General features: G+C 67.2%; 61 protein-coding genes, 2 tRNA genes and 1 pseudogene (2 of these 64 only partly in view). 25 read left to right on the forward strand and 39 right to left on the reverse strand.

What is annotated here, in order from left to right:
* Positions 1-109: the 5' end (the start) of a double zinc ribbon domain-containing protein gene (locus NGM07_RS15755; protein ID WP_253513264.1), read on the reverse strand. The gene continues 590 nt to the left of window position 1, outside the view; 109 of the gene's 699 nt are visible here — the first part of the coding sequence; its start codon is at positions 107-109; its stop codon lies off the left edge, out of view.
* 284 nt (positions 110-393) lie between these two features.
* Between NGM07_RS15755 and NGM07_RS15760 the strand changes: the two genes are divergently transcribed.
* Together NGM07_RS15760 and NGM07_RS15765 are read left to right on the forward strand one after the other, a co-directional pair.
* Positions 394-467 (forward strand) — tRNA-Tyr (locus tag NGM07_RS15760).
* A 711-nt stretch (positions 468-1,178) separates the two neighbouring features.
* Positions 1,179-1,982, forward strand: coding sequence for an aldo/keto reductase (locus NGM07_RS15765; RefSeq protein ID WP_253520222.1), 804 nt, complete (start codon positions 1,179-1,181; stop codon positions 1,980-1,982).
* A 26-nt stretch (positions 1,983-2,008) separates the two neighbouring features.
* On the opposite strand, the gene NGM07_RS15770 is transcribed toward NGM07_RS15765, so the two are convergent.
* Positions 2,009-2,719 (reverse strand): hypothetical protein, encoded by a 711-nt coding sequence (locus NGM07_RS15770; RefSeq protein ID WP_253513266.1) that lies wholly within the window; start codon positions 2,717-2,719, stop codon positions 2,009-2,011.
* 258 nt (positions 2,720-2,977) lie between these two features.
* Between NGM07_RS15770 and NGM07_RS15775 the strand changes: the two genes are divergently transcribed.
* A complete protein-coding gene (locus tag NGM07_RS15775) occupies positions 2,978-3,334 on the forward strand; it encodes a DUF7344 domain-containing protein (protein ID WP_253513268.1) in 357 nt (118 codons plus the stop codon).
* A 229-nt stretch (positions 3,335-3,563) separates the two neighbouring features.
* Here the strand turns inward: NGM07_RS15775 and NGM07_RS15780 are convergent, their stop codons facing one another.
* The 3 genes and pseudogenes from NGM07_RS15780 to NGM07_RS15790 all read right to left on the reverse strand — a co-directional run bounded on the left by NGM07_RS15780 (position 3,564) and on the right by NGM07_RS15790 (position 6,369).
* Positions 3,564-3,884, reverse strand: coding sequence for a hypothetical protein (locus tag NGM07_RS15780; protein WP_253513269.1), 321 nt, complete (start codon positions 3,882-3,884; stop codon positions 3,564-3,566).
* 129 nt (positions 3,885-4,013) lie between these two features.
* Positions 4,014-5,832: pseudogene (locus NGM07_RS15785) on the reverse strand (SLC13 family permease).
* Positions 5,833-6,369: a redoxin domain-containing protein gene (locus NGM07_RS15790; RefSeq protein WP_253513271.1), complete on the reverse strand. Its 537-nt coding sequence runs from the start codon at positions 6,367-6,369 to the stop codon at positions 5,833-5,835.
* Between the two features lie 90 nt (positions 6,370-6,459).
* Between NGM07_RS15790 and NGM07_RS15795 the strand changes: the two genes are divergently transcribed.
* Positions 6,460-6,792, forward strand: a complete 333-nt coding sequence (locus NGM07_RS15795) for a hypothetical protein (RefSeq protein ID WP_253513273.1) — start codon at positions 6,460-6,462, stop codon at positions 6,790-6,792.
* An 11-nt stretch (positions 6,793-6,803) separates the two neighbouring features.
* Here NGM07_RS15795 and NGM07_RS15800 read toward each other — a convergent pair whose 3' ends face one another.
* Both NGM07_RS15800 and NGM07_RS15805 read right to left on the reverse strand, forming a co-directional pair.
* Positions 6,804-7,001, reverse strand: coding sequence for a hypothetical protein (locus NGM07_RS15800; RefSeq protein ID WP_253513274.1), 198 nt, complete (start codon positions 6,999-7,001; stop codon positions 6,804-6,806).
* Positions 7,002-7,069: 68 nt separating this feature from the next.
* Positions 7,070-8,146 carry a GNAT family N-acetyltransferase gene (locus tag NGM07_RS15805; protein WP_253513276.1) on the reverse strand — a complete coding sequence of 359 codons (1,077 nt, stop codon included), beginning with the start codon at positions 8,144-8,146 and terminating at the stop codon, positions 7,070-7,072.
* Between the two features lie 261 nt (positions 8,147-8,407).
* Here NGM07_RS15805 and NGM07_RS15810 point away from each other — a divergent pair, with 261 nt between their 5' ends.
* The 9 genes from NGM07_RS15810 to NGM07_RS15850 all read left to right on the forward strand — a co-directional run bounded on the left by NGM07_RS15810 (position 8,408) and on the right by NGM07_RS15850 (position 13,138).
* Positions 8,408-8,839, forward strand: coding sequence for a zinc ribbon domain-containing protein (locus NGM07_RS15810; protein WP_253513278.1), 432 nt, complete (start codon positions 8,408-8,410; stop codon positions 8,837-8,839).
* Positions 8,836-9,438 (forward strand): VOC family protein, encoded by a 603-nt coding sequence (locus NGM07_RS15815; RefSeq protein WP_253513279.1) that lies wholly within the window; start codon positions 8,836-8,838, stop codon positions 9,436-9,438. The genes NGM07_RS15810 and NGM07_RS15815 overlap by 4 nt, the downstream gene beginning before the upstream one ends.
* Positions 9,439-9,446: 8 nt before the next feature.
* Complete coding sequence (locus tag NGM07_RS15820) at positions 9,447-10,178, forward strand: DUF2103 domain-containing protein (protein WP_253513281.1); 732 nt, start codon at positions 9,447-9,449, stop codon at positions 10,176-10,178.
* A 288-nt stretch (positions 10,179-10,466) separates the two neighbouring features.
* Complete coding sequence (locus tag NGM07_RS15825) at positions 10,467-10,631, forward strand: DUF8015 family protein (RefSeq protein ID WP_253513283.1); 165 nt, start codon at positions 10,467-10,469, stop codon at positions 10,629-10,631.
* 239 nt (positions 10,632-10,870) lie between these two features.
* Entirely contained in the window at positions 10,871-11,158 is a 288-nt protein-coding gene (locus NGM07_RS15830; protein ID WP_253513285.1) for a 50S ribosomal protein L37ae, read from the forward strand.
* Between the two features lie 3 nt (positions 11,159-11,161).
* Complete coding sequence (locus tag NGM07_RS15835) at positions 11,162-11,296, forward strand: DNA-directed RNA polymerase subunit P (RefSeq protein ID WP_253513287.1); 135 nt, start codon at positions 11,162-11,164, stop codon at positions 11,294-11,296.
* Between the two features lie 8 nt (positions 11,297-11,304).
* Positions 11,305-11,556, forward strand: a complete 252-nt coding sequence (locus NGM07_RS15840; RefSeq protein ID WP_253513289.1) for a KEOPS complex subunit Pcc1 — start codon at positions 11,305-11,307, stop codon at positions 11,554-11,556.
* An 898-nt stretch (positions 11,557-12,454) separates the two neighbouring features.
* On the forward strand, positions 12,455-12,859 hold the full coding sequence (locus tag NGM07_RS15845) for a prefoldin subunit beta (protein WP_253513291.1): 405 nt from the start codon (positions 12,455-12,457) through the stop codon (positions 12,857-12,859).
* On the forward strand, positions 12,860-13,138 hold the full coding sequence (locus tag NGM07_RS15850; protein WP_253513293.1) for a DUF3194 domain-containing protein: 279 nt from the start codon (positions 12,860-12,862) through the stop codon (positions 13,136-13,138).
* A gap of 239 nt (positions 13,139-13,377) precedes the next feature.
* Here NGM07_RS15850 and NGM07_RS15855 read toward each other — a convergent pair whose 3' ends face one another.
* Entirely contained in the window at positions 13,378-14,763 is a 1,386-nt protein-coding gene (locus tag NGM07_RS15855) for an FAD-binding oxidoreductase (RefSeq protein WP_253513294.1), read from the reverse strand.
* Between the two features lie 176 nt (positions 14,764-14,939).
* On the opposite strand from NGM07_RS15855, the gene NGM07_RS15860 reads away from it, so the two are divergent.
* Entirely contained in the window at positions 14,940-15,872 is a 933-nt protein-coding gene (locus NGM07_RS15860) for a diacylglycerol/lipid kinase family protein (protein WP_253513296.1), read from the forward strand.
* Between the two features lie 372 nt (positions 15,873-16,244).
* On the opposite strand, the gene NGM07_RS15865 is transcribed toward NGM07_RS15860, so the two are convergent.
* The 7 genes from NGM07_RS15865 to NGM07_RS15895 all read right to left on the reverse strand — a co-directional run bounded on the left by NGM07_RS15865 (position 16,245) and on the right by NGM07_RS15895 (position 22,536).
* Entirely contained in the window at positions 16,245-18,122 is a 1,878-nt protein-coding gene (locus tag NGM07_RS15865) for a DUF2070 family protein (protein ID WP_253513298.1), read from the reverse strand.
* A 141-nt stretch (positions 18,123-18,263) separates the two neighbouring features.
* Positions 18,264-18,593 carry a putative quinol monooxygenase gene (locus NGM07_RS15870; RefSeq protein WP_253513300.1) on the reverse strand — a complete coding sequence of 110 codons (330 nt, stop codon included), beginning with the start codon at positions 18,591-18,593 and terminating at the stop codon, positions 18,264-18,266.
* 86 nt (positions 18,594-18,679) lie between these two features.
* Complete coding sequence (locus NGM07_RS15875) at positions 18,680-19,228, reverse strand: GMP synthase subunit A (RefSeq protein ID WP_253513302.1); 549 nt, start codon at positions 19,226-19,228, stop codon at positions 18,680-18,682.
* A 112-nt stretch (positions 19,229-19,340) separates the two neighbouring features.
* Positions 19,341-19,802, reverse strand: a complete 462-nt coding sequence (locus NGM07_RS15880; protein WP_253513304.1) for a VOC family protein — start codon at positions 19,800-19,802, stop codon at positions 19,341-19,343.
* Positions 19,803-19,856: 54 nt separating this feature from the next.
* Positions 19,857-20,558 carry a twin-arginine translocation signal domain-containing protein gene (locus tag NGM07_RS15885; RefSeq protein ID WP_253513306.1) on the reverse strand — a complete coding sequence of 234 codons (702 nt, stop codon included), beginning with the start codon at positions 20,556-20,558 and terminating at the stop codon, positions 19,857-19,859.
* Between the two features lie 66 nt (positions 20,559-20,624).
* On the reverse strand, positions 20,625-21,158 hold the full coding sequence (locus tag NGM07_RS15890; RefSeq protein ID WP_253513308.1) for a DUF7097 family protein: 534 nt from the start codon (positions 21,156-21,158) through the stop codon (positions 20,625-20,627).
* Positions 21,159-21,243: 85 nt separating this feature from the next.
* Positions 21,244-22,536 (reverse strand): DUF8593 domain-containing protein, encoded by a 1,293-nt coding sequence (locus NGM07_RS15895; protein ID WP_253513310.1) that lies wholly within the window; start codon positions 22,534-22,536, stop codon positions 21,244-21,246.
* A gap of 134 nt (positions 22,537-22,670) precedes the next feature.
* On the opposite strand from NGM07_RS15895, the gene NGM07_RS15900 reads away from it, so the two are divergent.
* Positions 22,671-23,138 (forward strand): SPW repeat domain-containing protein, encoded by a 468-nt coding sequence (locus NGM07_RS15900; protein WP_253513312.1) that lies wholly within the window; start codon positions 22,671-22,673, stop codon positions 23,136-23,138.
* 42 nt (positions 23,139-23,180) lie between these two features.
* Here the strand turns inward: NGM07_RS15900 and NGM07_RS15905 are convergent, their stop codons facing one another.
* The 3 genes from NGM07_RS15905 to NGM07_RS15915 all read right to left on the reverse strand — a co-directional run bounded on the left by NGM07_RS15905 (position 23,181) and on the right by NGM07_RS15915 (position 24,557).
* Positions 23,181-23,426, reverse strand: coding sequence for a hypothetical protein (locus NGM07_RS15905; RefSeq protein WP_253513313.1), 246 nt, complete (start codon positions 23,424-23,426; stop codon positions 23,181-23,183).
* Between the two features lie 148 nt (positions 23,427-23,574).
* Positions 23,575-24,135, reverse strand: coding sequence for a hypothetical protein (locus tag NGM07_RS15910; protein WP_253513315.1), 561 nt, complete (start codon positions 24,133-24,135; stop codon positions 23,575-23,577).
* A gap of 92 nt (positions 24,136-24,227) precedes the next feature.
* Positions 24,228-24,557, reverse strand: coding sequence for a hypothetical protein (locus NGM07_RS15915; RefSeq protein WP_253513317.1), 330 nt, complete (start codon positions 24,555-24,557; stop codon positions 24,228-24,230).
* 396 nt (positions 24,558-24,953) lie between these two features.
* Between NGM07_RS15915 and NGM07_RS15920 the strand changes: the two genes are divergently transcribed.
* The 5 genes from NGM07_RS15920 to NGM07_RS15940 all read left to right on the forward strand — a co-directional run bounded on the left by NGM07_RS15920 (position 24,954) and on the right by NGM07_RS15940 (position 29,557).
* Positions 24,954-25,298, forward strand: a complete 345-nt coding sequence (locus NGM07_RS15920; RefSeq protein WP_253513319.1) for a DUF192 domain-containing protein — start codon at positions 24,954-24,956, stop codon at positions 25,296-25,298.
* An 89-nt stretch (positions 25,299-25,387) separates the two neighbouring features.
* The gene (locus tag NGM07_RS15925) at positions 25,388-26,932 is read left to right on the forward strand and encodes a (R)-citramalate synthase (protein ID WP_253513320.1); all 1,545 of its coding nucleotides are present in this window, start codon (positions 25,388-25,390) and stop codon (positions 26,930-26,932) included.
* A 133-nt stretch (positions 26,933-27,065) separates the two neighbouring features.
* The gene (locus NGM07_RS15930) at positions 27,066-27,572 is read left to right on the forward strand and encodes a TspO/MBR family protein (protein WP_253513322.1); all 507 of its coding nucleotides are present in this window, start codon (positions 27,066-27,068) and stop codon (positions 27,570-27,572) included.
* A 201-nt stretch (positions 27,573-27,773) separates the two neighbouring features.
* Positions 27,774-28,175 (forward strand): hypothetical protein, encoded by a 402-nt coding sequence (locus NGM07_RS15935; protein WP_253513324.1) that lies wholly within the window; start codon positions 27,774-27,776, stop codon positions 28,173-28,175.
* A 38-nt stretch (positions 28,176-28,213) separates the two neighbouring features.
* Positions 28,214-29,557 (forward strand): alpha/beta hydrolase family protein, encoded by a 1,344-nt coding sequence (locus tag NGM07_RS15940; RefSeq protein ID WP_253513326.1) that lies wholly within the window; start codon positions 28,214-28,216, stop codon positions 29,555-29,557.
* 79 nt (positions 29,558-29,636) lie between these two features.
* Here the strand turns inward: NGM07_RS15940 and NGM07_RS15945 are convergent, their stop codons facing one another.
* From NGM07_RS15945 to NGM07_RS15960, 4 genes are all read right to left on the reverse strand, one after another.
* Positions 29,637-30,464, reverse strand: coding sequence for a GNAT family N-acetyltransferase (locus tag NGM07_RS15945; RefSeq protein WP_253513328.1), 828 nt, complete (start codon positions 30,462-30,464; stop codon positions 29,637-29,639).
* 4 nt (positions 30,465-30,468) lie between these two features.
* Positions 30,469-30,858 carry a TFIIB-type zinc ribbon-containing protein gene (locus NGM07_RS15950; protein ID WP_253513330.1) on the reverse strand — a complete coding sequence of 130 codons (390 nt, stop codon included), beginning with the start codon at positions 30,856-30,858 and terminating at the stop codon, positions 30,469-30,471.
* 220 nt (positions 30,859-31,078) lie between these two features.
* The gene (locus NGM07_RS15955; protein WP_253513332.1) at positions 31,079-32,221 is read right to left on the reverse strand and encodes a citrate synthase/methylcitrate synthase; all 1,143 of its coding nucleotides are present in this window, start codon (positions 32,219-32,221) and stop codon (positions 31,079-31,081) included.
* Positions 32,222-32,461: 240 nt separating this feature from the next.
* A tRNA-Ser gene (locus tag NGM07_RS15960) sits at positions 32,462-32,546 on the reverse strand.
* 101 nt (positions 32,547-32,647) lie between these two features.
* Between NGM07_RS15960 and NGM07_RS15965 the strand changes: the two genes are divergently transcribed.
* The 4 genes from NGM07_RS15965 to NGM07_RS15980 all read left to right on the forward strand — a co-directional run bounded on the left by NGM07_RS15965 (position 32,648) and on the right by NGM07_RS15980 (position 35,133).
* Positions 32,648-33,598 (forward strand): AAA family ATPase, encoded by a 951-nt coding sequence (locus tag NGM07_RS15965; protein ID WP_253513333.1) that lies wholly within the window; start codon positions 32,648-32,650, stop codon positions 33,596-33,598.
* A 110-nt stretch (positions 33,599-33,708) separates the two neighbouring features.
* Entirely contained in the window at positions 33,709-33,891 is a 183-nt protein-coding gene (locus NGM07_RS15970; protein WP_253513335.1) for a hypothetical protein, read from the forward strand.
* A 279-nt stretch (positions 33,892-34,170) separates the two neighbouring features.
* Positions 34,171-34,788 carry a hypothetical protein gene (locus NGM07_RS15975; protein ID WP_253513337.1) on the forward strand — a complete coding sequence of 206 codons (618 nt, stop codon included), beginning with the start codon at positions 34,171-34,173 and terminating at the stop codon, positions 34,786-34,788.
* 159 nt (positions 34,789-34,947) lie between these two features.
* Positions 34,948-35,133: a hypothetical protein gene (locus tag NGM07_RS15980; protein WP_253513339.1), complete on the forward strand. Its 186-nt coding sequence runs from the start codon at positions 34,948-34,950 to the stop codon at positions 35,131-35,133.
* Between the two features lies 1 nt (position 35,134).
* On the opposite strand, the gene NGM07_RS15985 is transcribed toward NGM07_RS15980, so the two are convergent.
* From NGM07_RS15985 to NGM07_RS16005, 5 genes are read right to left on the reverse strand one after another with little or no spacing between them, the layout of a single operon-like run.
* Complete coding sequence (locus tag NGM07_RS15985; RefSeq protein WP_253513341.1) at positions 35,135-35,644, reverse strand: DUF7519 family protein; 510 nt, start codon at positions 35,642-35,644, stop codon at positions 35,135-35,137.
* Complete coding sequence (locus tag NGM07_RS15990) at positions 35,641-36,912, reverse strand: DUF58 domain-containing protein (RefSeq protein WP_253513342.1); 1,272 nt, start codon at positions 36,910-36,912, stop codon at positions 35,641-35,643. The genes NGM07_RS15985 and NGM07_RS15990 overlap by 4 nt, the downstream gene beginning before the upstream one ends.
* Positions 36,909-37,574, reverse strand: a complete 666-nt coding sequence (locus NGM07_RS15995; RefSeq protein WP_253513344.1) for a DUF308 domain-containing protein — start codon at positions 37,572-37,574, stop codon at positions 36,909-36,911. The genes NGM07_RS15990 and NGM07_RS15995 overlap by 4 nt, the downstream gene beginning before the upstream one ends.
* The gene (locus tag NGM07_RS16000) at positions 37,571-38,560 is read right to left on the reverse strand and encodes a DUF4129 domain-containing protein (RefSeq protein WP_253513345.1); all 990 of its coding nucleotides are present in this window, start codon (positions 38,558-38,560) and stop codon (positions 37,571-37,573) included. The genes NGM07_RS15995 and NGM07_RS16000 overlap by 4 nt, the downstream gene beginning before the upstream one ends.
* A gap of 25 nt (positions 38,561-38,585) precedes the next feature.
* Entirely contained in the window at positions 38,586-39,311 is a 726-nt protein-coding gene (locus tag NGM07_RS16005; protein ID WP_253513347.1) for a hypothetical protein, read from the reverse strand.
* A gap of 89 nt (positions 39,312-39,400) precedes the next feature.
* On the opposite strand from NGM07_RS16005, the gene NGM07_RS16010 reads away from it, so the two are divergent.
* Positions 39,401-39,634 carry a DUF7576 family protein gene (locus tag NGM07_RS16010; protein WP_253513349.1) on the forward strand — a complete coding sequence of 78 codons (234 nt, stop codon included), beginning with the start codon at positions 39,401-39,403 and terminating at the stop codon, positions 39,632-39,634.
* A gap of 66 nt (positions 39,635-39,700) precedes the next feature.
* Here NGM07_RS16010 and NGM07_RS16015 read toward each other — a convergent pair whose 3' ends face one another.
* From NGM07_RS16015 to NGM07_RS16070, 12 genes are all read right to left on the reverse strand, one after another.
* Entirely contained in the window at positions 39,701-41,320 is a 1,620-nt protein-coding gene (locus NGM07_RS16015; protein ID WP_253513351.1) for a hydantoinase B/oxoprolinase family protein, read from the reverse strand.
* Positions 41,317-43,437 (reverse strand): hydantoinase/oxoprolinase family protein, encoded by a 2,121-nt coding sequence (locus NGM07_RS16020; protein WP_253513352.1) that lies wholly within the window; start codon positions 43,435-43,437, stop codon positions 41,317-41,319. The genes NGM07_RS16015 and NGM07_RS16020 overlap by 4 nt, the downstream gene beginning before the upstream one ends.
* A 168-nt stretch (positions 43,438-43,605) precedes the next feature.
* Complete coding sequence (locus NGM07_RS16025; RefSeq protein ID WP_253513354.1) at positions 43,606-44,022, reverse strand: hypothetical protein; 417 nt, start codon at positions 44,020-44,022, stop codon at positions 43,606-43,608.
* Between the two features lie 146 nt (positions 44,023-44,168).
* On the reverse strand, positions 44,169-44,660 hold the full coding sequence (locus NGM07_RS16030; RefSeq protein WP_253513356.1) for a hypothetical protein: 492 nt from the start codon (positions 44,658-44,660) through the stop codon (positions 44,169-44,171).
* A 205-nt stretch (positions 44,661-44,865) separates the two neighbouring features.
* A complete protein-coding gene (locus NGM07_RS16035) occupies positions 44,866-45,546 on the reverse strand; it encodes a hypothetical protein (RefSeq protein ID WP_253513358.1) in 681 nt (226 codons plus the stop codon).
* 150 nt (positions 45,547-45,696) lie between these two features.
* Complete coding sequence (locus NGM07_RS16040; protein ID WP_253513360.1) at positions 45,697-46,230, reverse strand: hypothetical protein; 534 nt, start codon at positions 46,228-46,230, stop codon at positions 45,697-45,699.
* Positions 46,231-46,378: 148 nt separating this feature from the next.
* Positions 46,379-46,570: a hypothetical protein gene (locus NGM07_RS16045; protein ID WP_253513362.1), complete on the reverse strand. Its 192-nt coding sequence runs from the start codon at positions 46,568-46,570 to the stop codon at positions 46,379-46,381.
* 25 nt (positions 46,571-46,595) lie between these two features.
* Positions 46,596-47,018, reverse strand: a complete 423-nt coding sequence (locus tag NGM07_RS16050; protein ID WP_253513364.1) for an Imm49 family immunity protein — start codon at positions 47,016-47,018, stop codon at positions 46,596-46,598.
* Positions 47,019-47,068: 50 nt separating this feature from the next.
* Positions 47,069-47,806: a hypothetical protein gene (locus NGM07_RS16055; protein WP_253513366.1), complete on the reverse strand. Its 738-nt coding sequence runs from the start codon at positions 47,804-47,806 to the stop codon at positions 47,069-47,071.
* A 2-nt stretch (positions 47,807-47,808) separates the two neighbouring features.
* Positions 47,809-50,115, reverse strand: a complete 2,307-nt coding sequence (locus NGM07_RS16060) for a hypothetical protein (RefSeq protein WP_253513368.1) — start codon at positions 50,113-50,115, stop codon at positions 47,809-47,811.
* Between the two features lie 305 nt (positions 50,116-50,420).
* Positions 50,421-51,050 carry a hypothetical protein gene (locus NGM07_RS16065; protein ID WP_253513369.1) on the reverse strand — a complete coding sequence of 210 codons (630 nt, stop codon included), beginning with the start codon at positions 51,048-51,050 and terminating at the stop codon, positions 50,421-50,423.
* A gap of 21 nt (positions 51,051-51,071) precedes the next feature.
* On the reverse strand, positions 51,072-54,685 hold the 3' portion of the coding sequence (locus tag NGM07_RS16070) for a hypothetical protein (protein ID WP_253513371.1). It continues 859 nt past the right edge of the window; the window shows 3,614 of its 4,473 coding nt (coding positions 860-4,473); the start codon falls outside the window, past its right edge — the gene reads right to left on this strand; its stop codon occupies positions 51,072-51,074.

The raw sequence follows: 54,685 nt of genomic DNA on the forward strand, positions 1-54,685 counted from the left end.
GCTCCAGATACTCCCGGAGCGCCTCGCGCATGACCTCGCTCTTCGAGGCGTCGAGCGCCTCGATGCGTTCGACGAGGTCCTCGTCCGCGCGGAAGGTAATCTTGCTCATGTGGCTGTTCGTCCCAGTGTAGCACGCCCATCCTATTTTAATCTTCCCGATGTGTCTGACGGCCGACTTACGCAAGACGGCGTCGGGGTCGGCGTCGCGTACGGGCCGAGGGGCGGTGCTGGGCCGGTGACTCGCGGCCCGAATGCGCTCTTTATTTCGAGTCGGTCGTCGCACGCACGAGAACCAAGACCCCAGATTTCGTCACCGGAGTACGGGACCCGATGCCACTCCCGTCGGTGAATAATAACCCTTAAGGCCGGGACGGCCCCTACGTGAAACTGTATCCGCCCTTAGCTCAGACTGGTAGAGCAGTCGACTGTAGATCGACTTGCCCCCCGTTCAAATCGGGGAGGGCGGACTGATTATCCAGGCGCAACGCGAGGGAGCGGAGCGATCGAGCCGAGCCGAGTGCTTCAGCGACCCCGAGCCGATTTGAGCCTGTCAGTCACAGCCTGCACAGCGGAGCGAGCAGGAACGTCTGACTTCGTTCAAATCGGGAAGGCGGACTTCTCTGATACTCACCGACGAACGGAGCGAGCCCGAACGTCTTCCACCTGTTCGAGTCGGCGGGGCGGCCTTACCGCGGAACGACTCCGTCGCATGAGTTCCGTGAAAACTGCCAGAAGCCCAAAGTGCGCGACCGTGTAACCAGTGTTCCATGCTTCGCAGGGAACTCGAGAGCGACGACCGACGGCGGCCCGGCCAAGGTGGACGTGGCGATCTTCTGCGGGAGAGTGCGCCGTTCGTACTTGCGCTCATCGCAGGCTACCTGCTCGCCAGACGTCGAGACGGCGGAGCGAGTGCCAGGGAGACCGGGAGCGTACAGCGCGAACTGACCGGCGCCCTGCGGCAGGTGCGCCAGCGGGCGACATCCGACGGGACCGCGGTCATCGAACGGGAGGAGGTGACGGACCGACTCAGTTCCGTGGAGGGAGTCGCAGAGCAGGTCGAACGGGAATCCGAGCGCGTCGGCCGGTCGCTAGGGTCCGACGACACCGATACCGTCGACGTGCCGACCTCCGGCAACGACGCGGACGTGGCTGACTACTCGCCGTCGACGATCCGGGGAATGCCGATGCTCGGAGTGGGGACGTACCACCACGCGAACTACGAGGAGTGTCTCGAGAACGTCCGGCAGGCCCTCCGGATGGGCTACCGGCACGTCGACACCGCCGAGCGGGTCGAGGCGTACTACAACGAGGAGGCGGTGGGCGATGCCGTCGCAGCGGCGAGCGTCGACCGCGAGGATTTGTTCGTGGCGACCAAGGTCTCGTCGGCCGACCTCAACCGGAACGGCGTCCGACTCAGCGCCGAGGAGAGCCTCGACCGTCTCGACATGGACTACGTCGACCTGCTGTACGTCCACTGGCCGACCGGCGAGTACGACCCGGTCGAGACGCTCGACGCCTTCGCGGACCTGCGCGAGGAGGGCCTCATCGAGCGCATCGGGGTGAGCAACTTCACGGTCGACCTGCTGGAGGAGGCCATCGAGGTTTCCGAAGAGCCCATCTTCGCCAATCAGGTCGAGATGCACCCGATGCTCCCCCAGAAGGACCTCCGGGAGTTCTGTGCGCGGGACGACGTGGACGTGGAGTTGGTGGCCTACTCGCCCATCGCCCGCGGTGACGTCGAACACGTGACCGAGTTGCAGGAGGTCGCCCGGAAGCACGGCGCGACGCCCGAGCAGGTCAGTCTCGCGTGGCTCCGCGAGAAGGGCGTGACCGCCATTCCGCGGGCCACCAGCGAGGAGCACCTCCGGGAGAACTGGCTCAGCCTGGCGCTCGAACTCGACGACGAGGACGTGGCGAAACTCGACACTATCGAGGAGCGCGAGCGCATTGTGGACCCGGACGACGCCCCGTGGAATCGGTGAGGCAAGAGCCGTAGATCGGTGCTCAGTCAATCGGCTCCCGTGACGACGAACACCCACGCGAGCCGCGTTCGCCGGTCGAAGCAGACGTACGTAACGTCCCACGCGGGTACCGCCTCGAACCAGTCGCACCACTGTTCGAACGTCGCGTACGCGGAGAACTCGCCGTAGCGTTCGTCGAAGACGGCGTCGACGAATCGCGCGCCGAGTCGCTTCGCGTCGCTCCGGTCGCCGTACGACTCCGGGACGTGCTCGTAGCCGGGAATTTCCGCGTCGACGTCGTGGAACGGCGGTTCGAGGAAGTTGTAGTACGCGCCGCCCCCGACGAGGTGTCGGGCGAGGTAGCCGTCGAGCGTGTAGGACGGGTAGCGTTCCCAGTCGAGGTGGGCGCAATCCTGCGGGTGTCGGTCCGGCGGCAGGTCCAGCGCGGGGAGGGCGTCGGCGAGCGCGGCCGACGCGAGGACGTCGTGGCGGAGCCACGCGTTCGTCCCGCCCCGTGAGAGGTGCCAGTCGAGCACGTCGTTCGGCGGCACCCGCACGACGCCGAGGTGAGCCCCGCCGTTGACGTGTACGTCGTCCATGACGGTTTCGAGTTCGCGGGCGGCGTCGGGAATCACCGCGTCCTGGTCGGGCGCCTCCAACGTCGTGTCGGTGCGGGCGGCCGCCAGTTCGGCGTCCGACGGCGCCTCGCTCCAATCGACGTCGAGCAGCGACCGCTCGGAATCGTATTCCTCGGTCACGCCTGGCCCGTCACACCCTCCCGTGAAAACTACACCGGAAGCGCCGACCGAGACGAGGCGACTGGGACCGTCCGCCCTCCGTAACCGCCGGACGACGAGGGAGCCCCGACGAAACGCGCGGTTCGCCGAAACGAAGCCGATTATCCGCTTCTGTCTCGCGGCCACGGCGAATATTCCTAACGAGAAGCCCCCGAATCTATGAGTCCTCTAATTACTTAGAGGCCGGGCTTTTCCCCGTTCGATGCGTCGAAACGAACGATGGAAACGGAGTTCGAGATGGGGACCCGAACCGACTCGGCGTCGATCGACGCCGCCCTCGATGCGCTCGCGGACCGCCGCCGTCGGTCGCTCCTCGCCTTCGTCGCCGACCGGCCTTCGCCGACCTCCCTCGACGCGCTCGTCGAACACGTCGCCGACCGCGACCGGTCGGAGGTTCCGACCGCCGGGCGACTAGGCACCGACGCCCGAGAGCGCGCCGAGATATCGCTGGTGCACTGTCACCTCCCGAAACTCGACGCTACGGACGTCCTTGACTACGACCGAGACGCCCGAACCGTCGAACCCGGAGAGAACTTCCTGCACGTCGAACCGTTCCTCGGGGTGGACGAGGTGTGACGCTGGTGATGTGCCGGCAGTGTGGCCACTTCGTCTCCGCCGTCGAGCGCGAAGGAGCCCTACAGGCCGTGCCGTCGTCGTGTCCTCAGTGCGGCGGAGCGGAGTTCAAGGACGTCGAGTCGGACTGACCGCACCGCTCCACGGCCGACGAGCGGTCCCCGCTGGCGACGACGCGGTTCGCGGTCGCACCGCGAACTGCGTTCTCCCTCTCCTTCCCACGCCCGGTCGATTACGGGTCGCTGTCCTGCACTTCTACGATTTCGGCGTTCTCGACGTACGTCTCCCCGCCCTCGATGCGGAGCAGGATGGTCTTGCCGGGGAGCGACTCGTCGGACTCCTCCTGCGGGACCGACACCGCCGTCACGCCGTCCTTCGAGATGCTCCGCCGGAGGAGCGTCTCGCCGTCCTCGGTCACTCGGTCCCACTCCTCGGGACCCACGTCGTCGTCACCGAAGTACTCCTCCTGGTCGCGGTCCGGGTCGACGTCGCCCTCGGAGCGAACAGCGTCGTCGACGTCGTCGTGGTCGTACTGTTCGAGGTGGACGAGCATACGACGGGTCCGACGCGCCGGGTGACAATAGGTGTCACGGCCGCCCGCCGGCGGCGGGCGGCCGCGAGTCGCTGTCGCGACCGCGACCTGCGACTCGCGGTAGCGTCACGCGACGTTACTCCTCGAGACTCAGGGCGCGAGGCCCCAGATGGCCGCGATGCCGAGCGTCGTCACGACCGCGAGCAGGAACTGGAGCGGCGCGCCGACCTTCACGTAGTCGGTGAACCGGTAGCCGCCGGGGCTGTAGACCATCAGGTTGGTCTGGTAGCCGACGGGGGTCATGAACGCCGTCGAGGCCGCGAACGTCACCGCGAGCGCGAACGCGAACTCGCTGGCGCTGATTCGCTCGGCGGCGTCGACCGCGATTGGCAACACGAGGGCGACGCTCGCGACCGGCGTGATGACGTTCGCGAGTAACCCCGTCAGGAGGTAGAACAGCGCCACCGTCACCAGCACGGGAATCGCCTCCGCGACGAGGGTGACGTAACCAGCGAGAAACGCCGGTCTGCTGCATCGCCAGCCCCAGCGGGATGACGCCCGCCAGTAAGAAGACGACCTCCCAGTTGACTGCGTCGTAGGCCTCGGCGGGCCGAATCACGCCTGTGACGACCATCGCGACTACGCCGCCGAGCGCCGCGATGACGATGGGGACCAGACCCGCGGCCGCGACGCCAACCACTGCCGCGACGATGCCGACCGCCAGCGCGGCCGCCCGGCGGTCGAGCGGTTCGGGTTCGAGGCTCGCGCCGTCGCCCACCCGCTCGGTGACCCTGGCGTCGCCCGACTCCTCGAGGTGGTCGAGGCCGACCTCCGTCGCGTGAACGAGCAGGCCGTACCCTTCGGCGAGCACCACGTTCGAGACGTCCTCGACCAGCAGTTCCTCGCCGCGCCGGACCGCGAGCACGGTCGCGTCGTAGCGCTCGCCCAGTTTCGTCTCGCCGACCTTCTGGCCCGCGAGCGTCGAACCGGCGGCGACGCCGATCTCCGCCAGCGTCCCCCGGCCCCCGCCGAGCGCCAACTCCGCCTCAGTTACCTCCGCGCGCGGGAGACGCCGGAGGTTCGCCGTCGCGACGAACGACCGAACCTCGTCCTCGTCGGCCCGCACCGTCAGCACGTCGCCGGCCTCGATCTCGCGGTCGGTCCGGGAGGCGACGAACGCCTGCTCGCCCCGGAGCACCTGCAGAATCTTCACCCCGTCAGTGCGGGCCTCGGCTATCGTCGCGCCGACCAGCGGCGAGGCCGCCGGCACGTACACGCGCGCGAGTCGCCCCTTCAGTCCGAACTCCTCGGTGAGGTCGTGTGGCGCGATTCGGGCGGGCAACAGCCACTGCCCGACCGTCAGCAGGTAGGCCGACCCGACGACCAGCACCAGCAGGCCCAGCGGCGTGAACTGGAACATCGTGAACGGCGTGTTCGGAACCCCGAGGCTCGCGGCGAGGGTGCTGGCGAGGATGTTGGTCGCGGTGCCGACGAGCGTGAGTGTCCCACCCAGCATCGCTGCGTACGACAGCGGAATCAATAGTTTGGACGGCGAGGTGTGGCTCCGGTCGGTGAGGTCGGTCACCATCGGGATGAACAGCGCAACCACCGGCGTGTTGTTGATGAACCCCGCCAGCGGCCCCGTGATTCCGACCGTCGCGGCCAGCAGTCGGTCGCGGTCGCCGTTCGTGAACCGCGCGACCAGCACTTCGAGTCGCTCGACCACGCCGGTCCGCTCGACGCCCGCGCTCAGGATGTACATCGCCACGATGGTCACCGTCGCGGCGTTCGAGAAGCCCGAGATGGCCTCGGTCTCCGAGACGTGAGTCCAGGGTTCGAGCACGGCCAACCCGACCACCACCGCCAGCGCGGTGGTGTCGGTCGGAATCGCCTCGGTGACGAACAGCGCGACGGCGACGCCGACCAGCGCGAAGACGACGGCCGCGTCGGCGGTCAGCGGCGGCGCCATCTACGCGAGGCCGAACGTCTCCGGCTCCCTGGTTCCGAGCGCGTCGGTCACCGCCTCGTAGAGGTCGCGCAGTTGCGGGCGACTTCGGCCCTGGTCCGACGAACGGTCGGCCACCCAGCGGTACCGGACGACGCCGTCGGCGTCGACGAAGAAGCAGGCCCGCCGCGCTCGCAGTGCGACGCCCAGCGCCCGGTAGGTGACGCCGTAGGACCTGGCTATCGAGAGATCGCGGTCCGAGCAGAACGGGAAGGTCACGTCAAGGTAGTCGACGAACGTCCGGTTCGTCCGGGGTCGCGCCCGGTTGACGCCGACGACCTGCACCCGGTCGTCGGCCGCGAACCAGTCGTACTCGGCGACCGCGCTCCGCTCGGGGAACGTCTCCAGGTCGAAGTCGGTCGGCTCGAACACCAGCAACACGGCTCGTTCGCCCAGCAGCGACGACAGCGACGTCGAACCGACGGTGCCGTCCGGTCGCGCCAGCGGCGCCTCGAACTCCGGAGCCCGTGACCCGACGGCGGGGCCGCCCGAATCTCCCATTATTCGTACGTATCCTTCCGTATCAGGTATAAATGTTCGTCAGACGAGCGTTCCGACCGCTTTATGGTGGTCGCTGTCACACGCCCCGACATGACTTCGTCGCTCGTCGGCGACGCGCTCGTCGTGGTGGCGCTCGTCGCCTTCTACGGCGGTCTCTCGCGGGACCTCGCCGCGACGGCGACCTTCCTCGACCGCCGCCTCAGCGTCGGCTTCTCGCTGGGGGCCTACGTCGCCGTCGGCGTCGCCGGTCTGCTGGCGCTGGCGACGGTCGCCGTCGAAGCGGGGGCCGCCAGCGGCGACGCGGCCGGGGCCGTCACCGCGGCCGGCCTCGCGGCGCTGTTCGCGGTCGTCTTCGCGGCGTTCTTCCGTGCGGGTACTGCGGTGTACGGCGTCCTGCTCCGGGTCGGCCTCCAGTTCTCCTGAAACCCGCTTTCTCACCGGAGGAGACGGACGCCGACCGAGACGAAGAGGACTAGCGCCTTGAGTGCCAACAGAAACGCGAGAACCGCCGTGACGAGCAGGAGCAAGCGACGAACCCCCGGCCATCCGAATCCGACAGTACCGAGAAACGGGACGAGGGCGGGGGCGACGCCGAGCGCGCCGTCCGAGCGGTCGCGGGGGAGTTGTCGCACGATGGGTGCTCACTTGTAGAGACGACTTCGGTACCGTCTCTTCAAGTTTCGGGTCGGTCGGGCGACGCTCAACTCGCGTCGCGCTCGGCGAACGTCAGCCGCCAGTTCTCCGGCGCCGTCAGTCGGCCGAACGACGCGCTCTCGTCGTCGCCGAGCGGCCGCGCGACCAGCGTCGACTGCTCGGACACCGCCGACAGCGGAAGTTCGTGGTCCGAGACGAACCCGAACCGCCGGAGTAGCGAATCCGGGATGGCCCGCCCCGTCGCGGCCACCACGTCTGCGTCGGCGTACTCGTCCGTCACGCGACCGAGGAGCGCGGCGAACGCCTCCTCGTCGCCGTCGACCAGCGGAAGTACGTCGGTGAGGCGCGCGACGTCGGTGCCGTACTTGTTCCGGCGGCCCACCACGACCGCGGCGACGGTCGAACCCCCGCGCGACGCGGTGTAGGCGGTGTAGCGCCACCGCGGGTTCCGGAACCGCCACCGGTAGAACGCCTCGTCGCGGAGGGCGTGGAGTTCCTCGGGCGGGTTTCGCGCGTAGAGTCGCGCGAGCAGGTCGGCCGGAATCTCCTCGTGGCGCGTCACGTCGTAGGCGTCCGGCGCGGGCGCGAGTCGGTCGCGGACGCGACAGTAGGTCCCCGCCACCGCGTCGGCGAGCGCGCGCTGGACCTCCCCGTCGACGAACCCCTCGGCGCTCTGGATGCGGTAGGAGATGGGGACGGTGTCGACGACCTCCCAGCCCAGTTCGAGGTTGCCCGCCAGCGCGCGCTCGTTCGGAAAGTTGAAGCAGAACGCGGGATCGCCGTCGGCGTAGCGTTCGAGTGCCCGCTCGGTCATCCGGGTGAACAGCCCCCGCCGGCGGTGGTCGGGGTGGACCATCGCGTCGGCGGGTTGGAACGCCACGGTTTCGGCGCCTGCGCCGGCCATCCGGAAGGGCATGAACGGTCGGGCGCCGACGATCTCGCCGTCGGCCTCGGCGACGAACGCCGCGGCGTCCGCGGCGGGGTTCTCGACGTACTTCCAGTCGAACCACTCTCTGCTCGCCTGCTGGTCGAAGACGGTCCGGTGGAGCGCGCGGACGCCGTCCCGATCGGCTGGTTCGTACGGTCGGACGACGTACCGCTGGCGGTGTTTCATCTTCGACATGACAGGACCCTCGGCCCGATGGCCTGGTTACCGGAGGGACGACGCGGGGGCAGTTTGTTATGCGGGGCGCAACTCGGATAGCCGACCGTTTCGGCGTTCGACTGGTCGGCCTTAAGGTCGGCCGGCCGTCGTCGGAAACTGTTGGAAAACGTCGTCGCCGCCGGTCGCTCCCGGCCCGCCTCGGGCGGACGTTTCGGGGTGGGACTCTGAGCCTCAAGCCATATCCCCGCGCGGGCCGTACGACTGTCGCCGGGAGCAAACATGAGCTACGTCACCGACAGGAGCGCAAACCTCCAGCGACGGATCGACGACGCCATCGCCGACGGCTGGCGCATCGAGTCCGAGACCCCCGAGCGGGTCGTCTTGGTCAAGCGGAACTACGGCGACCTCGGACTCCACGTCCTGCTGGCCGTCGCCACCGCGTGGTGGTCGTTCGGCCTCGTGAACCTCGTCTACGGCGGATACAAGTACCTGAACGACTCCCAGCGGATGGTCCTGCGCGACGAGCGCACCTGCCCGGAGTGCGGCGTCTCGGTGTCTGCCGACGCCGAGTACTGCCAGAACTGCGGCACCCAACTGCCCGCGGCGACACCGGGCGTCCGGACCTGCCCGGAGTGCGGCCACGACGTCCCGGCGGGTGCGAACTTCTGTGACAACTGCGGGACCGAACTCGCCGAGACGGCGAGCGCGTGACCGTGCGGGTACGCAGCATCGACCACGTCGTGCTGACGGTCGCCGACGTGGACGCGACGGTCGCGTTCTACTCCGACCTCGGCCTCACCGTCGAACGGGGTAGGGGTCGCCTCGCACTGCGGGCGGGCGACCAGCGCATCGTGCTCCAGGAACTGGGCCGGAACAACCAGCCGACGGCCGCGCGACCCACGGCCGGGGCGTCCAGTTTCTGCTTCGTGGTGAACGGTCCCATCGAGCGGGTCGAGCGCCGACTCGCCACACGGGGCATCTCGACGGTCGCCGGACCGGTCGAGCGTCCGGGGGCACAGGGCTGGCTCCGCTCGGTGTACGTCCGTGACCCCGACGGGAACCTCGTGGAACTCGGGTCGTACGCGCCGGCCGAAGAGCGCCCGCGGGCGCCCGCGGAACACCGCCCCGTCGAGGCGGTGCCGGAGCGCCGGCCGGCAGACGCGGCGGCCGAGCCGATTCCGGAAGGTCCTCCGGTGGACGCTGGTCCCGAACGTCGGCCGGCCGACCCCGTTCCCGAGTGCCGTCCCGCCGACGCTCCGCCCGAAAGAGGCCGGCCCGAAACACCGAGGTTAAATCGCCCGCCCGGGTAACCCAGACCATGGACTGTCGGCAGTGCGCGTCCCCCCTCGAACGGCCGGGCGACTACTGTCTGGTCTGCCGGACGCCAAACGCCGACGCCGTGGTGCTGGAACTGGCGCGCGAGCGCGCGCACCTCACGATGCTCGACGACGAGGAGGTGGTCGGCGAGACCGACGTGACGACCACGCCCGAGGACGGCGACGAGGAGTCGGTCGTCGAACTCCGGAACTTCGCGGGGCTGGTCGCCGACGAGGTCCGGCGCAAGCGCCCCGAGGAGGTGTACGCCGCGGGCGACCGCGAAGTAATCCGGGCGGTCCGCGGACAGGTGCGGTACTCCTTCTACCGCGTAGCCGACGACGACGTCGTAGGGGCGGTGCGGGACCGCCGGGGCGACCGCGCGCTCGAGGTCGTCGACGCCGCCCCGCCGGAGAAGATCGGCGGGAGCCACTCGACGCTCATCGGCGGCCGGGCGGGCCAGCGGGCAATCTACACCGTGGCGGGCCACCCGCACGTCAAGAAGGTGATCCCCGGCCCCATCGACGCCGGCGGGTCGGGGAGTCGGACCGGCGTGCGCGCGAAGGCGACCCGGGCCGACGAGAACGGCAACGTCAGGATGCTCCTGCGCGACGGGTCGAGCGTCCAGGAGAACCGGGTGGTCACGACCGCGATGAACCGCGAGTCGGGCGAACACGTCCGCGCCGACCTCAACGAGGCGCTCGCGGAGGCCGACCTCCAGGACGGGTCCGCGTAGTCGTTCTGCCCCGGTTAGTCGTCCTGTCCACCCCGTCGCAACCGGCCCCTAACTCGCCCCGGACGAGTAAAGCCGGCCGTTCGACGAGTTTACGCACCGAGTAGCTTTGGGCCTCGCGAACCAACGTCGGGCGAGTCGTCGCGGTCGGTGCGTTCGGCGGGGCGACCGTCGGCGACGGTCACCCGAAACTTCGGTGTCGGTGTCGGTGTCGGGACTCCGGCGTCCCGTCGGGACTTCTCGCGGTGCCCCAAGCTTCTTGGGCGGGGCTGTAATTATATCTAATTAGCCATGGTCAGTCACTACGACGCGGTCCTCGCGGCGATTCCGATGCTCTCGGGTGGTGGGTACCTCCTCGGCCAGCTCACGGGGTTGCCGGGGGCCATCGCGGGGATGGTGGTTTCGCTCGTGGTCATCGGCCACGAGCTGTTCAACCCGCCGACCGACCAGGAGTAGCGGCGAACGAGCGAGCGCCGATTCCGACGTCGAATCCGATTCGGCGGACGTTTCGTACACGCTGACTGCCACGTTTCGTGGATCTCAACCGGTAGTGACGCGGTCATCGGCCGTCCGTCGCTCGACCGTCGCTCGACCGTCGCCCGACCGTCGAATCCCGGTTCGACGGTCGGGACCGCCGGGGCGGAGCGTTCCGACTCGTAGCCTTTATCAGCGCGCCGAATCAAATTCGCAGTACTATGGCCGAGAACACTCGAAGCCGAACCGGAAGCGCCGGTCGTTTCGGCGCGCGGTACGGCCGCGTCGCCCGCAAGCGGGTCGCCGAGATCGAGAGCGACAAGAACGCAGACCACACCTGTCCGGAGTGCGGGAGCACGTCCGTCGACCGGCAGGGCACCGGCATCTGGCAGTGCGGCAAGTGCAGCTACAAGTTCGCCGGCGGTACGTACCGCCCCGAGACGCCCGCGGGTCGCACCGTCACGCGCTCCATCCGCGCCGCACTCTCCGAGGACGAAGACGACGAGTAAGCAATGAGCTACAAGTGTTCGCGGTGCAAGCGCGACGTGGAACTGGACGAGTACGGTGGCGTCCGCTGTCCGTACTGCGGCCACCGCGTGCTCCTCAAGGAACGTAGCCGCGACGTGAAGGAAGTCGGCGTCAACTGACCGATTCTATGCCTTCCCGGCCGCACGACGCGACGCTCAGGTACGAGTACCCCTCTGCCGAGCGCGCCCGCGTCGTGGCCCGGTCGGTTTCCCAGGAGGTCGGCGAAATCGACGGTGAGCGCTCGGCGACGACCGTCTCTCGCGACGGAGCGGCGGTGGTCGTGGAGGTCGTCGCCGACGACCTCGTGGCGCTCCGTGCCGGGTTGAACACCTGGCAGTCGCTGATTTCTGTAGCTGAGCAAGTGTGCGACGCCGTTTAGAACGACTCTTCGTAGCCGAGGTTCAGTCTCCGTTCTCGACGGTTCGTTCTGGACTGCCACCAACAGCGACTGAGACGGTGAACACTTCGAAAGCTTCTGTCCGTTCGCCACGAACCCTCTGAAACCGCTTAAGTAGTGATGACTCCGAAAGCCCCCGCCCGCTCGCGGTCGCTCCGCGGGATATCTCGACGCGGCGTCGCCGCCCCGAGATAGTGGCCCGCCAGAGGCGACCACGCCCTTCGGGCGCGAGCGGACGGCCCCTTTCATCCACTCCACAGCACCGCGACCGCACCACACACCGCCCCAGCCGACTCCTTCGCGCCTGCCGGCGCTCAGTCGTCCACCGGAGGACAAACCGCATCCTCTGAGCCTACACTCGCTTCGCTCGCGCAGACCTCACGCATGAAGGCGCGATACGAGGTCGCGCCGTGGGAGCTTCGCTCCCACGAGCCTTCGGTCGCTGCGCTCCCGAAGACGCCAGCGCGCGCCACGCATAACGTTCACCATCGAAACAGGTGATGGACCACCCCGCCGAAAGCGCTCAGCGAATCAACCGTCAGGGCGGGACTGAAAGGGGCCGCCCGCTCGCGTTCACTTCAGTCGCCTGGGCGGGCCACTATTCGGCGAGCGCCGCAGGCGCGAGCCGAATATCCCGGCCAGCGACCGCGAGCGGGCGGGGGCTTTCGAAGCGTTCTCGTTAGCTATCGTTGCGGTCGTTGTTGGCGATCAAGCGGGGGGCTTTCGAGGCGGTCTGGTCTACCGTAGTCACCGTCGTTCGCACGAAACGTCCAAAGACCGCCAACGAGTCTGTATCGCCCGGACAGTGAACGTCAGGGAGGAGAACCTCCCCGAAAACTGAAAGCGGGGCTTTTTCTGTCCGGACCACCTCGTCCGAGGTATGCAGGGTAATCTGCCACCGGAAGCCCAGGAGAAGCTCGAGGAACTGCAGGACCTTCAGGAGACGGCCCAGCAGGTCGCCGTCCAGAAGAACCAGGCCGAAACTCAGCTCACCGAGGCCCAGAACGCCCTCGAGGAGATGGACTCCATCGACGAGGACACCCAGATGTACCGCGAGGTCGGCGAACTCCTCGTGGAGACCGAATACGACGAGGCCCAGGACGACCTCGAGGAGAAGGTCGACAGCCTCGAAATCCGCGTCGAAACCCTCGAGAAGCAGGAGGGCCGCGTTCAGGAGCAGTTCGAGAGCCTCCAGCAGGAACTCCAGCAGATGCTCGGCGGCGGCGGTGGCGGCCCGCAGGGTCCCCAGGGTCCCGGCATGGGCGGCGGCGCCGGCGGTTCGTAGATGTCCGGCGACGACGCGACGGAGAGCGAACCGACGCCGAGCGACGACGAGGTCGTTCGGACGGCCGCCGAAGCCGCCGAGGGGCTCATCTTCTCGCGGTTCAAACAGTCGACCGTCAAGGACGTCGACGTGACGGTGACGTTCGAGGACGGCGTGCTGGACGTCGACGTCTACCTCAACGTCCCCGACGAGCAGGCCAAGGCCGAGAAGGTCGCCGAGGACGCCGCGCTCGCCGCGCGGTCGGCCGTCGACGACCTGTTCGCCGAGGCCGAGGCGTAACGCGTCGGCACCCTCGGGCGGTGACCGAGGCGGTCGGCCGCCGACCACCGAAACCCGGCCACCGACCCTCGGCCGGCGACGCGTTCGCTCGCTCGAACACCACAAAGCATATCCCCCACCCGTGAAATGCTTGGATTACCGCGGGTAGGGGTACTTGCGGTGCTTTCTTTCGAAAACTACGATTCGACAGTGGCGACTCCGTCAGGTGACCCACCTCGACGCCGGTTGTTGCGTCACGACTACGCCTCGGGCCGGATGTTCTTGTGCCCCCGGAAGATGTTCTCGGGGTCGTAGTCGCGTTTGAGGGATTCGAGTCGGTCGACGTTGTGGCCGAACGACGTCTGGGCGGGGTCCTCGTGGAGTCCCGGGAAGTTCACGTACTCGCCGCGGGCGACGTCGAGTTCCCGGATCTTCGCGACGTACTCGCGGGCCCACTCGACGTTCGCCGTGCTCTCGCGGGGGTCGTCCCAGTTGGCCTCGAAGTTCAGGCCGTACGGCGCGTCGCGGTAGGCGAACGCCGACCCGCCCTCGGGTTCGTCGGCGATGGCGCCGCCCAACTGCCAGAGGTCGATGGTCGTGAGCTTCGAGGGACAGTCGTCGGCGGCCGCGAGCACCAGGTCGAGCACGTCGTCGGTGAGTTCGTCGAGGTACAGCGACTTCCAGTAGTAGTACCGGCCGTGGGGATAGTCGGCGTCGAGCATCGACTGTAGTTCGACGTAGGTCGTCCGACCGCTCATGTCGACCAGCGGGTCGGCGAACTCCCGGTACGGCGCGAGCGCCGCCTCGCCCTCGTTGGGGTCGCCGGCGTAACAGCCGATGAACGCGACGGCCGGGTCGCCCCGGTGCGCTTCCGGGAACTCCGGAATCTCGGGCACCCAGGCGTAGAACGGCAGGACGCTCACCTCGCGGGGCGCGTCGGCGGCGCGCTCGCGGAAGAACTCGTAGGGCGCGCGGCCCGCCTCGCCGGGGTACCACGCGAACAGCGTCTCGATTTCGGGGGCGACCGGGTGGAGGTCGAACTCGAAACTCGTGACGACGCCGAAGTTACCGCCGCCGCCCCGGAGCGCCCAGAAGAGGTCCCGGTGGCGGTCGGCGCTCGCGGTGACGAGGCGCCCGTCGGCGGTCACCACGTCGACCGACCGGAGGTTGTCGCACGCGAGGCCGTACGCCCGGCGGAGGTGGCCGTAGCCGCCGCCGAGCGTCAGGCCGGCGACGCCGGTGTCCGAGACGACGCCGCCGGGGGTCGCCAGGCCGAACTGCTGCGTCTCGCGGTCCACGTCGCCCCACTGGGCGCCGCCGCCGACCCGGGCGACCCGCTCCTCGGGGTCGACCCGCACGTCGTCCATCGCCGAGAGGTCGACGACCAGCGCGCCGTCGGCGACCGCGTTGCCGGCGACGCCGTGGCCGCCGCCCCGCGTTGTGACCGGCAGGCCGTTCTCGCGGGCGAACCGGACCGCCGACCGCACGTCGGCGACGCCGTCGCAGTAGGCGACGGCCGCCGGGTACCTGTTTATCATGCCGTTCCAGACGCGTCGCGCGTGGCGGTAGGCCCCGTCGTCAGGCGTGACGAGGTGGCCCTCCATCGCGGACGCGAGCGCGTTCGCGTCGAAGTCGTGTTCGGTCATCTCCCCCACCGATTCCCGGAGCTACGACCGGAGGTAGGATAAAGGCGTATCGTCGGTCGTCCGACGCCCAGTCGCCCCGGGACTCGGCGACCGCGGTCGCGCCGATTCCGACGTGTCCCCCGCTCGCTTTCCAACCCCGTCGCCCGACTTTTGGTCGTCGGACCCGTAGACGGTCCATGGACAGGCCACCGGCGGAGACCGGGGAATCCGCGACCGCCTCGCGCCGACTGGTGATGAACCCGACCAGCGGCGGCGGCGACCACGTCGAAGAGGTCCGGCGGCGCGCCGTCGAACGCGGGTTCGAGGTCGTCGAGACCGAGCGAGCGGGCCACGCGGCCGAACTCGCCGAAGCGGCCGCCGCCGACGGCGTCGACCTGCTGGCGGTGGCCGGCGGCGACGGGACCATCCACGAAGTCGTCGAGGGACTCGTCGCCGCCGACGCCCTCGATTCGGTGACCCTCTGCGTGGTGCCGGTGGGGACCGCGAACATCCTCGCGGACGACCTCGGCATCGATGGCATCGCCGAGGGGTTCGAGGTGGCCGAGCGCGGCGAACTCCGACGGCTCGACCTCGGCTTCGCCGGGGACGAACCGTTCGTGCTGTCGGCCATCGCGGGCCTGCCCGCGGACACCAGCGCGGCCGCGACACACGGTCTGAAGGACCGACTCGGCTCGCTGGCGTTCGTGGTTACCGCCGTCGAGGAGTCGCTGTCGTTCGACGGCATCCGCGTCGAAATCGACGCCGAGGTCGGCGCGGTCGACCGGGAGTGGTCGGGCGAGGCGGTGGCGGTCCTCGTCGGGAACGCCCGGGGGTTCGCCACGCCCGGCGGGCGGGGCGACGCCGAGGACGGCCTGCTAGAGGTGACCGTCATCGACGAGATTCCCGCCCGAAACGCGATCGCCGAAGTCATCGAGGAGCGACTCCTCGACTGGGACGCCGACCACGTCACCGAACTCCGGGCGCGGCGAATCGACTTCGCCAGCCTGGAGGACGAACCGGTGACGTTCAGCCTCGACGGCGAGATTCGGACGTTCGAGGACGTGACCCTCGACGTCCGGCCGAGCGCGCTTCAAGTGCGCGTCGGCGACGACTACGAACCCGGGGGCTGACGGCCGCGAAGGAATACCGTTTCTCGGTCGGAAGCCTCGACCCACTGCGTGGTCGCGCCTGCCGACCAGCCGACAGTGACGCGACGATTATCCAACTGCCAGTGAGACGGCTCCCGACCAACCGCCAGTAACGCGTGTACTGACCTACCGGCAGGGCGGGACTGAAAGGGGCCGCCCGCTACGCGAACCCCGACGACGTAAGCACCGCAGGGAGCGCCGAAGGCGCGACCGAGGAGCGCAGCGAGTCGCGGGAGCGTAGCGGGCGGGGGCTTTCGAGGTGGACACGGTCCGGACTCTCGTTGCGGTTAGCGAATCGTCGGACTCGTCCGAGGATGGCGATTCCACGAAAACTCCGTGAAAACGCCGGACTCCTCACGACGCCGCGAGGAAGAAGATGAGCACGCTCACCGCCATCGCGGCCAGCACGACCGCCGCCGCGAGCGCCCCGCCCAGCGCGATGACCGCGTTGGCGTGGCTCGCCAGCGTCTCGGTGCGGTCGTTGCCGAACACCGTGACGTCCGCGCGCTCGGTCGCCATCCCGGCCGCGACCGGTTCGAGGTCGGCCGCCGCCTCGTCGGCGAGTTGTCGAATCAGGTCGAGCAGTTCGTCGTGGTCGATGGCCTCGCCGACCTGGTTCGACGCCTCGACCTGGTTGACGATGTGGGTGTCGGTGGTCATCACCTCCGCCTCGTCGGACGGCAGCGCCGCGACGATGCGGTCGCGGAGGCCGGGTTCCATGTTGTTACCGTCGACCAGTACGTAGGTGGTGGTCGTCCCGCCGGCTTCGAGCACCGCCACGCGGACGCCGAGCGGGCCGATGCCGTCGACCGGGTCCCAGTCCGTCTCGTCCCACGCGACGCCCATCCGGAGCGGTCCCTGGTCGGTGGCCGCCAGCGCCTCGCCCGCTCCGGCGGCGGCCTGCATCATCTCGAACGAGCGCTCGCTGCCCGGGTAGACGTGGCCGAGGTCCGGCCCCGACAGGCCGTCGTTGCAGTTGTGGGCGTCGACGAGCATCACGTCCTCGACGCCCGCCGAACGCGCTTCCGCCGCGGCCGAGAGGCCGACGGCGTACTCGACGTCGTCGGCGAACTCCGGCGAGTAGGTCGCGACCAGCAGTGCGTCGCCGCCGAACGCCTGGCCGAGCATCTTCGCGTCGCCCTCCTGGACCCGGACGCTCGGGGTCGCGGTGTCGGTGAACTCGATGCGGTCGTAGGCCTCGCAGGCGGTTTCGATGATGGTGTCGACCTCGCGCTCGGTGACGAGGTTGAAGTCGTGGCCCGCGGTGGCGTGGGGCGGGAACGCCAGCCCCTCGGCCGCGGCGGCGACCCGCCGCGGGAGGTTGCCGCCGCCGATTTCGCCCATCGGACCGGGGTGAATCATCGGCAGGACGAACCGGGCCTTCTCGGTGCCGTCCTCACGTTCGAAGGAGAGGACCGTCACGGGCACCACGGCCTCCTCGCCGATCTTCTCGAAGAAGTCCTCGAGTTCGCGGGTGCCCTCGGCGATGTGGCCGATGAACCCCCGGAGGAAGTCGAGCATGCTGACGCCCAGACCCTTCTTCCACGGCCGGTCGATGAAGCGGACGAACGTCCAGACCGCGAGTCCGTAGATGGCGCACATCACCGCCAGCAGGGCGAAGTCGACCGGGACGATGGCGCCGAGTTCCGAGGGGGCCTCGTCGGCCCGGTTCAACACGAGGTCGACGAACAGTCGGACGACCGGGCCGCCGCCGATTTCGAGGTACTGCATGGTCCCGCTGTAGATGAAAAACAGCAGGGCGGCCGTGCCGGTCTGGATGCTGGCGGGCACCGCCGCTATCAGCAGTGACCGCCGGGAAACCGCCATCACGACCAGCAGGCGGAGCGCGAACACCGACGCCAGGCCGACGATGAGCGCGTCGAAGACGAACTGCTGGCCGAGGCGGGCCGAGGCCAGCGCGATGGCTCCCGCGCCGGTCATGATGGCGACGATGAGACCCTCGCAGGTCAGCGCCAGCAGCGACGACCGGTTGTAGGTGAGTTGACCGCCGAGCCACCGGTCGACGGGCGTGGTCAGCAGGCTGGCGACGACGGTGGGGACGCCGATGAAGAAGACGCCCTGCCAGGCGTCCTCCAGCACGAAGCGGGAGTCGAACGCACCGACCCCCGCGACGGCGGCGATGAGGAGGGCGAATCCGACGCTGGCGTACCACCGCGGCGCGCGGAAGATGTACCGCGACAGGCTCGCCAGGTCGCCCTGCGTCGCTGTCATGAGCGAAAGACCACGACGGGGAGGGATAAAAGATGCTACTCGGTTTCGGGCGTGACAAACGAACGCGCACTCCGTCGGTGAGATTCGCCATCGGGGAGCGGGAACGTCGGGACGCTCCCGACCCGGAAACGTTACGCTCGACTACTCGCGGTCGACGTCGGCGTTCGGGTCGAACGCCTCCTCGACGACGAACTGGGTGACGTCGAGGTCGGCGACGCCGCCGTCGAGCAGGTCCGGCAGCGCCTCGGCCCACTCCCGGTAGTGTTCGGACGCCTGGTGAGCTTCGAGCGCGGCCTCGTCCTCGTAGCGCTCGAAGAACCGGACGACGTTCGGGTCACCGACCTCCGTCGTCGCGCGGTAGTCGACGACGCCCGACTCCGCCCGGCTTCTGTCGGCCAGGTCCTCGATCAGTTCGAGCGCTTCCGAGCGCCGGTCGGGGACTATCGGGACGGCGGCGTGGACGACTATCATGGATGCGGTATCGCGGAGACGGAGGAAAAAGTGTACCGGCTGACAGGAACCTCGGAGGAGAAGACCGCCGGATGGGGAGACCGGGATTACTCGCAGACCTCGACGAAGTTCTCGAAGACCTCTTCGCCGCGCTCGGTGTGGGCGACCTCGGGGTGCCACTGGACGCCGTAGAGGTCGCGGTCGGGGTCGCTCATCGCCTCGACGCCGCAGATGTCGCTCTCGGCGGTGCGCTCGAAGCCCGACGGAACTTCCTTCACCTCGTCGGCGTGGCTGGCCCAGACCCGAGTTTCGGGCGCGAGCGAGCCGACCAATGGGTCCTCGTCGTCGAGAATCTCGACGGTCACGTCGGCGTAGCCGCCGTAGTCGCCCGACCCGACCTCGCCGTCGAGGACGTGGGCGATGGCCTGCATGCCCAGACAGATGCCGAACACCGGCACGTCGAGTTCGAGGTAGTCGGCGCAGTTGCCGATGTCGTCCACGTCGGGGCCGCCCGAGAGGACGATGCCGTCGGCGTCTAACTCTTCGGCGGGAGTCGTGTTGTCGACGATGTCGGTGTCGACGCCCATGTCCCGCAGGGTTCGGTGTTCGAGGTGGGTGAACTGCCCGTGGTTGTCGACCACGACGATGCGCGTCATTGGCGAGAAGTAGCCGGTAAGCCTACAAAAGGCGTTCGAAGACGAGGAATCGTCGCCCGGACGCCGGCGTTCCGAACTCGCTCGCGGGGTGACCGACGCGCCGACGCGTCGGTCACCCCGCGAGCGAGTCTGGGTCGAACGATTCGGTGCGCGCCTCGAACGGCGGTTCGTCGCCGCCGACGAGGGCGTCGAGGTACGTGCCGAGTCCGTCGTCGCTGTCGCGGGCGTCGAGGTACACCTCCAGTTCGTTGCCGTCGGGGTCCGGGAAGTAGAGCGCCTTGCTGATGCCATGGTCGACCGGCGCCGCCTCGACGCCGCGTTCGCCGCACGCCCGGTAGATTGTCACCAGCGCGTCGGCGTCGGGGACTTCGACCGCGATTCGGCAGGGGGTCGCCTCGGCGTCCTCCTGGAGGACGACGTCGTGGTGGCGACTGCCCCACGTCAGGGCGGCGTAACCGTCGTACCGCTCCCGGACGTCGAGTCCGAGGACGGCGGCGTAGAACTCGACCGACCGGTCGGCGTCCGAAACCGCGGCGTGGACGTGGCCAACCGACGGTCGCTTCGGCGAACTCATACGTCCCGTCGGCGGTACGGTGATAAAAATCGGTCGCTCGTCGCCCGCCCGCTCTCACCCGTCGGAGTTCGGGTCGGCCGGCGCGCTCGCACCTCCGAGGCCTGGTCGGCCCGCGTTCTCGATGGTGATGCTACCGTCGGTCCCGTTCCCGACGGTCACGTTGCCGTCGGTCGCGTTCGCGACGGTCCGGTTGAGTCGGTCGAGCACCTCCGGGCTGAAGTAGTCGTTCAGCCCCACCGGGAGCGGGTGGACGGTCAGTCGGACGTAACCGTCGCAGGCCCGACCGCCGGAGACGCGGTAGGCGGTTCCGGGTTCGACCCGCTTTTCGGTGTACATCCACGTCTGGGCGATGCCGCCGATCTCCTCCTCCGGACCGAACAGCCCGGAGGTGGCGGTCGGGTCGACGACGGCGGCTACCTGGCGACGCCACGTCTCCGGCGCATCCTCGGCGAAGCAGACCGGCGGCGGTCGCTGGCCCGGCGAGAGGTCCTCGCCCGCGACGACGATTCGGTTCGCGTAGTCGGCCTCGAGGAGTTCGTTCTCCGGCACGATCATCTGGAAGTAGTCGAGCGCCGGGTTCTCCTGTCCCTGCGCGCCCGCACCCGCCGACCGGTCGGCGGGCGCGGACCGTTTCGGGTCGGCCAACTCGTCGGCTTCGGCGTCATTGACGCCGAAGCCGACCCCGAACAGTCCGACCGAAGCGGTCGCGCGCTGGAGGAACGCCCGCCTGTCGAGTGAACCTCGTTCGTCGTTCATGGCACAGGTTCCACGGGAGTCTCGGCAATAAGTCGTGGGGCGGCCGGCGGTTCGAGGGCGGTTGCCTTACTCCCCGCGGTCGAGGTCGTAGCGCTCGGCGGCCGACTCGAACGTCGCCTCCGACTGCTCGCGCGACCGGCGGCCCTCCTTCTCGGCGAGGGCTTCCGGGTCGGGGCCGACGTCGTCGTCGATGCGCGCCCACGACTTGTGGACCTTCGCGTGGCACCACCGACAGAGGAAGACGGTTATCTCGTGGCTCAGGGTTTCGCCCTCGCCCGCGTACGAGAGGTGGTGCTCTTCGAGCAGGGGCCGCTCGTCGGAGTGGGCCATCCGGCGCTCTTCGAGGCCGCACCGGACGCACTCGCGGGCGCGGTTCTGACACCGGTAGTGCGGACAGTCCTGCCAGTTCCAGTCCGAATCGGGGTCGGCGGCCGGGCAGTTCAGATCGTCCTCGCGGCGCTCGCGGGCGAACTCGGGGTCCTGCTGGGGGTGCTCGAAGGCGTATCGACACTTGCCCTCGTCGGTGAGGTGGTCGCAGACCCCCGCGTGGGCGTAGGGGTCGTCCACGCCGACGGAGGTCCCGGAGGGCGTCTCCTTCATGCGTTCGTCACCCTCTCGGTCGCCATCGGATAAAAACGTACGGCAGTGGCCGTCGGCTTCCGGCCGCGGTCGGCGAGCGCGGGAACTACCGCGCGTCCTCGGCGAACTCGTCGGTCGACACGACGACCTCGTCGTCGGTGATGCGGGTGATTCGGTCCTCGCGGAGTCGGTAGTACTCGTCGTCCTCGTCGGCGCCGAGTCGCGACATTATCTTCTCGGCGATGCTCGGGTGCGGGTCGACGAAGGCGACGCCGTCGCTGACGTCCATCACTTCGCCGACTTTGTCGCCGCTGGCGTCGACGACCGGCTTGCCCTCGTCGTCTTCCGTCGGCATGAACCGCACCTCCTCGTCGTCGGTTTCGAGGTCCGTATCGGCCTCGACCGCGGCGGCGTCGCGCTCGACCAGGCCGGATTCGACGGTCCGCTCGCTCGTCGTCTCGCGGTCGAGGAGTTCGCCGTCGACGACTTCGGTCGTGAGACGGCTTCGCTCGGTTATCTCGCGCTCGGATAGCCGGCGGGCGGTGAGGTACGTGGTGAGCGTGTCGTCTCCCGTGAACTCGCTCTCGATGTCGTACGTCTCGGTGTCGACGACCTCGCCCTCGCTCACGTCGGCGTCCACGTCGATGACGTCGCCCGAGAGCAGTTGGCGGTGGACGGCGTCGGCGTCGATGTCGACGTCGACGTCTCGGCCCTCGACCTCTTCGGTCCCGGTGACGTTGACGTCGGTGACGTCGGTTCGGACCGTGTAGCGGTCGAGTTGCTCGATGGTGGCCTTCCAGTCCTCCTGAACTTCGACGGTGACGTCGAACGGGTGCTCGTCGTAGTTTCCGGCGAGGCCGGTCGTCTCGTCGTCGGCGAGGAATCGCTCGGTTCCGTACGCGCCCACGTAGTCGAAGTCCGTGTCCTCGGCGGTGACGTCGCACGTCTGGCACTCCCGACCGAGCAACTCGATGTCGACCACGTTTCGCTCGACGGTTTCGCGGTCGACGACCTCGCTTTCGACGGTGGCCTCCTCGACGATCGTCTCTTCGATCACCGTCGTCTCGGTGACGGTGCCGGTTATCGTCTCGCCCTCTATCAGCTGCCGTTCGGCCTCTTCGCGGTCGAGGTCGTCGGATTCGACGCGTTCGAGCGCGGCGCTCCGGTCGGTCATCTCGAACGGTTCGCGGTCCTCCGTCTCGCCGTAGTACGCGACGACGCGGTCCTCATCGTCGACTTCGCGGTGGAACGTGTCCCAGTCGAGGCGCTCGTGGTCGGTCGTCACGTCGCGCTCGCGGACGAGCCGTATCTCCCCGCCCTCGCGGACGGGTACGGCGTCGTGTTCGTCGGCCCACGTCTCGATGTCGTCGCGGTCGCTCGTGATTCTCGGTTGTGCCATCGTGAATCCCCCGTTCGAGACATTGGTGGTCCTACGGAGTTAAGTAGAATGGCCGCCTCGACGGTCGTATCACCGTTCTACGGGCCACCAGCCTCTTTTGGCTGAGGTCCGTACGGCTCTTCGGGGGAGAGATAATGAGCAACCGCGACACGGACGCCGAGTACGACATGGAACGGGACGTGGACGCCGACATGGACCCGAACCCGTACGAACGCGGAAAGTGGCTCTCGGGTATCATCGCGCTTCTCGGAGTGTGGATGCTCCTCGAAGCGTTCCTGTTCGACATCGTCGCGTCGCAGTTCTGGAACGACGTCATCGTCGGCGCGCTCCTGCTCGTCGTCGGCGGTTACAACTACTCCCGTCGGGGAAGCGACAAGGTCGGAAGCGTCGCTGCCGCGGCGATCGCCGCGCTGGCCGGTCTGTGGCTCGTGGCGGCGCCGTTCATGTTCGGGTGGGACGGCGGAACGACCGAGGCGGTGAACGCGCTCGCGTTCTGGAACGACATCGTCGTCGGCCTCCTCGCGCTGGCCATCGGCGCGTTCAGCGCCTACGCGGCCCACGATCAGAAACAGGACGCCAAGCGACTGGGGCGGGAAGCGTAACCCGCACGAATCCCGCTCGGTCGCGTCGTCGTTCGAACCGCGCTACCACTCGCCGAATTTCTCTCGCCGATAGACGGAAACGTGGTATCGGGTCAGCATCACCGAAAACACCACCACGAGCACTCCGAAGAGGCCGATGTAGGCGAGCGGCCCCTCGTGAACGAATCCGTTGAGGAACTGTAACAGCGCGAACACGGGCAGGCTGAAGGTGTAGACGCCGGTTCGCACCGGGAACTCGCGGGCCATCTCGAAGAACATCGTGCCGTCGTCGGTCGTGCCGTCGTTCATGGTCCTCGTCTCCCCGGGTATATCTCGTTCACCGACTTTCGAGGATGGAGTATAGGTTTTTCGGAGGACGGCGACGGAGCGGCGTCGGGGGTCGCGTCGTCTGGACGCGGTGGGTCCCTCGGTCTAGAGTCGCGCCGTCGGACCGGGGTCAGCGAGACGAAACTCCTGGCGGTTCGCGGCCGCCGCGACCGAACAGTCGCTCGGACACGCGTTCGAGAAAGTGGAGTGTCCTCCGGAGGATTTTCGGTTCGTTGCGGTAGTCGAAACTGCGTTCGTCCAGCCATCGCCGCATCCGTCTGGCCCCGTCCGCCCGGTCGATGCCGACCCGTCGCGCGTGTTCGACGGGGTGGCGGAGCCAGTTGTACTCGGTGTGGGCGTAGATGTCGACGGTGCCGGACGACCGAGCGCAGAGGATGACGCGGAGTTGTCGTTCGGCCAGCGTAGAGGGACGGTACGTCCAACTCCCGCTGGGCCGGTTGTCCATCGGCGTCCGGTGGTAGAGGCTGCACGGCGCCCACGAGAACCCGGCGTCCTGTAGCTTCGCTTCGAGTTCCGAGAGCGAACAGCGGACGGTGCCGGCGTACTCGGTCGGCCGGACGTGGTAGTCGGGTTGGCCGAGCAACCTGGCGAGTCGATTTATCCACGGGCCGACCGCCTGCCGAACCCGATACGGAATGCCCGGACGTCGGTCGCCGTCGGAGTCGGTCATACGACGACCGTACGAGCGGAATCGCTACCAAAGTGTTGCCCGATAGCCGTTCGATTTCGTCGCCGTGAGGAGTTCGTCCGGAGAAAGCGGAGTCAGTCGGCGTTCGGTGCGGCGGCGTTCGTCGCGTTCGAATCGGCGGGGGCGTTCGAGTCGGCGGGAGCGTCCGAATCGGTCCCGAAGTTGTACGGGTGGGGCGACCGGAGTGCGGCGATGAGACTCCACATGATGCCTGTGAGCATCGACCCGACCGCCGACATCGTCATGCCGAGCGTGAGGAAGGCCGTGCCGTAGATGAAGCCGATGGTGGCGGAGGGGAGGGCCGTGCCGAGCGGAACGTTGGCCATCGAGTCTCGGAGGGTCGGGACGAGGACGATTAGCGAGAAGATGCTTCCACAGAGGAAGACGGCGTCTTGCCAGATCATCGTTCGAACACCTGTGCGGTGGGGGAGTAGGGCGGGATTTCGTTCATCGACGTATCGTAGCGGACCCGTTCATAAAAAGTTTACTCACTACCGAGTAAACAATTCGTTACAGTTCAGCCCGATAACAGTCCCCACGGTTCAAGCACTCACGAACGCCGCGCCTCCGTTCCGTCTTCCGCCCGTATTTCGCCGTTACGCCGGCCGTTCGGCCCGGTGCGCTCGCGGACCGAAAATCCGAGCGAGCGACCGCACGTGGTCGATTCGAGCCGAGTTATGGCCCCCATTCCCGTCGGTGCGGACACGGTTTCGACCCTCCCGGAGCGTTCGACGGGCGACGGCGCGAGGCGAACCGGGGCGACGGAAACGCTTTTGTCACCGCCGCGAACACTGGCGGCCGTGCGAGTCGTACACGACGACGGGCAGTTCGAGGAGACGCTGGCGACCGACGTGGACACCGCCGATTCGTTCCTCTCGCAGGCCCGCGGGCTGATGTTCAGGCGCTCGATTCCCGACGACTACGCGCTGGTCTTCCGGTTCGACGGTGTCGGCAGTCGGGACGTCCACATGGTGTTCGTCCCGTTCGCGCTCGACGTGCTGTGGCTCTGCGACGAGGAGGTCCAGCGCGTCGAGCGCCTGGCCCCCTGGACCGGGATGGCGAAGGCGGAGGCCGACCGGCTCATTGAACTTCCGGCCGGGAGCGCGGACGGCGTGAAAGTCGGCGACGAAGTCCGGGTGGAGTGACCCCCTTCCGGGTCCGACAGACCCGCCTGTCACAAAGACCCTTTTAACCCCGTCCCGGCGAGACGTGCTGGCGTGGTTTCGCATGACCCGTGACCGATTTATTCGGGGGCTCCCCCGATAACCCCACTCTCCAAGACCGCGACGTACAGCTTCTGGACACCACGCTCCGCGACGGCGAACAGGCGCCCGGCGTCTCCATCTCGCCCGAGGAGAAGGCCGAGGTAGCGACCGCGCTCGACCGCGCGGGCGTCTCGGTGATCGAGGCCGGCAGCGCCTGCACCGGCGACGGCGAGCGCGACGCCATCCGGCGCGTGACCGACCTCGACCTCGACGCCAAGGTCACCAGTTTCGCCCGCGGCGTCGAGTCGGACGTCGACCTCGCGCTCGACTGCGACGTCGACGGCATCGGCCTCGTCGTCCCGGCCAGCGACCGCCACGTCGAGGGCAAGGTCGGCACCTCCCGGTCGGCGGTGGTCGAGAACACCGTCGACCTGGTCGAGTACGCCCGCGACCACGGCCTCTGGGTCGAGGTGCTCGGCGAGGACGGCTCGCGGGCCGACCTCGACTTCCTCGAACGACTCGCGCGGGCGTCCCACGACGCCGGCGCCGACCGCTTCTGCTACTGCGACACGGTCGGCCACGCCGGGCCGGAGCACACCCGCGAGGCCGTCTCGCGGCTGGCGGAACTCGGCCCGACGAGCACCCACACCCACGACGACCTGGGGCTCGCGGTGACCAACGCGCTGGTGAGCGTCGGGGCGGGCGCCGACCTCGTCCACGCCACCGTCAACGGCGTCGGCGAGCGCGCGGGCAACGTCGCGCTCGAAGAGGTCGCCATCGCGCTCTCGCACTGCTACGGCGTCGACCCGGTCGAGACGACCGAACTCTACGACCTCGCCCAGACGGTGGCGCGCGCGACCGACGTGCCGCTCGCGCCGAACAAGGCAGTGGTCGGCGAGAACGCCTTCGCCCACGAGAGCGGCATCCACACCGACGGCACGCTCAAGGACGAGGAGATGTACGAGCCCTACCCGCCCGAGAAGGTGGGTCGGGAGCGACGCCTCGTCCTCGGCAAGCACACCGGCCGGGCGGGCGCGAAGGCCGCGCTCGACGAACACGGCGTGGACGTCACCGACGACGAACTCCGCGAGGTCGTCGAGCGCGTCCAGCGACTCGCCGAGGGCGGCAAGCGCGTGACCGACGCCGACCTGCTCGCGGTGGCCGAGGACGTCCAGGGCCGGACCCGCGAGAACGACCGCCGGGTCGAACTGCTCGAACTCACCGCGACCAGCGGCGGCCGGACGCCGACGGCGGGGGTCCGCCTCGCGGTCGACGGCGAAGAGCGGGTCGCCAGCGGCACCGGCGACGGGCCGGTCGACGCCGCGGTGGCGGCGGTCCGCCAGGCGCTCGGCGGCGCGACCGACGCCCGCCTCGAATCGTACCACGTCGACGCCATCACCGGCGGCACCGACGCCGTCGTCACCGTCGAGGTGGAGATGGCGCTCGGCGACCGGTCGGTGACCGCCGCGTCGAGCGACGGCGACATCACCCGCGCGAGCGTCACCGCGATGGTCGAGGCGCTCGACCGACTGCTCGCGGCCGCCGACTCCGACCCGGTCGTCGCCGACGACTGACTCGGCGGCGCCGAGTCAGTCGTCCGCAAGTTAGTCGTCGGCGGTAGACCGCCCGCTGCCCGCTCACGGGCGGTGGGCCGTCCCGTCGCTACCTTCTCTACCGTTTATCCGCTCGCGGCCCGACCGTACTTCCGTGAGTGTCCTCGACAGCGTTCGGAAACCGCGAGACGACGGACCGCGCTGGCTCGTCCTGCTCGGCTGTATCGTCTGCTGTGAACTCGCCGGCGTCGTCCCATCACTGCTGACCGCCCGGGACGTGGCGACGTGGTATCCGACGCTCGCCAAGCCGTGGTTCACGCCGCCGAGTTGGGTGTTCGGCCCGGTCTGGACGACGCTGTACTTCCTGATGGGAGTGGCGCTGTACCTCGTCTGGCGGCGCGCCGAGAGCCGAGCGCGCCGGACCGCGCTGGTCCTCTTCGCCGTCCAGTTGGCGCTGAACGCGGCGTGGACGCTGGTGTTCTTCGGCGCGCGCGAAATCCTCGGTGGCCTCGTTGTCATCCTGGCGCTGCTGGCGGTGCTCGTCGCCACCGTCGCGGCCTTCGCCCGCGTCGACCGGCGGGCGGGCGCGTTGCTGGTTCCCTACGCTCTGTGGGTCGGTTTCGCGACGCTCCTGAACGTCGGCATCTGGCGGCTCAACTGACCCGGTCGCACGTTCGGCCCGTTCGTCGCGGCGACGACGCCGAACGCCCGGCGAAACGAGGAGATAACCCGAATCGGCGCCGGTACCCGCCGGGCAGGTTGCTCCTGACGCCGCGTTATTCGGTCGCTAACAGACTGTCGTACCGACGATAATCTGTTTTTCGAGCCTATAACAAAGGCGTGTCACCCCGTCTCACCGTGCGTGTCGAACAGCTCGCTCTCGGATAGCTACGTCGGCGGGACCGGTCGGTACGCCCTCGGGTCGAACCGCCTCGCGCTGCTCACGCTGCTGGTCGCCGGGAAGGCCCTCGACGCCGTGAGCACGATTACCGTCCTGTCCATCCGCGACGACGTCTACGAGTCGATGTGGTTGACCCGGACGCTGATGCAGGAACTGGGGATGGTGACCGGCGTCCTCGTTACGGTCGTTCTCGCGGTGGTCGGGGTGGCGCTCCTGGCCGAGAGCGGCGAACTCGTCTCGACGCTGGTGCCGGACTCGTGGGCACCCGACGCCTACGCCCCGGCGTTCCGAGTCGTCACGTACAGTTCGGCGGCCGTGTGGTACGGCTTCCTCGGGGTCCACAACTTCATGCTACTGTTCTAGGAATTCCCCGCCGCAGACGTGTCGAACTTCCAATCTATTTGGGAACGGTCCGCGAACCCCCGACGACTCATGACACCCAGTGTGCTCCGTCCGAAGACGCGGCCCGCGAGTTCGCCGCGAGGTTCGGCGACCGGGCGTTCGCCGACGCGACCGAACTGCTCACCGAGGACGGTCGCGAGCGCGTCGCCGAGTCGTACCCCGCCGAGTTCCGGGACGGCTCGCTCACGGCCGAGGACGCCCTCGAACGGTACTGGTGGGGCCTCTACGGCCAGCACGGCGACTTCGAGGGAATTGGGGATGTCTCCGAGGACGGTGACGTGGCGGTCGAGTTCGAGTTCGCAAACGGTCGCGAGACGGCCGCCGTCGACGTCGACGAGGGCGGTGTCGCCGGCCTCTCGTTCTCCCCTGAGTACGAGGTCCCCGACTACGTCGACCACGAGAGGTTCGCCGAGCGCGAGGTGACGATAGACGCCGAGGACGTGAGCCTGGGCGGCGTGCTCGCGGTGCCCGAGGGCGACGGACCGTTCCCGGGCGTCGTGCTGGTTCACGGTCACGGCATCCACGACCCCGACGGCACCGCCGGTGCGACGAAGATACTCAAGGACCTGGCGTGGGGGCTCGCGAGCGACGGAATCGCCTCGCTCAGGTACGAAAAGCGCCTCTACGAACACGAAGTGGCCGACGAGGACTACACGCTCGACGCCGTCGTCACCGACGACGCGGTGGTCGCGGCGTCCGAACTCGCCGCCGCCGACGAGGTGGACGCCGACGCCGTGTTCGTCGCGGGGCACAGTCAGGGCGGAATGTGCGCCCCTCGAATCGCCGACCGGTACGGGGACGCCGCGGGGGTCGTGATGTTCGACCCGCCGGCCGACCCGATCGTCGACCCCGACGACGACCTGACGTGGCTTCGGTACGGCATGGAACCGGACGGCGACCTCGACGCGGAACAGGAGGCGGAACTCGAGGCCCGACGCGAGACGTTTCGGCGCATCGCCGACGCCGACATCGACCCCGACGACACCGTCTTGGGCATGCCCGGCGCGTGGCACCTCAGCCAGCACGACTGCGACCCGGTCGCCACCGCGGGCGACCTCGACGCTCCCGCGTTCGTCCTGAAGACCGGACGAACCGACGAGGAGACGCAGTCGGAACTCTCCGAGTCCCTTCGCCAGCGATTCGAGGAGTGGCGGGTCGCGGACCTCCCGGACGGTAGCCGAACCGAATTCTACGAGAACGTCGGTCACTACTTCCAGGACGGTCCCACGCCGGTGACGCCGAGCAGCATTTACTTCGGCGGGAACGTCGCGGACTACGTCGTCGAGGACGTCGCGGAGTGGATACGCGATGTCGTCGACGGCGAGTCGGCCGTTCGCCGGTGACTCTCACGTCGATTGTTCTTCGAGCAATCGCCCGCCGGCGCGAGCAGTTTCGAACGAGAAAACCGAGTGCCCGCTCCCGTTACAGGTACGACGCGTCGTAGTCCTCGTCCGGTTTGTGCGTGTTGCCGCAGTTGCCGCACTTGATTCGCTCCATGTTGTCCATCGTCACGTCCGTCGAACCGCAGTTGGCGCAGTAGTAGCCGTACTTATCCGAACGGTCCGAATCCTCGAACGTCTGGACGAATGGTCCCTCGCTTCCAGCGATGAGGCCCTCGTCGAGGTACACCTCCTGGCCGTCCTCGGTCGTAACCGAGTCGGGGAGTTCGTCGACGTCGAAGGTGACCTCGGTTCCGCCGGCCTCGGTCGCCTGCGCGTCGTCGTCGGTCGCGGATTCCGACTCGGCATCGCCGCCTTCGGCGTACACGTACTCGACGCTGTCGCGGTCGCCGATTTCGGTCTGGCGTTCGTCGACCTGCGCGAAGTCGAACCGCTCGAAGAATCTGCCCTCCTCCGTGTTCGCGGCGAGCGCGACGGCCTGGGGGTCCTCGATGCCGCGGTCGCTCAACTCCGATTCGAGGCGCTCGAACAGCGCGGTGCCGACGCCCGCGCCGCGGCGTTCGGGGTCGACGTGGAGCCACCGAATCTCGCCCTCGTCGCCATCGACGGTGGCCTGGGCGTATCCCGCGACGACGCCGTCGAGTTCCGCGACGAACGCGATGACGTCGCCGTCCTCGAACCGCTCGCGGAGGTCGTCGGCCGCGAACTCCGCGTCGAGGATGGTTTCGATGTCCTGGGGGCTCAGCGCGTACGACGTGGTCATCGAACTCTCGACGAGTTCGCGGACTCGCTCCGCGTCGTCGGTTTCGGCGCGACGGAGTTCGGGGTCCGAATCGGCGTTTGTGCTCATCGTATCAGTCCTCCCGCCACTTGTAGACGTTCTCGTCGCCGCAGTTCGGACACTCCTCCGGGAGGCCGTCGTCGAGTTCGCCCATCTCCCCGCACTCGTCGCAGCGCCACATGATGTAGCCCTCGCCGAACTGCTGGCCCGGGTCGTGCTCCTGCTCGGAGTTTCGCAGGCTCTCCTCGTTGGTTTCGGCGGCCTGCTCGCTCTCGACGTCCGGACTGCCGACCTCGGCGCGGCCGTCCTCGTCGACGTGTTCGATGTCCTCGGTGGTCGCCACCTCGAAGCCCTCGTCGGTCATCCCCGCGATGACGCCGAGTTCGTTGCCTTCGGGGTCGTACACGACCGTGCCGGTTTCTATCGCGGTCGCCGAGTCGACCGCGGCGGAGTCTTCGGTCATGTGTCGAATTTAGGCGAGGCCACTGTTGACCCTGACGGCCAATCCCGGCGGTCGCGCGACCGCGACCGCCGCGGTCACCCTCACGTCACGACCGCGCGACGGACGTCGGGACGAGGGGGAGCGAGGAAATCGGCCGACCGGCGAGGCCGCTGGCGACGGGAAACGACGGTTCGCGGAAACGACCGACGCGGAAAAGGAGGCTCGAGGTCGGAAACGGCGACTACCGCTGGTCGATGGGCGTCCACTCGCGGCCCGTCTCGCCGACGTAGTTGCTCCGCGGGCGAATCAGGCGATTGTCTTCGAGTTGTTCGAGGGCGTGGGCGGTCCAACCGCCGACGCGCGAGATGGCGAAGATGGACGAGAACAGTTCGCGCGGAATGCCGATGCCGTGGAGCAGGACCGCGGTGTAGAACTCGACGTTGGTGTTGAGGTCGAGGCCGGGCTTGTGCTCTTCGAGGAGGTCGACGCCGGCCTGCTCGGCTTCCTTCGCGGAGTCGAAGAAGTCGCTGTTGCCGCTCTCCTGGTAGAACTCGCTGGCGGCGTCGGAGAGGACGGCCGCGCGCGGGTCTCGAACCTTGTAGACGCGGTGGCCGAATCCCATCAGGCGGTCGCCGGATTCGAGGGTGTCGCGGATGTACCCTCTGGGGTCGCCGGACTCGTGGATGTTCTGGAGCATCTCCAGGACCGGGCCGGGGGCGCCGCCGTGGAGCGGGCCCTTCAGCGCGCCGACGGCGCCGGTGACTCCCGAGATGACGTCCGACTCGGTGGAGACGATGACCCGAGCCGTGAACGTCGAGGCGTTCAGTCCGTGGTCGACGACCGCGTTGAGGTAGGTCTGGAGGCCGCGGACCTCGTCGGATTCGGGTTCCTCGCCCTTGAGCATGTAGAGGAAGTTGGCGGCGTGCGAGAGGTCCTCGCGGGGTTCGACGGGTTCCTCGCCGTTCCGGTAGCGCCAGAAGGCGGCGACGATGGTGGGCATCTGGGCGACCGCGAGCCGCGAGTCGAGCGTCGGGTCCTCCTCCTCGCCGTCCTCGCGGCCGAGGCTGGCGGCCGAGATGCCCATCCGGAGCGCGTCCATCGAGTCGGCGCCCGCCTCGGCGGCGGCCTTCACCGTCGCCATCGTCTCGTCGCGGATCGAGCGTCGGGAGCTGAGTTCGTCCTCGAACGATTCGAGTTCGTCGGCTGTCGGCAGACGGTCGTTGTAGAGCAGATACAGCGTCTCCTCGTAGCTCGCGTTCGGTGCCAGCTCCTCGACCGGAAACCCGCCGATGATGAGTTGCCCCTTCTGTCCGTCGATGCTGCTAAGTCGCGTTTCGGCGACAGTAATGCCTTCGAGACCCTTGTGGACAGTGTCGTCTCCCATGCCCTCTATTTTGTCGCGCGCCGTAAATAATACCTTTTATTTCCGGCAGAACTTCGACACCGGCGGGCGGAATCGACCCCGCGGCCGAGAACTTCGAGCGTCGCGCCGAGGAAAGTGTAAGAACTGGAAGGATGTCGAAAAATCGTGGACTTTCGCCCGTCGAACTGTCCGATGGGGTAGTTCGTCTCGTTCGGGCGCAACGATGTTGCCCGTCGCTGGTCGCGTCGTCCCGAGAGAAAGCGCCGAGAGGGAGATTTGAACTCCCGAGTCCGAAAGGACAGTAGATTTCGAATCTACCGCCTTGGCCAGGCTAGGCTATCTCGGCTCACCTCAATGTACCGCCCTCTACGACTTAGTGGTTTCGATTCGGACATGACTGTTCAGCCGACCGTCACCTTCAAGCGAGTGGCGTGCACGCGGTAGTCCATGGACGTTACCGAGGCGAGCGAGCAGTGTGAGTCCGTCCTGGACGCGATCGGCGGCGCGGTCATCGCCGACCGCGAGTTTCTCGAAACCGTACTTCTCGGCGTGCTGGCGAGCGGCCACGTCTTGCTGGAGGACGTGCCCGGCACCGGCAAGACCCTCACCGCGCGGAGTTACGCCGCCGCGCTCGGTCTGTCGTTCTCGCGGGTGCAGTTCACGCCCGACCTCCTCCCCGCGGACGTGACCGGCACCCACGTGTTCAACGAACAGGACCGCGAGTTCGAGTTCAACGAGGGGCCCATCTTCGCGAACGTCGTCCTCGCGGACGAGATCAACCGTGCGCCGCCGAAGACCCAGGCTGCCCTTCTAGAGGCGATGGAGGAAGGTCAGGTCACCATCGACGGCGAAACCCGCCCGCTCCCCAAGCCGTTCTTCGTCATCGCGACCCAGAACCCCGTCGAGCAGGAGGGCACCTTCCCGCTCCCCGAAGCCCAGATCGACCGCTTCGCCGTCAAGTCGAGCATCGGCTATCCCGACGTCGACGGCGAGTACGAACTCCTGCGCCGCCGGGCGGGACGTCACGAGCAGAGCCCCTCGGTCGGCACCGTGCTGGACGAACAACGCGTGACCGACCTCCGCGAGGTCCCCGAGACGGTCCGGGTCGACGACGACCTGCTGGAGTACATGGCCAACGTCACGCGCGCGACCCGCGAGGACCGCCGGGTGCAGGTCGGCGTCTCGCCGCGGGGCACCCAGCGACTGTTCGAGGCCACCCGCGCCCGGGCGGTGCTTTCGGGCCGCGAGTTCGTCACCCCCGACGACGTGAAACGGGTCGCCCAACCCGTCCTCGCCCACCGACTCGTGTTGACCCCCGACGCCCAGGTGAACAACGTCGCGAAGTCCTCCATCGTCCAGCGCGTCCTGGACGAAGTGGAAGTGCCGACGGTGGAGTGAGCGTCCGCATCGCCGACCGACCCCGCGAGGAGGACTTCGACGCGGCCTCCCCGCGACCGGTGACGATTCGAAAACGAGAAGGTCGTCGGTCGGAGTTTCTCGGTCGTTCCATGAGCGCGAGTTCCGAACGTGGGGTGAAGACGATGCTGTTGGGAATCCACCTGACCTTGCTCGGGTTCGTCGTCACCGCCAGCACTTCCATCGACGTCCTGTCCCCGCTCGTTGGCAACACGTTGATCGTCGCGGGCGTGCTCTCGTCGCTGTCCGGCTTTTCGGCCGGAAGAGGCGCGTAGCGACTCCGGTCGTCCCCGACTCGAAGCCGGTTCCGGACGGACTCGGTCGCGGCTTCGTCGCCCGTCTAGCGGTCGCGTTCCCGCCCGCAACGAGGCGTTGTCCCGCGAGACCGCTCGTGGCCGGTCGGTAAGTCGCCGTGGTTTTCGTCCGGACGACCGGAGTCGCGGTGTTACCCCGATGAACGGAATCGACCATTGATGTTCGATTGACGACAAGGATAGGGTCGTTGCGACGAGCGCGGAACCCCGAACCTGCGGTGCGACCGAAAGGAAACTGACATGGGTACTAACGACGCGGAACCGAACGAAACGAAGCGGAACGGACACCGAGACGTCCGAGCGCGGCGACGCGGCGGCGACGCGTCCCGGGCCGAACCGCCCGCGGAGTCGGCGTCGTCGGGCGAAGCGAACCGACGGCGGCGCGCCGCCGTCGGCGACGGCGATGTCGGCGCCGACTTCCCGACCATCGCGACGTTCGAGGTCTGGCACGACCGCGACGGGCGACTCCACGGACTGCTGGAGGTCGGCGACCTGGACCGGTCGCGTTACCGAATCGAGGAGGCGGTCGTCGTCCTTTCGGCGGGCGGCGACGAGCGCGGCCGAATCGAGAGCGGCGACGACTGGCAGTCGTGGTACGACCGGACCGACGACGTGGCGACCCGGTGGACGGAGCACCTGGTCGTCGAACTCGAAACCGACGCGGTCGGCCGGCCGCCGGACGCCGACGGCTACTGCTCGGTGCGAATCGCCGACGCGGAGACCGGGCGAACCGAGCGCTACGTCCGCCGTCGACGCGCGCCGCCCGAGCGGTACTCGGTCGAGGAGGCCCCGACGGGTTCGGACGAATCGAATCGCCGGTCGCCTGAGTCGGGCGAATCGAACCGTCGCCCGTCGTAGTCGACCAGAACACGGTCGACGCGAAGTCGGAGGGGGACCGCGAAACCGGGTGTCAGCGCCGCCCGGGTCGCGTCCGGCGTCTCGGGCGCGCTACCCCGGAAATTTCACTTCCACCGCGCTTGGCTCGCTTTTATATCAGTTCCGATACCATCCGTGGGCATGGACGCCGAGGAAGCGGAGGACGCACGGGACTCCGAAGCCAACTCCGAGCCATCCGCCGACGCGGAGGACGCCGAGTCCCGCCGAACGCTCCGAAAACTCGAAGAACTCGACCCGAACGCCGAGGACGAAGCCCGGAAGGTCGAACGCCAGTTGCGCCGCATCCGCCGCGAGATGCGCGGATAACCTAATTTCTCAGCGCCGAGGTCAACACCACCGCCGCCAGTAGCAGGAAGACCAGCGCCGTCACCGGTTGGCCGCCCGCCCCGACCAGGTAGATGGCGTAGCCGAACCCGCCGGCGCCGACGCCGACCAGCGTGCTCCCCGCGGCGTGCATCACCTCCAGTCGCGTCGTGTCGGCCTCCCGGCCGAGTTGCTCGCCGACGTTGATGGCCTGCTCGCCGAGGTCCCACGCTAGCACGGTGGCGATGACGCCCGGCAGAACCAGGTAGACCGAGGGCGCGACGAGGCCGCCGACCGCCGACCCGACCAGGAGCGCGGTCGCGCCGAGCGTGACCGCTCGGCGCGACCCCCGGAGCGCGCCCGCGGCGAGCGCCAGGAAGCCGGGGCCGGCGACGGCGAGGCCGACGGTGCTGGCGAATCCGGCCGCGGCGGCCGCGAGGGCGGCCGCCGTGGCCGCGAGCGCCGCCGAGAGGTAAGCGGGCGAGCGGTCGATTTCGCCGACGGAGCGGCTCACGCCCGCCACCTCCGGGTGGTTCGGGCGAGCGCGTTCTCGAGGGTGTCCTCGGGCGACCAGTCGACGACGCGGACGCCCGACTCGCGCAGGTCGGCGATTCGCTGGCGGCGCCGGACCCGGGCGAACCGCCGGCCGACGGTGTCGGTCGCGGTCGGGTCGGGGCTGAACACCGTCACGAGGTGGCCGTAGGCGTCGAGGCGCCGGACCACCCCGGGGGCGTAGTCGTCGCACAGCGGCGAGAAGAACACGACCTGCGCCGACGGCGGGAGGTGCCTGCGGAGCCACTTCAGCCGGGTCGTCGGATAGAACAGGCCGTCGGATGGGACCGCCGAGAACGCCGGGTGGGTCGCCAGCAGTTCCCGGGCGCGAATCCGGTGGTCGTGGCCTGACCCCGGCGAGAGCCAGCAGGTCTCCGGTCCGAACGTCGCGAGGCCGACCCGGTCGCCCGACTCCAGCAGGGTCGTCAGCGTCTTGCCGGCGGCGTCGACGGCGTGCTGGACCGCGTTGCGCCGACCCTCGCCGGGCGCGAGGTAGGCGTCCTCGCGGGTGTCGACCACCAGCACCACGCTGGCGGCCCGCTCCTCGCGGAAGTCGACCGTGGTCAGTTCGCCCGTGCGCGCGAGGCGGTTCCAGTCGACCCGCGAGAGCGGGTCGCCGCGCTGGTACTCGCGGGTGGCGTGGAACTCCACGCCCGACCCGCCGACGTCGGTCGAGACGCGCCCGGTGTACTGGGTGGTCTGGGCGCGCAGGGGGACGTCGACGGTGGTCCCGAGTTTGGGCACGCAGGTCAGCGCGGTGTCGGCCTCGACGGTGGTTTCGACCTCGATGGCCCCGCTGAAGTCCCGGGCGACCGCGAGCACCGGGTCGAACTCGTGTTCGCCCCGCTCGGCCTCGACGGTGTAGTCGAGGTGCGCCGACTTGCCGGGCCGGAGCGCGGTGCCGAGTCGCGGCGACCCGTCGGTGACCGCCAGCGACTCGGGGACGCCGTCGACGATTCGGAGGTCGGCGAGCGTCCCGTCGCCGACGTTCTCGACGGTGAGGCGCACCCGGATCTCGTCGCCGGGTTGGGGTTCGTCGTCGCTCACCTCGCGGGTCACGTCGAGTTCGACGGCGGGCGCGCCCGCGGTCCGGGCGTAGGCGGCGAACGCGACGCCGACCACGCCCGACAGCAGGACGACGGGGTTGCTGAGCAGGACGCCGAGGCCGCCGGTCAACAGCGCGACGGCGCTGACGCCGCGCCAGCGGTTGGTCTCGCGCACCCGCGTCATCGCTCGACCTCCGCGTTCGCGGGTCGCCCGCCTGAGGGCGCTCGTCGCTCGGCGTCGGGGGTGTCGGTAGCCGTGGCGTCAGGCCCGGGGTCGGCGTCCGAGAGTCGCGCGACGGCGTCGGCGGTCCGGCGCGCCCGAAGTTGGAACTTCGACTCGGTGCTCGCCGCGACTCTGAGTCGGTCGAGCAGCGGCGGCGGGGGAACCTCCGACTCCCCGAGGAACGCCGCGGCGTGGGGGTCGTCGGTCCAGGTGCCCGCTTCGAGGCGCTCGGCGGCCGCCTCGCGCGAGCAGTTCTGGTCGGCCGCGACCGCATCCAGCGCGGTTTCGCGAAGCATCTCCTCGATCTCCGCGCGCCTGCGGACGGTTTCGCGGCGCAGTCCCGACCGGAGGTCGGCGAGGCGGTCATCGAACTCGCGGCCGGGCGTCGGCATCGTCGGCACCGTCTCGACGTCCGGGGTGTCGGCGCCCGCCACGTCGCTGGCCTTCCGACCGCCCGCGACCCTGGCCGCCTGCACGAGCGCGAGCAGACCGACAAGCGTCACCGCGACGTAGCCGGTGCCGATCAGCCCCGCGAGTCCGGGGTTCAGGACCATCAGCACGCCGAGCGCCACGGCGGCGACTCCGACGGTCGAGAGGATGGGGTGGTCGTCGTCGAGGCTCATCGCCGGCCTCCCGGCGGGTCGTCCGGGTCGTCCGGGTCGTCGGCGTCGCCCGCGTACTCCGCCTCGATGTTCCGGAGCGCGGCGAGCGCGCGCTCCTCGCGTCGGTCGGTCGGAGCCTCGCCGCCGTAGCGGACCGCCTCGAAGACGCCGGTGAGTTCCTCGACGTCGTCGCGGGCCATCCCCGCGTCGACCGCGGCGGCGGCGAACTCCGCGGGCGTGCTCGCCCGCGGATTCGCCACGTCGAGGTGGTCGGTCATCTCCCGCCACGCGCGGTAGACCTCGTTGTCGACGTCTTCGGTCGACTCGATGCGGTCGGCCGCGTCGCCGGCGGCGCGGCCGACCGCCGCCACGTCCGTTTCGGTGTCGGGGTCGGTGACCGACTCCTCGGGGTCGGGGTCGTCGCCCGACGAGGAGGCGAAGAGGAGCGCGACTGCGGCCGCGAGCGCGACGCCGAGGCCGGCGAGCAACAGGACGTTGGGGTCGGTCAGCGAGACGCCCTCGCCGGTTCCCGGCGCGCCGCTACCGCCTTGCGGGAGCAGCGAGGAGTTGTTCGTCGACCGGAGGAGGCCGCCGGACTTCGCCGGTATCGACCCCGCGCAGGTGGTCAACAGCGCGTGGGCGAGCAGGAGTGGAATTCCGACTGGTCCGGCGTAGGCGACGACGCCCAGGCCGCCGAGTCGGCGGTAGGCGAGGTACGCGCCCAACGAGAAAACCCCGAGGATGAGCGCGATGGCCCACCAGGTGGCGAGGACCGGGTAACAGGGCGGTTCGATAGACGGCCCGATGGCTCCTGCACTGTCCTCGCTGGAGTTGACGCCCAGCGACCCGCCGCCGCCGGGAGCGCCGGCGTCGGAGTTCGGCGGCCCCACCCCGAAGCCGCCGCTGTCGCCGGACTGCACCGCGGTGTCGAGCGTCGCGGCGGCCAGTCCCAGGGCGAGCACGCAGAGGAGTGCGAGAACGATAGGGCGTGCAGTGTCGCGGTCCACGCGGTAAGGTAGCGCGATTGATAACTTAGTGGTTGCGCCTTCCGCCCCGTCGGCGAACCGCCGAGCGTTCGAACGGCGCGCCGTCGGTGACGTTCGAGACGGCGTCGCCCACCTCCCGCCGGGCCTCACCGTACCGCTCGGACAGCGAATGTCCGAGCGTGTCCTCGGCCCACCAGCCGTCCCTGTTCCGCATCGTCCAGGGGTTCCTCGTCGCCTCCGCCGACGCCCGCCAGCCGTTCGCGTGCCAGTCGTCGACCGCCTCGCAGTAGTTCCGCAGGTCGACGCGCGTCCCGGGGTCGCCGGTCGGGACGTACTGGTGCCACGGTTCGACGACGTGGAGGCGCACGTGCGTGCCATTCATCGGCAGGGTCGACGGCGTCCCCGCGGCCTTGACGTAGTGGTAGACCGAGTAGACGACGCGCTCGACGCGTCCGGTCCCCTCGTCGACCAGCACGTACACCGGTTCGCGGTCGGCGACGTGGCTGTCGGCGGCCGTCAGCCCCCGCTGGTGCGGGTACCGCAGGAAGTAGACGTACGCCGCCGTCTCGCGCTCCGGCGAGGTGTAGACGGCGGCGTAACTGGCCGTCGGCGCGACGTCGAGGTGGTCGATGGCCGTCTCCGGTTGGTACTTCTTCAGTTTCGCCTCGTCGTACGAACAGGTGACGTGGTCGGGTCGGTCGTACCCCGCGGCCGGGACACCTCCGACCGCCGCGACCAGCATCGCCGCGAGGAGCGCCGTCGCGATGCGCATGCCGTCTCCGTGTGTACTCGGTTACGGTCCTTAAGCGAGTCGGCGATCTCGAACCGTTTATGCCCGCACGGGTCGTCGGGGAACGTCCCATGGACATCGAAGAGCGACAGATGGAGTGCGACTTCGACGACCTCGACGCCGACGAACACTACGTACGGTGCCTCGTCTGCGACGAACTGGTCGACCTCACCGACACCCACCCCGTCATAATCGCGCGCGAAACCGACGACCTCGGCGAACCCATCAGCCGAGTCTACCACTTCAGCAGCGGCGAGTGCCGGGCGACGTGGAAGCGCGAGCGCGGCTACGGCGTCGACGACTGAGACGACGCGTGCAGAGTCGACCCGGGCGGTGTCGGCCGGCGTCGAACGCCGTAATTCCTGAGCGACCTACGACTCTCGGTCCGTCTCTCGGTCGCCGGCCCGCACTTTGCCGTCCTCGCGGTCGCGCTCGCGGGCCGCCGGGTCCCGGTCGGCGGGGTCGCCGTGCCCGCCGCCGCCGGGCGTCCGGACGGTGACGGTGGTCCCCGCCTCGACCTCGACGGTCGTCTTCGCGCCGACGCGCTCGCCGGCCACCAGGTTCTCGCCGAGTGCGCCGGACTCGCCGGCGGCGAGTCCGGCGGGCGCGCGTCGCCGGCGCTCGGTCAGTAGCGAGACGGTGGCGTCGGTTTCGACCGTGACCGCGCGCTCGACGCCGAGTCCGCCCCGGTGGCGGCCGTCGCCGCCGCTATCGGGCCGGAGCGCGTAGCACTCGACTCGCATCGGGTATTCGAGTTCGAGCGCCTCGACCGGCGTGTTCAGCGTGTTGGTCATCCCGACCTGGACGCCGTCCATCCCGTCCTTTCGCGGTCGTGCGCCGAAACCGCCGGCGATGGTTTCGTAGTACGTGAACTCCCGATTGCCGACGACGAGGTTGTTCATCGTCCCCTGGCCGGCCGCCGGCACGCGGTCGGGCGCGGCGTCGGCGAGCGCGGCGAACAACACGTCGGTCACCCGCTGGCTGGTTTCGACGTTGCCGCCGACGACCGCCGCGGGCGGCCGGGGGTTCAGCAGGCTTCCCTCGGGCGCGTCGACCGACACCGGCGCGTAGCACCCGTGGTTCGGCGGAATCTCGGGGTCGGTGAGACACCGGACGACGAAGTAGACCGCGCTCTTGGCGACCGCGAGCGGGGCGTTGACGTTGCCCGGCACCTGGTCGGCCGTGCCCGCGAAGTCGACGGCGAGTCGCTCGCCGTCGACTTCGACCGTCACCTCGACGGGGACGTCGTCGTCCGTAATTCCGTCACCTTCGAGGACGTCGGTCGCGCGATACTCGCCGTCCGGGAGTTCGCGGAGTTCGGCCTCGACGCGCTCGCGGGAGTACTCGACGACCGCGTCGAAGGCAGCGAGCAGTCGGTCGCCGTGGTCGGCCAGCAGTTCGCCCAGTCGCTCCTCGGCGCGGTCGTTGGCCGCCAACTGGGCGCGGAGGTCGGCCCGCCGCTCGTCGGGCGTCCGGACGTTGGCCAACACGAGGTCGCGCACGTCGGCGTTCACCTCGCCGCCGGCGACGAGTCGGACCGGCGGTAAGCGCAGGCCCTCTTGGTATATCTCCCGCGCGCCCGCGGGCATGCTCCCCGGCGCCATCCCGCCGACGTCGGCGTGGTGGGCGCGCGAGACGGCGTAGCCTACGATCTCGCCCTCGGGCGCGAGCGGCGAAACCAGCGTCACGTCCGGGAGGTGGGTGCCGCCCGCGAAGGGGTCGTTGAGGAGGAAGGCGTCGCCGGGTTCGGGGTCGCAGTCGAGGACCGCTTCGACCGCCTCGGGCATCGCGCCGAGGTGGACCGGGATGTGTTCGGCCTGCGCGACCATCCGGCCGTCGGCGTCGAACAGCGCGGTCGAGCAGTCCCGGCGCTCCTTGATGTTCGGCGAGTACGCGCCCCGCACGAGCACTTGGCCCATCTCCTCGGCGACGCTCTCCAGTTGGTTCCGGAGGATTTCGAGTTCGACGGGGTCGAGGTTGGAGTCGGTCATCTCGGTCCCTCCTCGCCGCCCGGGTCACTGTCCCCTCCTTCCTTCACGAGGACGAGCGTCCCGTCTTCGCGCACGTCGGCCCGCCACGCCGGCGGGACGACCACGGTGCTGTCGGCCTGTTCGCAGACGGCCGGCCCCGCGAACGTCTCGCCCGGAGGCAACGCGGTGCGGCGGTAGACCGGCGTCCGGCGGCGCTCGCCGTCGAAGACCGCCTCGCGCTCGCCGACCTTCGGGTCACCCGACGCGTCGTAGGCGACCGCGGGCGTCTCGCGCGAGACGCCCGCGGTCGCCCGCAGGCCCACGAGGTCGACCGCTTCGTCCATCCGGTAGCCGTAGGCGGTTTCGTGGGCCTCGTGGAAGCGGCGTTCGACCGCGGCGGGGTCGAACGTCGCGGCGTCGGACGCTCCAGGGCCGGACGCCCCCGGGTTGCTTCCCTCGTGGGCCGACGCCTCGGCCGAGGCATCGACCCCCTCGCCGACCCGCACGGTCAACTCGAAGCTCTGGCCGGAGTACCGCAACTCCGCGCGGTACTCGACGTCGGCGGCGTCCGGGTCCCGGAGGTCCTCGCGGGCCTCCTCGGCGAGTTCTTCGAGGACCGTCGCCACCTTCGCGCGGTCGACGTCGGCCAGCGGCGTCCGGTAGGTCCGGACCGCGTCGCACGTTTCGTCGGCCGCGAGCAGACCGAACGCCGACAGCACCCCGCAGGCTCGCGGGACGACCACCCGGCCGACGTCGAGGCTCTCGGCGAGCGCGGCGGCGTGCATCGGCCCCGCGCCGCCGAACGCCACCAGCGCGAAGTTCCGGGGGTCGTGACCCCGCTCGACCGTGACCGCCCGAATCGCCCGCGCCATGTTCGCGTTCGCCACCCGGTGGACGCCCCGAGCGGCCTCGACGACGCCGTCGAGGTCGGCCGCCGCGGCGAGGTCCGCGAGCGCGTCGCGGGCCGCGTCGGGGTCGACGGAGAGTTCGCCGCCCAGCGCCGCGTCGCCGCCCAGGTACCCCAGCGCGACGTTCGCGTCGGTCACCGTCGGTTCGGTCCCACCCTTCCCGTAGCAGGCCGGGCCGGGGTTCGCGCCCGCCGACTCGGGGCCGACCCGGAGCGCGCCGCCCGCGTCCACCCGGGCGATGCTCCCGCCGCCCGCGCCGACCGTCGTCACGTCCACCATCGGGACGCCGACCGGCCGGCCGCCGATTTCGGCCTCGGTCGTGCGTTCGACCTCGCCGTCCCTGACGAGGCTCACGTCGCTGGAGGTGCCGCCCATGTCGAAGGTGACCAGTCCCGCCGCGTCGGTCGCGCCGCTCGCAGTCCGACTCGCGCCCACGACCCCCGCGGCCGGCCCGGACAGGCAGGTCGCGACCGCGTGCTCGCGGACCGCCTCGGCCGCCGCGATGCCGCCGTTCGACTGCATGACCAGCGGCGCGGGCAGGCCGGCGTCCGCGGCGCGCTCGACCAGTCGGCCGAGGTAGCCGTCGATTTTGGGGGTGACGTAGGCGTCCACGACGGTCGTGGCGGTGCGTTCGTACTCCCGGAACGCCGCCAGCACCTCGTGGGAGGCCGCGACCGGGACGTCGAGTTCCTCGCGGAGGATTCTCGCGGCGGTCCGCTCGTTCTCGGGGTGCGCGTAGGCGTGGAGGAACGACACCGCGACGCTCTCGGCGCCACAGTCGCGAAGTTCGCCCGCGAGGTCCCGGAGTTCTGACTCGTCGACTTCGCGCGCGACGCCCGCGGGCGTCGCGCGCTCCCCGACTTCGAAGCGCCTGCGCCGCGGGACGAGCGGGTCGGGCTTCTCGGCGTCGAGGTCGTAGAGGGCCGGGCGGTCCTGGCGGCCGATTTCGAGCACGTCGCGGAACCCCTCGGTCGTGACGAGCGCCGTCTTCGCGCCGGTTCCTTCGAGCAGGGCGTTGGTCGAGACGGTCATCGCGTGGGAGAACGCCTCGATTTCCGGGGGTTCGAGGTCGGCCTTCCCGCAGGCCTTCTCGATTCCCGCCAGGACGCCCTCGCTTTGGTCGTCGGTCGAGGGCACCTTCGCGGTGACGAGGTCGCCCTCTGGCGTGAGGAGGACGACGTCGGTGAAGGTGCCGCCGACGTCGACGCCGACGCGGGCCGCGTCGGTCACGGGCGGGGGCCTCCCGCGCACTGGTGGTTCATGCGTGTTGCGTCTTCCCGGGCGTGGTAATAGTTGGCGCTTGCGGGCATCCGCTCGCTCCGAAGTTCCCCGCACCGCCCTAGCGCCGGTACTCGAGGTTGGCTCCATCCGTTCCGTCGAGACGAGAGTCTCGCTGACTCAGTGGGCGTTCGAGGTGGACTTAAGAGCCGTTATCGCGTTTTGGAGGTCCTCGAACCAGTCGACAGTGGCGATATCGGAATCGACCGCGAGTGCATCGTCCCGCCACTGCTCAGCGATGCGAACGATTTCGGAGACGACGACGTCCCTCGGAACGACGAACGAGTCGAAGAGACGTTCGTTCGGGTCCTCGACCGCGCCGGGGCTGAAACACTTGGTGACGGCGACGGTGTCCTCGCCGCGTGGTTCGACGACCACGTACGTTCCGCTGTCGAGCAGTTCGAAATTTCCCGCTGTCCCGGAAACCGCGTCCTCCGCGGCCGTCAGCATGTCGACCAGCGTCAATCCCGTCATGATGCTTTCGACGTAGCGGTCCTCGCCACCGACGAGGTACTCTTCACCGACTCGAATTTTCATTCTACAGTCCGGCATCTCACCGTCGCGGATGAGTTATTCAAACTCGGGGTCGTACTCGAGCTGAATCGCGAATCCGTTTGCTGAATTTCCACTCATCGTCGCACCCTTCCTTGTAGTCCTCTAGTTAATCCTTCCATTTACCGAGTTCACAATCCGGTCGGCTCGAACCCGAGGTGCTCCTCGAACTCGTCCATGATCTGTGGTAGTTCCGGGTCCGGATACGCGACCAGGACGATGGAACCGTCGTCCCACTCGTATGTCCGCCACGCCGGCGAGGACAGGAGCGTCTCGCGGCCGTACGTCTCGACCAGCGCGGGCGTGAAGACGGTCAGCCAGACGGGGTATTCGAGTTCGTCTTCTTGCAACGAGTCCTCCGTCACCGGCGGTTCGTCCTGGTAGTCCGCGATGGCACTCCGGAGTAAGTGAGGCATCGCGTACACGACGGCCGGCCGCGAGTTGAGCGCGAAGTATGTCTCCCGCAATACGTCGACGAGTGCGTCGGCGTGCGCTTCGTGGTCGGCTTCGTCCTCACCGCGTTCGAACAGTGCCTCCTCGATACGGAGTTCGACGTGCGGGAGGTCCGGAGCGCCGAGTGTGTGTTGATTGACGCCGTCGGCGTACAGTTTCCCGACGATCATGTCCTTCCCGACGCGGGCGTTTCGGTCGTAGGGGCCGTCCCCGACGACGTATCCTTCCAGCGTCGGGTCGTGGAGATGGTCGGCCTACTCGCCGCCCGTCGAGATGTCCGTGAATCGTGTCCAGACCTTCGAGAGTTGCCCGGTGTCAGCGTCTTCGTCCTTGAAGACGAAGAGGGCCGTTAACGCACTCATGAACCCCTGGAAATTACCACGGCGGATCGATGTCGAGGTGGTCGTGCATCGCGTCGATGTTGCTCTGAACGAGCGGGTCGGCAGACGAAAGGAGAACGACAGTACCGTCGTCCCACTCGTACGTCCGCCAAGCCGGGGCCGACAATAGCCTCTCTCGCCCGTACGTCTCGACCAGTTGTGGGGTAAAGACGGTGGCCCAGACCAGATAGTTGAACCGACTGCGCCGCAGCGAATCGGCGTCGGCTGGCGTCTCCCCTATCGAATCCCAGATCGCCGTCTGCATCGACTCGGGCATCGCGTAGACGACGCTCGGTCGCGGGTCGAGTACGAAGTACGTCTCTCGCAGCACGTCGACGAACGCGTCGGCGTGCGCGACACGGTCAGTTTCGTCCTCCGCGCGTTCGAACAGGGATTCTTCGACGTGGAATTCGATGTGTGGAAGGTCCGGGGCACCGAGGGTGCGCTCGTTCGCGCCGTCGGCGTAGAGGCGTCCGACGATCATGTCCTTGCCGACCCGCAGTAGGAGGTCGTTAGGGTCTTCTTGAACGACGTAGCCTTCGAGCGACGGGTCGTGGAGATGCTCTGACCATTCGCCGCCCGCCGAGAGATCGTCGAAGCGCTCCCAGACCGTCGAGAGTTGCGCAGTATCCGTGTCCTCGTCACCGAAGACGAACAGCGCAGACAACGAACTCATCACTCGGAGTTCTCAGGAACCGGTCAAATAACTACCTCCGACGCGCGGCTATCTCACCGCCGTCTCCAACCCCAGGTGCTCGTTGACGGGTTTCGGGTCGCCGAGGAAAATCGGGTCCTCGAACGCGACCACAGCGACCGACCCGTCGTCCTACTCCTCGACGCTCCACCCCGGGGCGGACAGCAAGGTATCTCGTCCGTACGTCTCGACGAGTTCCGGGGGGAAGACCGTAATCCAGCCCACGTAGTTGATGCGGCCGTCTCGTAGCGTTTCGACGGTCGCGGGGAGCGTACCGAAGTCGAGAATCACCTCGACGAGTGGGTCGGGAAACGCGTAGACGAACCGCGGGCGGTCGGCCGTGGCGACGTACACCTCCCGTATCACGTCGAGAAGATTGCGGACCCGAACCGCCAGTTTAGCCTCGTCTTCGACGTCGAACTGTCGCTCCCGAACGTCCAGTTGAACGTACGGCGAGTTGGGGACGATGAACCCGACGAAGACGGGTTCATCGTAGGAGAACAGCATCCCGCCGACGCCATCCTTCTCGACGATTTCGAAGTTGGAGACGGGTTCTTCTCGACCGGTTTCGAACGAATCGGGAAGATCCTCGAAGTGATTGTAGATGTCGACCGGCCTGCCGTCGTCCCTGTCCTCGTACACGAAGACGACGTCCGTCTCGTCCATAGTTACGATGGCTGTCAGGTACGTACGTATACCTATCGTTGGGATTACTACCGGTGGAACTTGTAGAGCGTTCCGTCCGTCGGTCGGCGTTCGACGGTCGGTGACCGATTTTCCGATTTCGGACGGGCAGCCGTACTCGCAGTCGAATCTACGACCGGAGACCGAGTCGCTCTTCGAGTCGGTTTCGCTCTTCAAGATAGCCGAACAGAATCGGGTTATCCGAGAGGACGAGAAGAACGCTTCCGTCGTCCAGTTCTTGCGCCTTCCAGCCGGCGGAAAGCAACGTCTCCCGACCCAGGCGTTCGACCGCCGCCGGTGCAAAAACGTTGAGCCAGAACACCGCGTCGACACGGCCCGCTCGGAGGTCACTTCCGTCGCTCGAAGAGTGTCTTCGGAACGTACTCCGATTCGAACGCGTCTAACTCTTCGACAGGGATACCTCGATCTCGGGCGAGTAGCAAAAAGACGATTGTTGGGAAGCAGACCAAGACGTGGTCGAGACTCTCGACTCGTTGTTCGGCCAGTTCATCTTGTCTCGATAGCATCTGTCCGAGTGCGGCGTCCAACGCATTGGTATCTCTGTCGACGATGGCTCGACAGGCGTCACCAAGACCGGGGTAGGACCCAACCCGTTTGGGAGCATCGGGTTCCATTGCGGTGAGTGCGTCCGCCGCTTCGACTGCCTCATCGTCGCGCCCGAGGATGAGATTGGCGAGACAGTTGTCTAGATGAACGTAATACTCGGGAGATTGGCGTTCGATGCCTTCGCTGGCAACTTTAGTGGCCATCTCCTGAAATGGTCGCGGCCAGCGCTCCTGTATCGAAGTTTGGCTATACTCTACTCGAAGGGTAAATCGTGCTCTTCGCCCTGCCGCGTGTAAAACGAATCGAACGGAGAGCCCCGCTCCGCGTGGAAGTCCACGTCTCGCGGATTCAGCACAACGTACAGTCGGCGTAGGAAGTCGGCCAATCGTTCGCGATTTCGTTCGCCGATTTCGTCGCTCTCGTACCAGATATCCGAGTGTATGTCGATGCAGACTTTGTACACGGGCACATCCGAAGGATAGTCCTTTCGTCGAAGAACGGTCACCTCGATAGGATCACAGACCGGCCGTCGATCAACCAGTTCACCGTGATTCACCCATCTGTAGAGGTCCTCGGTTTCTCGACTTACTTCGACATCCCGGCCATCGAGAGTAACGTGGACACGTCCAGCTTCGATTTTCACCTCGGAGATCGAGACGACCGAATCCATGGATTCCGCATGTTCGCCGATGCGAGCAGCTACCTGTTCGTAATCAAGCCCATTAGTAGATCGAATTTCGTCGGAAGAGACATCTATGGCGCTCGTATCGTACATATTTTTCACGTCAATATCATCGTCGAACCCGTTCAAAGCGTAGGTGACTACCGTTGGTGTGAGAAAGCGCTTGCCAGCTTGGAACACTCCGTTACACGCACCGAGGAGTTCACCGTACGTCTCAGCGATAGTCTCGGCTTTGCAGTCGATAGTGAACGTCCAACCGCCGCTCAACGATGGGGCGTACGCGACGAAATCCGAGTTCTTCTCTTCCATCGTTAGGTATTGAACTCGAAGGACCCTGAATCTGTTTTGGTCGCCTTCAGCATCGTTCCGTCAGGCAGAAAGATCCTAATCTCGTCAATCCGATTCTCACGGCCCGTATTACGAAGCTCATCGGCATAGTCTCGGACTTTCCGCTTGATGTCCGATTTATCGACGTTGTTCGCACTGCTAACGTCAATCTCTAACTTCGTAGGACTGTCCCCGATTTCATCCCGGACCTGTTCTCGGGCAAAGCTATCGTGTCCTTCACGCAATTGGTTATATATGAAGTTATTGAGGCTATCAGTGTTCTTTTGTTCGATGTATCTTCCATCGACCCTAAGATCGACCTGTCCATCGATGGGGTCTATATCAATTGAGCTATCTGGATAGTTATCACGATAGAATGCCGTTCTTTCGACTTCAAAGAGTGTGGCTCGTACTTGGTTATTGTTTCCGTTCGCGATCATCTTCGCGTACTCTTTGTAGTCGTTTCCGTCCAATCCACGCACGTCCTCAAGCCGATTGAAGAGACGGCGAGTCTCCTGCGGAGAGAGTTTATTTGCTCCAACTGCTCGAACCGTAGCAGCACGAACTTCGACTAACCTACTCTCCTTGACGCCAAGTTCGTCGGCATCAGTAGATGCGAGTTTGTTCAGCGTCTTCGAATCGATTTTTCGGAGTCCTTTAATGCCGTTGTCGCCCGCATTCGTTACGACATCAATGTAGAACTTCTGCTCGGCATCTGTGAGGTCGTACATTTGATCAATATGGTTGCTGAGCTCCGTGCCGGATAGATCGGACTGCTGGAGTTCTTCTCCCCACTCGTTCCAGTCCTCAGCGGTCGGACAGCTTCGGCTACTACCAGCAAATCCGCGAACCGGGCCCGAGAACGAACATGATGCCTTGAAATCTAGCAGTTTCTCGGCGGACTCTTTATCTAACTTATTCAGCAGTTGAACGCCATCGTCACCATCACGCGCGAGGAGCATCCGAAGTCGATTCTCCTGCGCACGCGACAGATCGTCGATCTTGTGCCCGTCGAGTTTCCGCATCGCGTAGTACAGCCGCACCTGCCCGGAGGCCGTCTTCGCACCGCCGAGGATGCGCCGCGCACTCCGCTTGCTCAACTGCCAACTGCCCGCTGCAGCGCGTTTCCCGAGTGTGAACGCGGTCTTCTTCGCCGCGCCAGTCGTCCGCGCCTTCACCGCGTCTAGATACCGACTCGCCTGCGTCAACCGTCCATTCGAGTCAAGTTTGTCGACGACCTTCGTGAACGTCTTGGTGCTCTTGGCCGCCTTCGTCGCCTGCTGGCCGAACACCATCGACAGCAGGAAGTACGACCCGTAGCCGAAGTACCAGTTGTACTGGAATGCCTTGTAGTGTTCTTCCTGCGTCTGTTTGTCGTACGGGTTGCTGCGGTCCTGCTTGTCCTGGACGCTCTCGACCATCTGGCTCGGCAGCGTTTTCAGAATCTTCTCCAGCAGCCCGAGTTGGGACATCAACGCCACCATCCGCTGAAGCGAATCCAGGAACCCAAACGGATTCTCCAGAATGGCTTTCACCGTCTTCGCCGTGCCGCCCGCACCGACCGTGAACCCGGAGAGGAGTCCGAGGTCTCCGGCGGTACTAACGCTCCCTTTCGGTCCAATCTCCTTGGCGAGCGACCCGTAGAAGTTCGACCGCTCTAACGCGGTCATCGCCCGGTGGTTCCGGTGGCGGTCGGTGGCTTTCACCTCGACGCTCGTCCCGCTGAGCGCCGTGACCGACGACTCGATGACGCCCGTCGTAAAGTACCGATTGCCGCTGACGCCGGTCGGCGCATCGTCGAAGCGCGTATCGATGCGCGTCTCGCCCTCCTTCTGGATTTGGACGCGCGTCACGCCGCTCGGGTCGCTCGCGCTGTAGCCGATTCGATAGTGCGTCTCCGGGGGTAACGCCGTCGTCCAGTACGACGCAGCGAAGATGCTTATCTCGGGACCTTTGTAGTCGTGTAACGTCGGGTCTGCTCCGACTTGCAGTTCGTGGCCGTCGTCGACGCTGTCGCCGTCGGTGTCGGCGTACAGCGGGTCGGTCTCGGCCGAATCGGTGTCCAGGTACGCTCCGGGGTCGTCGCCGCTGTAGAGCGCGCCGAGGAACCGCTTCGAGTCGCCCGGCGACTTCGTCGCGCTCACCGTCCGACTGCCGTAGCGCTCCTCGTAGTCGTCGATGCCGTCGCCGTCGGTGTCGACCTTCGACGGGTCGCTGTCGAGCAGGTAGTACGTGCGCCCGACGCCGTATCCGCTCTCGCGCTTCTTGCCGGCCTCCTGTTCGTCCGACAAACCGTCGCCGTCAGTGTCGGCGTCGTACGGGTCGGTGTAGATGCGTTCGTTCGTCCCGGTCAGGATGCCGAGCGTCTCCAGCGAGTTCGACTGGCTTATTCTTCCGTCGTGAGACGACCGTACAGCTCTTTAACGTCGTATTCGATACCCTTCTCTTCGACTCTCTCTTGAACGTACTCTAGTTGTTCACTTCGACTTTCTATGTCTTTTCTTTCGTCCTTAGCGTCGAACACTTCTCGGACGAGCGAGCCAAGGGTTTTTCTAACATCGCATTAGTTTAGCACCTCTCCGGGTTTGATAGTCTCTTATTTTTCCCCGAGCATGGACCACTCTGACTCAGACGTAAGCGTGTCAAGCGCATCGGGAAGCCGATTCTGCTTGAACTCGACCCACTCACTGAGCGTCGCTTCTCGGACAAATTTTTGCCACTCGTCAGCATCATAACCGACGCTACAGGCTACCTGTTTCCAAAACTCAGTTAGCCACATGTGCTCCTGTTCTCGATGAGCAAGCGGTGGGTCATCTTCGTCGAGATACACCTGTTTAGCTTGTTCATACGCTTCCATCGCCCCGTCGCTACCACCGACGAGACGGAAATCCCCGATGTATTCGTACCACGCTCCATAGCGGGCCGTGTCGTACGCAGTCGAGCCGTCGAAGTCCTTCGTCCGGTCCAGTAACTCCTCTGCGATTAGAATGCCCTGTTCACACCGGGCAACCGCACGGTCGGGCTGACCACCGAGCCGATAACACGTTCCAGCTAAGAGAAAGAAATATTCTCCTTGACTGATTTTCTTCCCGTGAGGATCTTCAGCCCATTCGCTGAAGTACTGATGTCCGGTTGCAGTGTAGTACTCACCCGCTTCGACGAAGTTACCACGCCTGCGGTGTTTATGCCCAGTTTGAGCGTGCTGATTTGCGATGTCGAAATCCATATTGTCTCCGTAAGGGTTCTGTTAGCAGTCGACGTCGTTATCGTCGTCGTAAACTACTTCTTTATCGTTTTTCGGGATTTCGTCTTCTGCGTTATCTATTGTCTTGAAGAATCCGCCATCCTTGCCGGTCAGAATCGTCCGCAGGATGTGGTACCCTTCCGAGACGGTGTCAGCGACGGCCATCACCACCCTGTTCGGTCCAAGTCGGAGGATGTAATACCGCTGAGAACCCGCATCGATGATTTTTGTTGGGTTTTCGAGTATCTCACGGAGCGTTGAGACACTGTCGATTGGCTTTTCATCTCGGATAGAGTGTTCCGGATTATCGTGCTTGGTTATATCGACTGTATCTTCGCACTCTTCGTTGTAAGCTGGCTGTTCACTCGCCGTCATTATTGTGCCGCCGACAATGGAGATGACAATCTCTTCGAGATAGTCCGTTCGTCCGATGACAGTATAGTCTCCTTCGCCGTGCTCGTGAACAGTCGGATTGTTCCGGAGAACCTGCCGAATATCGGCCGTGGTGAGAGTAGTTGTCTCGGCAATGTACTTCCAGCCGTGCCCGCGAGCTATCGTCTCGCCAGTTCGCGGGTCTGTTTCTGTTGCGACTGTCCCGGTCGCCAGCGTTACGGTCGTCGGCAGCGCAGTATCACTCGCTAGGTATCGCGCTTTGACGCCAGTCGTAGGCTGATTCTTGACGGTTTCGCCGTCTGCAGGCACGTACTCGTTCGCGAGGTACAGTCCACCAGCAAACACGCTGATAATCACACCGCCAATTAATGCACGAGCAAGAACGGAGGGGTCGGTAGGTGTTGAAACTGCTCCACCGACGACGACACCCGACGCTGCTAATTTTGCGCCACCGCCTTCTTTCACCTCGATTTTGACAGCGTACCCGTTCCCATGGCTGTCGGTCAGATTGATCCAGTATTCTTCCGGCGGTTCGTTGAGGACACCGTGGTCCTCGAACTCGATCCGGTACTCCCCGTCCGTTCCGGCCGTGACTTTCGCCTTACTCGCATTCCAGTAGGAATCCTCTAGGAAGTTCGCCGGGTCGTACTTCGGTTTACCCTCGACTGAGACTGCAGACTCGTCTTCGACCGAGACCTCAACGTAGTCGTTGTAATTGTCCGAGTTGACTTCGGTGATCGAAGGTGGAGTATCCTCAACGAGTGGACGAGGGTCTACGGCGTCTCCGAATCCATCACCGTCACTATCGGAATCAAGGAGATTCGTTCCCCAAATCCGCCGTTCCTCGTAGTCGTCGAGGACGTCTCCATCGGAGTCGACCCTCGTCGGGTCGCTGTTCAGCAGGTAATAGGTGCGCCCGACGCCGTTTCCGGCCTCGTGCTTGTCGCCGACTTCCTGACCGTCTGGGATGCCGTCGCCGTCGGTGTCGGCGTCGTAGGGGTCGGTGTAGATGCGTTCGTTCGTCCCGGTGACGATGCCGAGCGTCTCCAGCGAGTTCGACAGGCCGTCGTCGTCGGTATCGCGAGTGACCTGCACGTCGAAGTACGACACCCTGACGGTCGACATGTTCAGCGCCAGCACGCGGACCGTCAGCGTCTCGCCCGCGGCGTGGGTCAAGTCCTTCTCTATCGTCTTCGAGTTGGTGACTCGCTCGCCGTCCTCGCCGTCGACGTCGAAGACGGTGTACGTGTCCGAGTCGGTGACGAGTAGGACCTGCGCCGTGGCGTTGACTTCCTTCGCCGATCCCTCGACTCGGGCCCGGACCGTGATCTCCGAGGCGTCGGCCGGGAGTTCGACCGACCGGGTGAGCCGCGACGGCGGAATCGGGTCGCCGCCGGCCCGACCGGGAATCGTCGTGCCCGGCGGCGGGTCGTAGGGTTCGCTGGTCGTGGTCGTCTCGGTCGTGGTCGTCGGCGGATAGCCCGGACCGAACGGATTCTCGCAGTCGTCGCACAGTCTGTTGGTTCCGACCCTGCCTCCCGTGCTGCCCTTTGCCGACAGAATCTCGTCGGAGAGCGTCCGCGTCGACGAGGAGTCGTTCTCCTGCGTGAGCGTCCCGGATTCGTCCGACTCCGTGCTCGCGTCCGCTGTCGCCGAGTCGAACGTCTGGGCGGTCGTCGACCCACCGACGACGACCCCACCGCCGCCGTTACAGTCGCCGCTACAGTTCCACCCGTCCAGGTCGTCGAAGTCCTCGTCGATGGCGTACCTGGGGTCGGGGTCGACCTTCTGCTGGGCCTCCCACTCCTTCTCGTTCAGCACCGTGAACGTCGAGAAGTGCGGGGTCGTGCCGGTCACCGTGTCGTTGGTCGCGTCGACCGACGACGGCAACTGCACGTACGTCTGGAGGCTCCGGTTGTAGGTGTACAGCGCGAGATCTCGCTCGTCTTCGACCCGCGTCTCGTCGTAGTCGATGGTGAGGTTCGCGCGCTCGAACTCTCGCTCGGACTCGAAGTGCAGCACTTCGGAGGCGGCCGCCCGCTTCACCGATTCGGGCTGGACGCGCTGGTTCGTCTCGTTTCGCACCGTGATGCCGCCGGCGATGGCTCCGTTGCCGGTGACGTTCACCGCGACGCCGACGGTTTCGTTCTTCGTCGTCGTCGAGAACGTCTCCTCGCCGTCCGGCACGCCGTCGCCGTCGGTGTCGGCGACCGTCGGGTCGGTCTCCAGTTCGACCTCGTCGGCGTCGGGCAGTCCGTCGCCGTCGGTGTCGGGTCGGAGCGGGTCGGTCCCGTGGACGGTCAGTTCAGCCGAGTCGTTCAGTTCGTCGACGTCGGTGTCGGCCCGAATCGGACTCGTCGTCGCGTTCTGCTCGCGGAGGTTGGCGAGTCCGTCGCCGTCGAGGTCCTCGTCGGCGTCCGAGACGGTGTCGTTGTCGGTGTCGGCCGTCAGGGGTTCGACGCCGCGGAACCGCTGTTCGAACCCGTCGCGGAGTTCGTCGTCGTCGGTGTCGGCGTCGTGGGGCTTCAGTTCGAAGAGGTACTCGTAGTACGTCGTGACGCCGTCTTCGTCGAAGTCCTCGTTTCCGTCGAGGACCTGGTTGGCGGACTCGTTTCGCCCCGTTCGCGAGGAGTTGCTGTCGTAATCGAGGGGCGCGGTCCCGGCGGTGTCCCGTTCGTACTTCTCGGGCAGACCGTCGGCGTCGAGTCGCAACGTGTCGTGTCCGGTCACCGGCGGGGCGTCCGGGTCGTCGGGCGCCCAGCGTCGGTTCGGGTCGGTCGCCGAGACGGTGATGCGATTGACCTTCCGGTCCAGCGTGAGATTGGTACTGAAAGTGCCGACGGTCCCCGGCGTGGCGTTCACGTCGAGCGCCATCGTCCGGTTCGCGCCGTTGAGCGTCAGGGTCAGCGGGTCGAGTTCGTGGCCCCGGACGTCGAAGACGCGACCGCGAACCGCGTAGGTGACGCTCTCGTTGTGGGCCATATCCTCGCTGACGGTGATGGTGACGTTCGGCGTGCTCGCGAGGTCGAGTTGGTCGAGCGCCTTCTGGGCGTGAATCCAGGCGACTCGGTACTGGCTAACGGCGGCGTGGCCCCGGTCGCTGCCCCGGAAGCGCTCGGCGCGCTCGTAGGCCGCCCGCGCGTCCGTGAGGTTCCGTTCGACCGCGTCGGCGTCGTAGGAGACGTTCCGCGCCCGCAGAATCTCGGCGACGCGTTCGGCGTCGG

This window comes from Halorussus vallis (assembly GCF_024138165.1).
GTDB classification, from domain to species: Archaea; Halobacteriota; Halobacteria; order Halobacteriales; family Haladaptataceae; genus Halorussus; species Halorussus vallis.

Bases quoted from the DNA above. Each gene is read 5' to 3' on its own strand.
- NGM07_RS15765 (WP_253520222.1), top strand. From the start codon at position 1,179: ATGCCGATGCTCGGAGTGGGGACGTACCACCACGCGAACTACGAGGAG.
- NGM07_RS15775 (WP_253513268.1), top strand. From the start codon at position 2,978: ATGGAAACGGAGTTCGAGATGGGGACCCGAACCGACTCGGCGTCGATC.
- NGM07_RS15780 (WP_253513269.1), bottom strand. From the start codon at position 3,884: ATGCTCGTCCACCTCGAACAGTACGACCACGACGACGTCGACGACGCT.
- NGM07_RS15790 (WP_253513271.1), bottom strand. From the start codon at position 6,369: ATGGGAGATTCGGGCGGCCCCGCCGTCGGGTCACGGGCTCCGGAGTTC.
- NGM07_RS15795 (WP_253513273.1), top strand. From the start codon at position 6,460: ATGACTTCGTCGCTCGTCGGCGACGCGCTCGTCGTGGTGGCGCTCGTC.
- NGM07_RS15805 (WP_253513276.1), bottom strand. From the start codon at position 8,146: ATGTCGAAGATGAAACACCGCCAGCGGTACGTCGTCCGACCGTACGAA.
- NGM07_RS15810 (WP_253513278.1), top strand. From the start codon at position 8,408: ATGAGCTACGTCACCGACAGGAGCGCAAACCTCCAGCGACGGATCGAC.
- NGM07_RS15820 (WP_253513281.1), top strand. From the start codon at position 9,447: ATGGACTGTCGGCAGTGCGCGTCCCCCCTCGAACGGCCGGGCGACTAC.
- NGM07_RS15825 (WP_253513283.1), top strand. From the start codon at position 10,467: ATGGTCAGTCACTACGACGCGGTCCTCGCGGCGATTCCGATGCTCTCG.
- NGM07_RS15830 (WP_253513285.1), top strand. From the start codon at position 10,871: ATGGCCGAGAACACTCGAAGCCGAACCGGAAGCGCCGGTCGTTTCGGC.
- NGM07_RS15835 (WP_253513287.1), top strand. From the start codon at position 11,162: ATGAGCTACAAGTGTTCGCGGTGCAAGCGCGACGTGGAACTGGACGAG.
- NGM07_RS15840 (WP_253513289.1), top strand. From the start codon at position 11,305: ATGCCTTCCCGGCCGCACGACGCGACGCTCAGGTACGAGTACCCCTCT.
- NGM07_RS15845 (WP_253513291.1), top strand. From the start codon at position 12,455: ATGCAGGGTAATCTGCCACCGGAAGCCCAGGAGAAGCTCGAGGAACTG.
- NGM07_RS15850 (WP_253513293.1), top strand. From the start codon at position 12,860: ATGTCCGGCGACGACGCGACGGAGAGCGAACCGACGCCGAGCGACGAC.
- NGM07_RS15855 (WP_253513294.1), bottom strand. From the start codon at position 14,763: ATGACCGAACACGACTTCGACGCGAACGCGCTCGCGTCCGCGATGGAG.
- NGM07_RS15860 (WP_253513296.1), top strand. From the start codon at position 14,940: ATGGACAGGCCACCGGCGGAGACCGGGGAATCCGCGACCGCCTCGCGC.
- NGM07_RS15865 (WP_253513298.1), bottom strand. From the start codon at position 18,122: ATGACAGCGACGCAGGGCGACCTGGCGAGCCTGTCGCGGTACATCTTC.
- NGM07_RS15870 (WP_253513300.1), bottom strand. From the start codon at position 18,593: ATGATAGTCGTCCACGCCGCCGTCCCGATAGTCCCCGACCGGCGCTCG.
- NGM07_RS15875 (WP_253513302.1), bottom strand. From the start codon at position 19,228: ATGACGCGCATCGTCGTGGTCGACAACCACGGGCAGTTCACCCACCTC.
- NGM07_RS15880 (WP_253513304.1), bottom strand. From the start codon at position 19,802: ATGAGTTCGCCGAAGCGACCGTCGGTTGGCCACGTCCACGCCGCGGTT.
- NGM07_RS15885 (WP_253513306.1), bottom strand. From the start codon at position 20,558: ATGAACGACGAACGAGGTTCACTCGACAGGCGGGCGTTCCTCCAGCGC.
- NGM07_RS15890 (WP_253513308.1), bottom strand. From the start codon at position 21,158: ATGAAGGAGACGCCCTCCGGGACCTCCGTCGGCGTGGACGACCCCTAC.
- NGM07_RS15895 (WP_253513310.1), bottom strand. From the start codon at position 22,536: ATGGCACAACCGAGAATCACGAGCGACCGCGACGACATCGAGACGTGG.
- NGM07_RS15900 (WP_253513312.1), top strand. From the start codon at position 22,671: ATGAGCAACCGCGACACGGACGCCGAGTACGACATGGAACGGGACGTG.
- NGM07_RS15905 (WP_253513313.1), bottom strand. From the start codon at position 23,426: ATGAACGACGGCACGACCGACGACGGCACGATGTTCTTCGAGATGGCC.
- NGM07_RS15910 (WP_253513315.1), bottom strand. From the start codon at position 24,135: ATGACCGACTCCGACGGCGACCGACGTCCGGGCATTCCGTATCGGGTT.
- NGM07_RS15915 (WP_253513317.1), bottom strand. From the start codon at position 24,557: ATGATCTGGCAAGACGCCGTCTTCCTCTGTGGAAGCATCTTCTCGCTA.
- NGM07_RS15945 (WP_253513328.1), bottom strand. From the start codon at position 30,464: ATGAGCACAAACGCCGATTCGGACCCCGAACTCCGTCGCGCCGAAACC.
- NGM07_RS15950 (WP_253513330.1), bottom strand. From the start codon at position 30,858: ATGACCGAAGACTCCGCCGCGGTCGACTCGGCGACCGCGATAGAAACC.
- NGM07_RS15955 (WP_253513332.1), bottom strand. From the start codon at position 32,221: ATGGGAGACGACACTGTCCACAAGGGTCTCGAAGGCATTACTGTCGCC.
- NGM07_RS15965 (WP_253513333.1), top strand. From the start codon at position 32,648: ATGGACGTTACCGAGGCGAGCGAGCAGTGTGAGTCCGTCCTGGACGCG.
- NGM07_RS15970 (WP_253513335.1), top strand. From the start codon at position 33,709: ATGAGCGCGAGTTCCGAACGTGGGGTGAAGACGATGCTGTTGGGAATC.
- NGM07_RS15975 (WP_253513337.1), top strand. From the start codon at position 34,171: ATGGGTACTAACGACGCGGAACCGAACGAAACGAAGCGGAACGGACAC.
- NGM07_RS15980 (WP_253513339.1), top strand. From the start codon at position 34,948: ATGGACGCCGAGGAAGCGGAGGACGCACGGGACTCCGAAGCCAACTCC.
- NGM07_RS15990 (WP_253513342.1), bottom strand. From the start codon at position 36,912: ATGACGCGGGTGCGCGAGACCAACCGCTGGCGCGGCGTCAGCGCCGTC.
- NGM07_RS15995 (WP_253513344.1), bottom strand. From the start codon at position 37,574: ATGAGCCTCGACGACGACCACCCCATCCTCTCGACCGTCGGAGTCGCC.
- NGM07_RS16005 (WP_253513347.1), bottom strand. From the start codon at position 39,311: ATGCGCATCGCGACGGCGCTCCTCGCGGCGATGCTGGTCGCGGCGGTC.
- NGM07_RS16010 (WP_253513349.1), top strand. From the start codon at position 39,401: ATGGACATCGAAGAGCGACAGATGGAGTGCGACTTCGACGACCTCGAC.
- NGM07_RS16015 (WP_253513351.1), bottom strand. From the start codon at position 41,320: ATGACCGACTCCAACCTCGACCCCGTCGAACTCGAAATCCTCCGGAAC.
- NGM07_RS16025 (WP_253513354.1), bottom strand. From the start codon at position 44,022: ATGAAAATTCGAGTCGGTGAAGAGTACCTCGTCGGTGGCGAGGACCGC.
- NGM07_RS16030 (WP_253513356.1), bottom strand. From the start codon at position 44,660: ATGATCGTCGGGAAACTGTACGCCGACGGCGTCAATCAACACACACTC.
- NGM07_RS16035 (WP_253513358.1), bottom strand. From the start codon at position 45,546: ATGAGTTCGTTGTCTGCGCTGTTCGTCTTCGGTGACGAGGACACGGAT.
- NGM07_RS16040 (WP_253513360.1), bottom strand. From the start codon at position 46,230: ATGGACGAGACGGACGTCGTCTTCGTGTACGAGGACAGGGACGACGGC.
- NGM07_RS16050 (WP_253513364.1), bottom strand. From the start codon at position 47,018: ATGGCCACTAAAGTTGCCAGCGAAGGCATCGAACGCCAATCTCCCGAG.
- NGM07_RS16055 (WP_253513366.1), bottom strand. From the start codon at position 47,806: ATGGAAGAGAAGAACTCGGATTTCGTCGCGTACGCCCCATCGTTGAGC.
- NGM07_RS16065 (WP_253513369.1), bottom strand. From the start codon at position 51,050: ATGGATTTCGACATCGCAAATCAGCACGCTCAAACTGGGCATAAACAC.